Source organism: Mesorhizobium sp. AR07 (assembly GCF_024746815.1).
In the GTDB taxonomy this organism is placed as follows: Bacteria; Pseudomonadota; Alphaproteobacteria; order Rhizobiales; family Rhizobiaceae; genus Mesorhizobium.
In genome coordinates, this window is sequence record NZ_CP080525.1 from 3,103,433 (window position 1) to 3,156,167 (window position 52,735).

The window sequence follows — 52,735 nt, forward strand, 5'->3', positions numbered from 1 at the left end:
GGGCGAAAAATAAAATTCCGATCCCGAGAACGACGATATCCATCGTGTTTGTTCCTTGTTTCTGCTTTTGTATTTTGCGCCCCTGATGCAAAGGTTCGCAATACCCTGAAGACGGCCCGTTGCGTTTGGCAGCGGTACCGGATGTGTTTTCTCAAGGCGGAATATGGACCCGATCGCCATAAAGGTTCGAGACGGGGCGGAGCAAAAAGAAATAGGAATTTTATAAAGATTTTCGGGTCGGCTCGTTGCGATCCCCGGGCTGATCATCTGGACGGGAGTTTGGTCTTTGCCATTCCGGAATCGCGCAGCGACGCTCATTGCCAGAACGGGCGGAACAAAACCTTCGATGCGAGATTGTCGACCTGAGGGCTCACCAAAGGATACGACAATGGCAAAGCAGAAAATGCTCGACGACCTGTTTCACGACACGCTGAAAGACATCTATTTCGCCGAAAAGAAGATCCTGGCGACGTTGCCGAAAATGGCCAAGGCCGCGCAAAGCGCCGACCTGAAAGCCGCCTTCGAAAAGCACCGCACCGAAACAGAAGGGCATGTCGCAAGACTGGAGAAGGTCTTTGGCGTGATCGGCAAGAAGCCGGCCGGCAAGACCTGCGCCGCCATCATGGGCATTACCGAGGAAGGCGCCGAGATCATCGAGGAGTACAAGGGATCTCCCGCGCTCGACGCCGGCCTGCTGGCTGCCGCGCAAGCCGTCGAACACTACGAGATCTCGCGCTATGGCACGTTGCGGACCTGGGCCTGCGAACTCGGCCTGAACGAAGCCGTAACGCTTCTCGAAGCGACGCTGAAGGAAGAGAAGGCCACCGACGAAGCGCTGACGCAGATCGCGGAATCGGCGGTGAACGTCGCAGCCGAAGCTGCGTAGATTCAAAGGAACGAGCGAGGGCCGCGCTAACCGACCCAGCGCGGTTCCCGCATCATGAGGTCTTGGAGCGGCGCTCATGGCGACGACCCACTAGCGGTGGATGGCGCCATCAACCAGCGTGTCCAGCCACAACAGCCGGGGCGGATGCGGCGCCTCCTCGGTGATGCCACGAAACCGGCCGTGCGGCGAACTTGACATGACAAGGCGACAAGGGAGCATGGCACTCACCTGTCATTCCCAAGGGTTATACAAAAAGCAAAAGCCCGGCTGGGGAGGGCCAAGCCGGGCTTTCTGTGGTGGCTGGTGTAGCTATGCCACCACGACGGGAGCAATCCTCAGGCGGCGTAGCCGCCATAACCACGGGCAACGGCGTGCACGCCCACCGACGGTTCGAGGTCCGGCCACAGGATGCCGGCGGCCTGCGCGAATTCGACCAGCGCCCGGCGCGCCTGCTCGATGGTCACATAGCCGGGAACGGCGAGATCACGTGCCTTCACCGCATTGCGATAGAGCGGGCCACGGCGGGCGGTCGTCCAGTTGGTCAGGAAATCGTGCATCTCGGCCAGCGAGACAATCTCGCGCTTGAAACCGAGACCGACGGTCAGTGCGACGGGTGAATGAAACAGCTTGTCGTGCATGAAGCAGGCTCCTGATTATCGCATCGCCGCGAGAGATATCGGGGCTGGTCCACGGACGGGACGCCGTGAAACGCGCAGACGGGCAGGAGGTTCCGGGCGCAGAGATTTTATATGAAATGCGGAGAGCGGCCTCTGATCGCGATGCCAGCCCACCCGTCGTTCGCGCCCCCTCCTGGGCGCTATGAGCGGTTGGCGGATGTCGTGTGATGCTTGTCGGCATCCGCCAGGACCATGCTTCACGCGCGACTGTAGCCTCGCGTATCTCGCGCTGCGCCGACAGGCGAAGAGCTGACGCAAGACGGTTCCCCACCGACACGCCGGGCTTTTCAACAACAAGGTGCGCGACCAGCGGGCGCGGTGTGACCCGCGCCCTATGCATGCATTGTTCCCGATCGGTCAGGCAGGCGTAGCCAGCGCGTGCCGGCCGGTTGATCCGCTATAGCGCAAGCCTTCCTTAACCGCACCGCCCGATGTATTCCCGTTGTCTTCGCGCTGCGTGTTATTCTCTGGCTTCGCGTTGCGGAGTTTCATGCATGCGCCGGACCGTTCTTTTACTCTCTGTTCTATTCTCGACGCTTTGCCTGGCTTCAGCCAACGCCGACGAAAAATGGCCGTCTATCATTTACTTCGGTGAGAAGACGAACGAGCGGATCGATGGGCCGTTATATTGGGCAGGCCAAGCGGGGCGTCCTGCACAACCGAGGCTAAGCGGGCAGAGCGCAGCCGCATCGAGCGGCGACGGTGCCACAAGCGCAGTGACAGGGAACCCGAGAACGACACCGGTCAGCGGCTACACGAAAGCTAATGGGACGCTGGTCGCACCATCTTTCAAGAGTCGACGGTGAGACAAGCAAAAGGGCGGGAATGCTCCCGCCCTCTGGCTGTGTTGTCCGGGCGATCGCCTGTCGGCTTCGAGCGGCGCGACCAGTTCGCGCTTGCCGATGATCCCGCGAAGTTCGAGCGGCACTGGGACGCGGACGACATACCGGCCGCGCTGAAAATGGACGTATTTCATGGTGCTGGCTAACCCTGTTTGTAGCAGGCATTGTTGCACAATTTGGGGCCGAAAGCCTTGCAACAGAAGGGTTTTCTTTGGGAATCAACGCCTTAAGGAAGGTCTGGCGGAGAGAGCGGGATTCGAACCCGCGTTACGGTCTCCCGTAAACACACTTTCCAGGCGTGCGCCTTCAACCACTCGGCCACCTCTCCGTCCATGCATGTCGCGCCGGCCGGTTTTTTGCCGCGCGGGTTGGGGAGATGCACCTCCCTTGGGGCGACGCGGAACCTCCGCCATTGGCGCCGCCAACCAGCGAACGCCCTTCCCCGCGCCTGTTGCCGTCGAAGCAACAGGCGAGGGGCTCATCTAGTCGATCCGGCGCCGAATGCCAAGCCATAACGGCAGTCTATTCGCTTTGCCGACCACACAGCGTTTCGCGAGGCCGCCGGCGCCCCGGATTTTGAGGCGTCGCCGCTCGAATGATGTGCACAGGCAGGCCGCAAGGCCGGCCGCGCTTGACTTCACCGCCGGTCGTCTGTCGAGTGACGCAGAGGCCTTGGGAGGCATCGTGCGGACATGACATCGAGCAATGGACAGACGCCAGCCAGGCGGCCGGACAGCGGCCTGTCCTTCGTGCCGCCGGGCTGGCTCGTCTTCGTCATGGCGTGGTCGGTCTACGGCCTGATCTCGGCCTGGCGTCTGGTCGACGACTCCGGCCTGCCGGACAGGATCTTCTATCTCATCTATGGCGGGCTTGCCGTCGACATCGTCACCATCCTGTGGGGGCTTTATCTGCTCGGCCTCGCCTTTGGCCGCTCAGCGCGCTTCCCGCGCCATTTCACCATCTGGCAGGTCGCCACCATCATCTGGCTGCTGGCCAGGCAGGCCTATGTGCTGACGATTTCCGATTTCGTCCTTTCGGGCAAGGCGCTTGCCATCACGGCTGCGGAAATCGCCATCGGGGTGCTCTGCATCTATCTGCTGCGCCGCGGTTCCGAAGCCGATGCCGTCTATGCCAATCCGGAAACTGAAAGCCCGCCTGTCTTCGTCTCGGTCATCGCCGCCCTGCTCGGCATCATCCTCGGCGCGGTCATCGGCGCCGTGGGCGGATTCTTCGCCGGCTCCGTCATCGCGAATGCCACCGACGTGAGTTGCTTCGAGGGTGGCTGCGGCTATTTTGCCCTGTTCATCGGCCTGGCCGGGCTGGTCGTCGGCGCCATCGGCGGTGGCGTTTTCGCCGTCTGGCGCGTCCATCGCCGCAAACGCAAGCCGGTGGCATAATGCATGTCGCGCAAAAGTGGCCCCGGTTTTGCGTAAACGACATGCATAAAGCAAAGACCTAAAGCGCGTCGCCTGAATCCGTTCAATCGCGACGCGCTTTAGGCCCGGCTTCAAATTCGCGTATGGCGATTGCGAACCAGGCATGCGCGTTCTATCTCTCGTTTTGGAACCGGAAGGCACTCGGGAGGCACTCGAGGATTGGCCCGGAGGAAAAGGTCCCAGCATGTTCCGCTTCGTCTTTCGTCTTGCCGCGATGGTCGCGCTGTCGATTTCCGTCATCATGGCGGTGCTCGACGCGACGCGCACCGTGGCAGCTTCTGCGCTGGTGCTGACCCCGCTCAACACCAGTTGGCTGGCAGCCTCGCCGAACACGCGGGCCGCCTTCGAAACCTTCGTGCGAACCAAGGCCGGTCCGCTGCTGTGGGACGGCGCCATAGCCTGGGTGCTCAACCAGCCGGGCTTCGCCGTGTTCGCGGTGCTGGCCTTCCTGCTCTATGCGATCGGCTACAGGCGGCAACGACGCACGGGACAGTTCGCCGCGACCTAGAGCATCGGACCCAAAAGTGGGTACCGGTTTTGGGATAATCCGATGCTCAAACGAAGGACGATTTCCTGCGTCCCACCCAAAGAGGGGAAGACCGCGCATGTTCTTTCTCAGCGACATGCTGAACAAGAAGCTCAATCTGCCAAAACCCTCCGAGGCGTTGCCAGGCCGCGCCCGGGCGATCCCGACGACATCCAGGCATCATGTCTTGAAGAAGCCGCTCAAAGGCCCTTACCCCGAAGGCTTTGAGACGGCGATGTTCGGGCTCGGCTGCTTCTGGGGCGCGGAGCGGCTGTTCTGGCAACTCGAAGGCGTCTGGGTCACCGCTGTCGGCTATGCCGGCGGCATCACGCCCAATCCAACCTATCAGGAAACCTGCACCGGCCTCACCGGCCATGCCGAAGTGGTGCTGGTCGTCCACGATCCCAGGATCGTCTCCTATGCCGCGCTTTTGAAGCTGTTCTGGGAAAGCCACGACCCGACGCAAGGCATGCGCCAGGGCAATGATGTCGGCACCACCTATCGCTCCGCGATCTACACGCTCGGTGATGCGCAATTCAAGGCGGCGAGCACCTCGCGCGATGCGTATGAAACCGCCTTGCGCGGTGCCGGCCATGGCAAGATCACCACCGAGATCGCGCCAGCGCCCGAATTCTACTTCGCCGAAGGCGACCACCAGCAATATCTGGCGAAGAACCCGTACGGCTATTGCAACCTCAAAGGCACCGGCATCGCCTGTATCCCGGCTGCCACCTCGGTCTGAAGCCCTTGACGCAACAAGCAAGCGGCAGTGCGGCCTCCCCGCGCCATGCTTTTCCAAAAGGTCAAAATTCCGCGTGAATTTTGTTTCGGGCCGTGCCAGATTGCCGCCGAGCGGGAGGGGAATACACTCCTGGCTGACGTCGCATGGCTGCCGGTGAACCGGGCAGGCAGGCGGCGCGTAACGGAAAAAATAACCGACAGGGTGTGGATCACATGAAACGTATCGTTCTCGGCCTCCTGGCCGCAACCGCAATGGTTCTTCCGGCTTTCGCCGCGGATGTCCAGCCGGCCATCCTCTATGATCTCGGCGGCAAGTTCGACAAATCCTTCAACGAGGCTGCCTATCATGGCGCCGAGAAATTCAAGACCGAAACCGGCGTCGCCTATGTCGAGTTCGAGGTATCCAACGCTTCGCAGCGCGAACAGGCTCTGCGCCGCTTCGCCGAGGACGGCCGCAACCCGATCGTCATGGCCGGCTTTGCCTGGGAGGATGCGCTGAAGAAGGTCGCGGCCGAATATCCCGACCTCAACTTCGCCATCATCGACGATGCCGTCGATTTGCCCAATGTCCGTTCGCTGGTATTCAAGGAGAATGAAGGCTCCTACCTCGTCGGCATCCTGGCGGCGATGGCGTCGAAGTCGAAGAAGGTCTCCTTCATCGGCGGCATGGACATTCCGCTGATCCGCAAGTTCGAATGCGGCTATGTCGGCGGCGCCAAGTCGGCCGGTGCCACGAACGTCATCCAGAACATGACCGGCGACACGCCGGCTGCGTGGAACGACCCGGCCAAGGGCGGCGAGATCGCCAAGACGCAGATCGACCAGGGCTCCGACGTGGTCTATGCCGCGGCCGGCGGCACCGGCGTCGGCGTGCTGCAGGCGGCGGCGGATGCCGGCAAGCTTGGCATCGGCGTCGATTCCAACCAGAACGGCCTGCAGCCCGGCAAGGTGCTGACCTCGATGATGAAGCGCGTCGACGTTGCCGTCTACACCGCCTTCATGGACGGCAAGAACGGCACCTTCAAGGGCGGCCTGCAAAATCTCGGCCTCAAGGAGGGCGGCGTCGACTACGCCATGGACGACAACAACAAGGCGCTGGTGACGGACGCGATGAAAGCCGCCGTCGAAAAGGCCAAGGCCGACATCATCTCCGGCAAGATCCAGGTGCACGACTACACCGCCGACAACGCCTGCCCCTATTGAGCGGCACGGACGTACAGCCACGACCTGCAAACCGCCGGACGCAAGCCCGGCGGTTTTGCCTTTTCGGCATCGAGCGAAAACGTTCGCCTGATGCGGCGGTATCAACATTCCGGGACAGCCATGCAGCCGACAATCGAACGCATGCAGGGGTGCGATGTAGCAGCGGTCGCACAGCTGCGCCTGGCCACCTTTTTCGAGGGAACGGGAAGGACCCTCGAAGAGGATGCGGCAGAGCTTCGCGAACTACTCGCCGGCGACGGCTTCGAGGCGGCATTGGTGGCCCGGATCGACAACGTGCCGGCCGGGACATGCCTGCTGGTCCGCCACGAACTGGAACCGGCGCATGATCTGACGCCATGGCTGGCCGGCCTGGTCGTCGACGCCGGGCATCGAGGCCGAGGCATCGCCACTGCGCTGGTCAGGGCAACTGAAGCCCATGCGGCCTCATTGGGCGTAGAGACTCTTCATCTCTACACATGGGGTGCACGCGATTTCTACGCGGCACTCGGCTGGAACATGGTTGAGGTCTTTCGGCAGGATAGCGAAACCATGGCGCTGATGTCGCGCCAGCTTGGAGCATGAATCCGAAAAGGGATCCCCGTTCATGCCCAAGCAAAGCCTACAATTTCCCGGCCAGATAACCCAGCGCGAAGGCCGCGATCAGCCCGACGGCGACGACAAATCCGCGCCGGCCGCCGAGCGTGTGCAGGCCGATGCCGTGCGGCCACCGCGACAGGCTTCGGATCACCGCTGGCGATTTGGCGTCGCCGAGGCCAGAGCTGCGCATCTGCGGCAGGTCGGCAATGCGCCGCGTGATCTGCTGCCAGCGCTCTTCGCCGCCCGCCGGCTCGGTGCGGTCGAAAACGTGCATGCGTTCGGCCAATTGCACGACCGCGTCGCGGAAGGCGGGGTCGATCTCCAGGTCGCGCTCGGCCCGTTCGCGTTCCGCGTCGTTCATCAGGCCGAGCACATAATCGCCGGCCCGGGCGATGCGATCGCTTTCACTGGCCATGGCTCCCCCCTCCCCCTTTTCCTCACCAGTGCGGCGGCTTGGTTATGGGCACGTCAGGCGCTGCCTGGTCTTCCAGCGCCAGGAAGCGGTCGGCCAGTGCGTCGAGCCTACGCTGCATGCGCTCGATCACCGTCCACTGCTCGGCGATCTGGCCGGACAGTTCCTCGATGGTCTTCTCCTGCTCGGCGGCGCGGATTTCCAGCGTCGTCAGCCGGTCGGTGGGCATGGTCATTCACAATCCCCAGTCATTCACCGCGATGTCTTTCACCGCAATGTCTTGCGCCGCGATGCGAATTTCGGCTTTGCCATATTAGCGAATGTGAAGGCCCCGGCCACGTTGGAAATTGACAAGCGCACCGGGATTTGTCGAGAGTGAACGCCGCTCCAGCCAATTGGCACGGGCGGAGTGTCATGCTAGGCGTTTTGACCAAGCGATAAAAAAATAAGAGTGGGACAGGCTGCATGGCGCAAGCCGCAATCGAACTGATCGGCATCAACAAGAGTTTTGGCGCCGTGCGCGCCAACCGCGACATCAATCTGGAGATCGCGCGCGGCACCATCCACGGCATCGTCGGCGAGAACGGCGCCGGCAAGTCGACGCTGATGTCGATCCTCTACGGTTTCTACCAGGCCGACAGCGGCGAGATCCGCGTCGGCGGCCAGCCGGCATCGATCAAGACCCCCAATGACGCCATCGCGCTCGGCATCGGCATGGTGCATCAGCATTTCATGCTGGTCGACAATTTCTCGGTGCTGGAAAACATCATCCTCGGCGCCGAAGGCGATGCGCTGCTGAAGAAGAGCATCGCCAAGGCGCGCTCCGAACTCGATCGCCTCGAACGCGAATATGGGCTGGAGGTCGATCCCGACGCGATCATCGAGGAACTGCCTGTCGGCCTGCAGCAGCGTGTGGAGATCCTCAAGGCGCTCTATCGCGGCGCCGAGATCCTGATCCTCGACGAGCCGACGGGCGTGCTCACACCAGCCGAGGCCGACCATCTGTTCCGCATCCTCAAGCAGTTGAAGGAACAGGGCAAGACGGTGGTGCTGATCACCCATAAATTGCGCGAGATCATGGCCATCACCGACACGGTGTCGGTCATGCGCCAGGGCACGATGGTGGCGACGCGCGAGACAGCCAGGACCACTGTCGAGGAGCTGGCGGAACTGATGGTCGGGCGGCGCGTGCTGCTCAGGGTGGAAAAGGGCGAGGCGGAAGCCGGCGGCGTCAAGCTCGCGGTCAAGAACCTGACGGTGAAGGACACGCGCGGCGTCACCATGGTCGACGACATCTCCTTCGACATTCGCGCCGGCGAGATCGTCGGCATCGCCGGCGTCGCCGGCAACGGCCAATCGGAGCTGCTCGAGGCGATTTCCGGCATCAGGCGCGCCGTTTCCGGCTCGGTCATGCTCGACGGCAAGCCGATCGACCTGACGGGTGCCGCCGACCCGGGCGAGTTGCGCGACCGCGGCCTGGCGCACGTGCCGGAGGACCGCCATCATGTCGGGCTGGTGCTGGCGTTCGAGGAGAACGAGAACTCCATCCTCGGCTATCATGACGACCCCCGCTATTTGAAGGGGCCGTTCCTCAACATCGAGGCCATCATGGCCGATGCAAAGGACAAGATCGAGAAATACGACATCCGCCCCGGCAATCCGCGTCTGAAGACCGCCAATTTCTCCGGCGGCAACCAACAGAAGATCGTGCTGGCGCGGGAGATGGAACAAGACCCCGGCGTGCTGATCGTCGGCCAGCCGACGCGCGGCGTCGATGTCGGCGCCATCGAATTCATCCACAAGCGTCTGATTGCCATGCGCGACCAGGGCAAGGCGGTGCTGGTGGTCTCCGTCGAACTCGACGAGATTCGTTCGCTCTCCGACCGCATACTGGTGATGTTCGCCGGCCGCATCGTCGGCGAGCGCGGCCCGGAAGCAACCGAAGGCGAGCTCGGCCTGCTGATGGCTGGCGTCGAGCATCGGGAGGCAGCACTTTGAGCACGCCTTACGCCAAATTGCCGGCCTGGGCCGACTACGGCCTGATCCCGCTGATCAATCTGTTCGTTGCCTTCGTCGTTGCCGGTTTCGTCGTGCTTCTGGTCGGCGAGAACCCGTTTCGCGCCGCCGTCATCCTGGTCGAGGGCGCCTTCGGCAAGGGAACAGGCATCGCCTTCACCCTCTTTTATGCCACCACGTTCATATTTACCGGGCTTTCGGTGGCCGTGGCAGCGCATTGCGGCCTGTTCAACATCGGCACCGAGGGGCAGGCCTACATCGCCGGCCTCGGTATCGCCGTCGTCTGCCTTTCCTTCGACAGCGTGCTGCCATGGTGGCTGACCTTCCCGTTGGCGATCATCGCGGCAACCGCGGTCGGCGCGCTGTGGGCGTTGATCCCCGCCTATCTGCAGGCCAAGCGCGGTTCGCACATCGTCATCACCACCATCATGTTCAACTTCATCGCCGCCTCGATCATGGTCTACCTGCTGGTGGGCCCCTTGAAGCCGGCTGCGTCGCAAGCGCCACAGACCCGGAACTTCCTCGCCGGAGCCGAGCTGCCCAAGCTCAACTGGGTCATCGAACTGTTCGGTGCCAAGATCCGCTCGGCGCCACTCAATGTCTGCTTCCTGCTGGCGCTGGTCATGGCCTTCCTGGTCTGGCTGCTGATCTGGCGCACCAAGCTCGGCTATGAGATGCGCACCTACGGCCACAGCCCGAAGGCGGCGCGCTATGCCGGCATTTCGGAAACCCGCATCATCATCACCGCCATGATGATCTCGGGCGCGCTGGCCGGCATGATGGCGCTCAACCCGGTGATGGGCGACCAGCACAATGTCGCACTCGATTTCGTTTCCGGCGCCGGCTTCGTCGGCATCGCCGTGGCGCTGATGGGCCGGCTGCATCCGGTCGGCATCGTGCTGGCGGCGATCCTGTTCGGCATGCTCTACCAGGGCGGCGCCGAACTCGCCTTCGAGATGCCGGCGATCAGCCGCGACATGATCGTCATCATCCAGGGCCTGGTGATCCTGTTCGCAGGCGCGCTTGAGCACATGTTCCGGCCTTACATCCAGGCGCTGTTCGCCTCGTTCAGCCCGAGGTCGGTCGGCATGGAAGCCGTCAAGGGAAAGGGCGCCTGAGATGGATGTCTTCATCGCCATCGTGCAGATACTCGACTCCACCATCCGCCTGTCGGTGCCGCTGCTGCTCGCTTGCCTCGCCGGCCTTTATTCGGAGCGCGCCGGCGTCTTCGACATCGGGCTCGAAGGCAAGATGCTGGTCGGCGCCTTCGCCGGTGCTGCGGCAGCGTCGGTCCTGCATTCGGCCCTTCTCGGCCTCGGCATGGCCATCCTGGTCTCGGTCGCCTTCGCGCTGATCCACGGCTTCGCCTCGATCACCCATCGCGGCAACCAGATCGTTTCCGGCGTGGCGATCAACTTCATTGCCGCGGGCTCGACCGTGATGCTCGGCCAGGCCTGGTTCAGTCAAGGCGGACGCACGCCGGCTCTGGCGCCGGGCGAGCGTTTCGAAGCCATCACCTTGCCGGGTGCCGAGGCTATCCGCGACGTGCCTATCATCGGACCGATCTATGCCGAGCTTCTGTCGGGCCACTCGATCCTGGTCTATCTCGCCTTCCTGATGGTGCCGTTCACCTGGTGGGTGCTGTTTCGCACTCGCTTCGGCCTCAGGCTGCGCGCTGTCGGCGAGAACCCGGCGGCCGTCGACACGGCCGGCATCTCGGTCGCCTGGCTGCGCTACCGGGCGCTGATCTGCACCGGCGTGCTGACCGGCATCGCCGGCGCCTATCTGTCGATGGTGCAGAATGGCGGCTTCGTGAAGGACATGACCGCCGGCAAGGGCTACATCGCGCTGGCGGCGCTGATCTTCGCCAAGTGGAAGCCGGTCAACGCCATGTTCGCCTGTCTTTTGTTCGGCTTCCTCGATGCGGCGGCGATCCGGCTGCAAGGCACGCCACTGCCCATCATCGGCAAGGTGCCCGTACAGTTCATGCAGGCATTGCCTTACATCCTCACCGTCATCCTGCTCGCCGGCTTCATCGGCAAGGCGATTCCGCCGCGCGCCGGCGGCGTGCCCTATGTCAAGGAACGCTGAGCGATCTGGAAGCGCAAATCCGTATCGGCTGACGTGAGCACCGGCTTTTGGACATGATCGTGGGAGAGAACAACTGAATGTCGCATGATCTGTTCGAAGCGGCGAAAGCTGCCATGGCCAAGGCCTATGCGCCCTATTCCAAGTTTCCGGTGGGTGCTGCCTTGCGCACCGAGGACGGGCGGGTCTTTAGCGGTGCCAACATCGAGGTCGCCTCCTATCCGGAAGGCTGGTGCGCCGAGACCACAGCGCTTGGCCAGTACATCATGGGCGGCGGCGGCAAGATCGTCGAAATCGCCGTCCTTGCCGAACGCATGGCGAAATGCTCGCCTTGCGGCGGCTGCCGGCAGCGGCTGGCCGAATTCTGCCGGCCGGAAACAAAGCTCTATCTCTGTGACAATGCCGGCGTGGCCGAGACCGTGACCATGGGCGACATGCTGCCTTACGGTTTCCGCGGCGACATTTTGAAATGAAGAATTTGGCTGAAATGAAGAGCTGGCTGCAATGACGGAAAAGGCGCTGGACCATCTCGTCGAAAGCCTGGACGGCCTGGCGCCCGCCACAGCCCTTGTGCTGGGTTCGGGCCTGGGCGGGCTGGTCGATAAGGTCGAGAATCCGATCCGCATTTCCTATGCCGACCTGCCGGGCTTTCCCCGAAGCGGCGTCACCGGCCATGCCGGCGAAGTGGTGGCGGGGCTGTTTGCCGGTGTGCCGGTGCTGATGCTGTCCGGCCGCGCCCATTACTATGAACACGGCGACGCGGCGGCGATGCGGCCGGTGCTGGAAGTGCTTGCCGGCATCGGCATCACAAAACTGATCCTTACCAATGCCGCCGGCTCGGTCGATCCGGAGATGCCGCCGGGCTCGGTGATGCTGATATCGGACCACATCAATTTCTCGGGCACCAATCCGCTGATCGGCGAGCCCAGCGACCGCCGCTTCGTCGGCCTGACCGAAGCCTATGATGCCGGCATCCGCAAGGCGATCGAGAAGGCAGCGAAAGCGACCGGCACAGCGCTTCACAAGGGCGTCTACATGTGGTTCTCGGGCCCGTGCTTCGAAACACCGGCCGAAATCCGCATGGCGCGCATCATGGGTGCCAACGCGGTCGGCATGTCGACCGTGCCCGAGGTCATTCTTGCCCGCTTCCTCGGGCTGCGGGTCGCTGCCTGCTCGGTCATCACCAATCTGGCGGCCGGCATGACCAGGGCCGAGCTTTCGCACCAGGAAACCAAGGACATGGCGCCGATCGGCGGCGCGCGCCTGGCGACGATCCTGCAACGCGTGTTCCGCGACGGGCTGCTGGAGAGCTGATGCTTCCCCAGGAAATCATTCGCCGCAAGCGCGATGGCCTGAAACTGTCGACGCAAGAGATCGCCGGCTTCGTCGGCGGCGTCACCGACGGCGCCGTTTCGGATGGCCAGGTCGGCGCCTTCGCCATGGCGGTGTTCTTCAACGGCATGAGCCGCGACGAAGCAGTGGGGCTAACGCTGGCGATGCGCGATTCCGGTGACGTGCTCGACTGGTCGGACCTGCCAGGCCCGGTCACCGACAAGCATTCGACGGGCGGCGTCGGCGACAATGTCTCGCTGATGCTGGCGCCGATCGTCGCCGCTTGCGGCGCCTATGTGCCGATGATTTCCGGCCGTGGCCTTGGCCATACCGGCGGCACGCTGGACAAGATGGATGCCATCCCCGGCTACACCAGCCAGCCCGATATCGCGCTGTTTCGCAAGGCGGTGCTCGAAACCGGTTGCGCCATCATCGGCCAGACCGCCGACCTCGCGCCCGCCGATCGCCGGCTCTACGCGATCCGCGATGTCACCGGCACGGTCGAATCGGTGCCACTGATCACCGCATCGATCCTGTCGAAGAAGCTGGCGGCCGGGCTGCAGTCACTGGTGCTCGACGTCAAGGTCGGCAACGGCGCCTTCATGGAAAAGTCGCGTGACGCGACCGCACTCGCCAACAGCTTGGTCGAAATCGCCAACGGCGCCGGCTTGAAGGCCTCGGCGCTGATCACCGGCATGAACGAGCCGCTGGCTTCGGCTGCCGGAAACGCCGTCGAAGTGCGCAATGCCGTCGATTTCCTCACCGGCCGTCTTCGCGACCATCGGCTGGAGGATGTGACGCTGGCGCTGGCCGCCGAAATGCTGCAGTCGGCGGGACTGGTTTCGTCCAACCAGGATGGCATGCGGCGCGCTTCGGAAACGCTCGCCAGCGGCCGCGCCGCCGCCACCTTCGCGCGCATGGTCGCCGCTCTCGGCGGACCCGCCGATTTCATCGAGAAGCCGGAAAGGTACCTGCCGGCGGCGGCGACCGAGCTTGCCGTCAAGGCAACCGCAAACGGCTTCGTCACCGGCATCGCCACCCGCGACATCGGGCTGGCGGTGGTTGGCCTGGGTGGCGGGCGCACGCGGCCGGACGACACGGTCGACCCCGCGGTCGGCATCACCAGGCTGCTGCCGGTCGGCGCGGAGGTTCGGACGGGCGACGCTCTGGCGCTGGTCCACGCCCGTTCGTTGTCCGATGCAGAGGCCGCTGCGGCCGCCGTGCTTTCCGCCTATGCGATCGGCGCTTCGAAGCCGGCGGCGGACAAGAGCGTGATCCGGCGGATTCTTCCGCGCGGCTGATTATTGAACGAGCAGCAACGTGCCGTTCTCGGCCTGATATTTGCTGAGCCGGTTGAGGAAGCTCATACCGATCAGGTTGGTGTGCAGCGCCCTGTCGTCGAGCACTATGGTCTGGACGTCATTGACCGTTATGTTGCCGATCTGCAGCCGGTCGATCATTGCCACGGCCGCCTTGATGGTGCCGTTGGCGGTGTTGACCTCGTGACTGAAATCGGATGGGTTCAGCGACAAGCCAATCCTGCGCGCCGTCGAGGTGTTGATGGCGACCAGTGTCGCGCCGGTGTCGATCATGCCGTCGACCTGACGTCCGTTCAGCTTGAAGGCCGACGAGAAGTGCCCGCGCTCGTCCGCCGTAACGACGACCTTGCGGCCCGTTGGCAGCGGCGGCACCGGCTTGCCGGGGACCGATGCCAGGTTGACGTCCGGTTGGGCTTCGACCGCGGGTTTGCTCGTCGCCGCCGACTTCAGCAGGCTTTCGATGATTTGCGGATTCGACTGATAAATAATCGGTATCGATGCCGAAGTGCCGGCGAAAACGCCAAGGATGAGAAGCTTGCGCAGCATGGATCGGCCTTCGTGTCAGGCTATCCTTTAACGCCGGATGGTGTTCGCCGCTTTAACGCGCGCCAAAACCGCGCCTTTGCGTAAACATTTGGTAAATCGTACCAGGCAACTTTGCCTGGTACTACTTGGTCCCGTACATGCGGTCGCCGGCATCGCCGAGGCCGGGCATGATGTAGCCCTTCTCGTTGAGCTGGCGGTCGATCGAGGCGGTGAAGACGGGAACGTCCGGATGCGCCTTGGTGAAACGCTCGATGCCTTCGGGCGCCGCCAGCAGGCAGAGGAAGCGGATGTTGGTGGCGCCGCGCTCTTTCAGCTTGTCGATCGCCGCGATCGCCGAATTGGCGGTCGCCAGCATCGGATCGACGACGATGACCAGCCGGTCGGCAAGGTCGCTCGGCGCCTTGAAGAAATACTCGACCGCCTCCAGCGTTTCGTGATCGCGGTAGAGACCGACATGGGCGACGCGCGCCGCCGGCACCAGGTCGAGCAAGCCTTCCAGCAAGCCGTTGCCGGCGCGCAGCACCGAGGCGAAGACCAGCTTCTTGCCCTCCAGCGTCGGCGCTTCCATGGTTTCCATCGGCGTTTCGATGGTTGTCGTCGTCAGTTCGAGGTTGCGGGTGACCTCGTAGCCGAGCAGCAGCGAGATTTCGCGCAGCAGCCGCCGGAAGCCGGCCGTCGAGGTCTCCTTCTTGCGCATGATGGTCAGCTTGTGCTGGACAAGCGGGTGGTCGACGACGGTGACGCCCTGCATGATGTTCTCCTGATGCCTGCGCCCGAAAGTGCGCGCATGGTCCGTTCGGACGCGCCGCGCTTCAAGCTGCTTGAGCGAACCCTAGCGACAATGCGCCGGCCAAGGAACCGCTTGGCCTGCACCGACCACAGCTTTGTCGGAAGAAATCAACGAGAGGCACCGTTGAGACGGGCGAGAAGCGCCGTCTTGGTCTTGCGGTCGACGAAAGCGGCCTCGATGGCCGTTCTGGTGACGGCGGTCAGCGCCTTTTCGTTCATCGAGAAATGCTCGGCGGCAATGTCGTATTCGCGCTTCAGCGAGGTCCAGAAATAGGGCGGATCGTCGGAGTTGAGCGTCACCTTGCAACCGGCGGCCTGCAGCGCCGCAAACGGATGGTCGGCAAAACTATCGAACACCTTGAGCGCGATGTTGGAGCCGGGGCAGCATTCCAGCACGACGCCTTCATCGGCAATGCGCCGGACAAGGTCCGGATTCTCGATGGCACGCACGCCATGGCCGATACGGGAGGGACGGATGTGATCGAGCGCCGCTTGGACGGTCTCCCAGCCTGTCAACTCTCCGGCATGGACTGTGATGCCGAGCCCGGCTTCGCGGGCGATCTCGAAGGCCCTGACATAGTCCTCCATGTCGCCCATGCGCTCGTCGCCGGCGACGCCGAAACCGGTGACTAGCGGATGTCCGCAGCGCGCCGCGAAGCGCGCCGCCTGCTCGATCGATTCGACGCCGACATGGCGCACGCCGGTGACGATCATGCGGCCCTCTATGCCGGTCTTGGCCTTGGCGCGAGCCATACCTTCGCCAAGCGCGTCGGTATAGGCCTTGGGCGACAGCCCGGCCTTCGTGGCATGGTCGGGCGAAGTGAACACCTCGGAATAGATCGCGCCGTCGCGGGCGAGGCTGGTCAGATAATGGTCGGCCAGCCGCGCATAGTCCTCCTCGGTCCGGAACAGATCGGAGGAAAAATCGTAAGCCGCGAGAAAGGACGTGAAATCGTGCCAGACGAACGAACCGTTCTGGATATAGGGCGAGGTGTCCTTGCCGTATTTCTGCGCCTGGCGGATGACGAGTTCGGGCGCCGCTGCCCCTTCAATATGGCAGTGCAATTCCGCTTTCAAAAGCATTCAATCATCCCGTCGGTCAGTCCAGGTCTTGAAAACCCACCACCTGGAAGCGCGGCTGAACACCGCGCCTTAAACAATAGCGCCCGCACCATCGATCGGCTATGGTCCCGCCGGTTTTATGACGGATCAAAAAAATGTCGGTTGAGAGAACCACGGCCGCTGGCGGCATGGAAACCTCCTATGGTTTCAAGCGTGTAGGGGCTGGCGACAAGCAGTCCCTGGTCAACGATGTTTTCCACAAGGTCGCCAACCGCTACGACCTGATGAACGATCTGATGTCGGCCGGCCTGCACCGGCTGTGGAAGGATGCCATGGTCACCTGGCTCAATCCTCCCAAGAGGGCCGGCTGGCGCGTGCTCGACGTTGCCGGCGGCACTGGTGACATCGCCTTCCGCATCGTCGACGCCAGCCACGGCAATGCCCACGCAACAGTGCTCGACATCAATGGCTCGATGCTCGCCGTCGGCCGCGACCGAGCCGAAAAGAAAGGCCTCTCCGGCAACACCGACTTCGTCGAGGCCAATGCCGAGGAACTGCCCTTCACTGAGGCGACGTTCGACGCCTACACCATCGCTTTCGGCATCCGCAACGTGCCGCGCATCGATGTTGCGCTCGCGGAAGCGTTCCGCGTGCTGAAGCCGGGCGGGCGGTTCCTGTGCCTCGAATTTTCCGAAGTCGAGATGCCGCTGCTCGACAAGGCCTATGAAGCCTGGTCGTTCAACGTCATCCCAAGGATCGGCAAGATGGTCACCGGCGACGGCGAACCCTATTCCTATCTGGTCGAATCGATCGCCAGGTTTCCCAACCAGGCCAATTTTGCTTCCATGATCACACGCGCGGGCTTCGATCGCGTCTCGTTCCGCAACTATTCCGGTGGCATCGCGGCACTTCATTCGGGCTGGAAGCTTTGAGGCTGGACCGCATTTCTCACGCCCGGTATGGCCTGCACCGGTCTAGACAACCGGCAGGACGGGCACGGCCATGAGCACCGTCAGCGCAGGATTTCGGCTCGTACGGGCCGGCTGGGTACTGGTGCGCGAGGGCGTCGTCGCCGCCTTGCCGGGCGAGGAGCTGTCCGGCCTGCCGAAGTTCGGCTGGCGGCTGGCGCGGCTGTTCACCCGCCGCCGCGCGTTGGCCTATGAGCGAAGCGACCGGCTGGCCAAGGCGGTGGTTCGGCTCGGACCGTCCTATGTCAAGCTCGGTCAGTTCCTGGCGACGCGGCCTGACGTCGTCGGCAACGACATGGCGCTCGATCTCGCCATGTTGCAGGACAAGATGCACACCTTCCCCAGGGCTGAAGCGGTTGCGGCGATCGAGGCTTCGCTCGGGCGCAAGGTCGGCGATCTCTACGCGCAATTCGGCGACCCGGTCGCAGCCGCCTCCATCGCCCAGGTCCATGCCGCCGACACCATGCATGACGGCACTGCCACCAAGGTGGCGGTGAAAGTGATCCGGCCGGGCGTGCGCCGCCGCTTCTTCCAGGACCTCGAAAGCTATTTCCTCGCCGCCCGCCTGCAGGAAAAATACATCCCTTCGTCGCGCCGGCTGCGGCCGGTCGAGGTGACCGAGACGCTGGCGCAGACCACCAAGATCGAGATGGATCTCAGGCTCGAGGCGGCTGCCCTTTCGGAGCTCGGCGAGAACACTAAGGATGATCCCGGCTTTCGCGTGCCATCCGTCGACTGGGAGCGCACCGGCCGCGACGTGCTGACCATGGAATGGGTCGACGGCGTCAAGATGAACGACATCGCCGGCCTTGCCGCTGCCGGTCATGACCTGAAAATCATCGCCGCCAACCTCATCCAGTCGTTTCTGCGCCATACGCTGCGCGACGGCTTCTTCCACGCCGACATGCATCCTGGAAACCTGTTCGTCGAAGCCAATGGCACCATCGTCGCCGTCGATCTCGGCATTGCCGGCCGGCTCGGCAAGAAGGAGCGCCGCTTCCTCGCCGAAATCCTCTACGGCTTCATCACGCGCGACTATCTGCGCGTCGCGGAAGTGCATTTCGAGGCCGGCTACGTGCCGCGCCAGCACAATGTCGCGGCCTTCGCGCAAGCGATCCGCGCCATCGGCGAGCCGATCCACGGCCAGCCGGCCGAGACCATTTCGATGGCCAAGCTCTTGACGCTGCTGTTCGAGGTGACCGAACTCTTCGACATGGCGACTCGGCCGGAACTGATCCTGCTGCAAAAGACCATGGTGGTGGTCGAGGGTGTGGCGCGCACACTCGACCCGGCCTTCAACATGTGGAAGACGGCCGAACCGGTGGTCGGCGGCTGGATCGCCGGCAACCTTGGCCCGCGCGGCATGATGATCGATGCGCGCGACGGCGCCAAGGCGCTGCTGACGCTGGCCCGCCAGGCGCCCGAGCTTGCGGCGCGCACCGATCGGCTGTCGCGCGAGATCGACCTGATGGCCGAGCACGGCCTGCGTTTCGACGAGACCACCGCCCGCGCCATCGGCAAGGCCGAGGCGCGCTACAGCCGCTCCGGACGCCTGGCCCTGTGGGTGATCGCGTTGACGCTGGTCTATATCGCCTGGAAGCTGGCCTGAGTGACTGCAATGACAGCAATGCTGTCATTGCAGTCACGCTGCTTGTTGCCTATGTTAAGCGACAAGGAGCAAGACCGTGAGCACGATAACAGTTCGCAATCTTGACGACAGCGTGAAGCAGGTGCTTCGCGAGCGCGCCGCCGCGCGCGGCGTTTCGATGGAGCAGGAAGTGCGGGATGCCTTGCGTGAGGCGGCAATCCCAAAAACCAGGCTTGAGAATGGGGCGTGGCGGCTAAGGGCTTCCCGTGACGAAATCTTGGCGCTCGGGCGGAAGCTGGAACGCCCTTTTGATCTCAAGGCGATTACTGACCATATGTGGGACGAGGGACTTCTGTGACAGTCGCAGTCGATACCTCGGCGTTGATCGCAATCCTTGGCGCGGAGTCGGATGCCGCTGCATTCGTCGATGTTTTCGGAACCTCATCTTTTGCACTGATAAGCACAGCGACGCTGCTGGAGGCGCATTGTGTCGCGAGCCGGTCGAGTGATGGCGTTAATGTCAACGAACTCAAGATGCTGATCGATCTTCTCGAGCTGACGGTAGTTCCTTTCGACTTGGCGCAACTTGAAGTCGCACGGCTTGCCTACTCTCTCTATGGCCGTGGGTCTCATCATCGCGCTGATCTCAACATGGGCGACTGTTTCGCTTACGCCCTGGCCAAGACGCGAAACCTGCCACTGCTTTTCAAGGGCAATGATTTCATCCATACCGATATCGAACCGGCGCTGAAGCCGGCATGACACTGGACAAGAACTGGTCTCGGGCATGAGCCTCTCCGGCAAGCGCATCCTGCTCATCATCGGCGGCGGCATCGCCGCCTACAAGGCGCTGGATCTCATCCGCCGGCTGCGCGAGCGGGGTGCTGCGGTGCGAGTGGTCATGACATCGGCAGCGCGGGAATTCGTCACCACGCTGTCGGTCGGCGCGCTTTCCGCCGACCATGTCTTCACCGACCTGTTCGACCGCAATGACGAGCATGATGTCGGCCACATCAGGCTGTCGCGCGAGGCCGACCTTCTGGTGGTTGCGCCCGCCACCGCCGACCTCATGGCCAAGCTTGCCAACGGCCACGCCAACGATCTTGCCTCGACGGTGCTGATCGCCACCGACAAGCCGGTTTTGATGGCGCCGGCCATGAACCCTAGAATGTGGGCGCATCCGGCGACCCGCCGCAACCGCGCGACGCTGCAGAAGGACGGCGTTGCCTTCGTCGGCCCGGCCAAGGGCGAGATGGCCGAAAGCAATGAGGCGGGCGAAGGCCGCATGGCCGAGCCGCTGGAGATCGTCGCCGCCATCGAGGCGCTGCTCGATGCCGGCCCCAAGCCGCTGTCGGGACGCAAGATCATCGTCACCTCCGGGCCGACGCATGAGCCGATCGACCCGGTGCGCTACATCGCCAACCGTTCGTCGGGCAAGCAGGGCCACGCCATCGCGGCGGCATTGGCCAGGCTCGGCGCCGATGTGCGCCTCGTCTCCGGCCCGGTCACCATTGCCGATCCAGCCGGCGTGAAAACCATCCATGTCGAACGGGCGCAAGAAATGCGCGATGCGGTGGAGCAGCTTCTGCCTGCCGATGCGGCGGTGTTCGTCGCCGCCGTTGCCGACTGGCGCAGCGAGAATTCGGCCGGCGAGAAGATCAAGAAGATCTCGGGCGAAGGACCACCGGTGCTGCGCATGGTCGAAAACCCCGACATTCTCGCCGGGGTCGGCCATCACAGCCAGCGACCCGGCCTTGTGATTGGCTTCGCCGCCGAGACACAGGATCTCTTGCGCAACGCCGAGGCCAAGCTCAGGAAGAAAGGCGCCGATCTCATCGTCGCCAACGACGTGTCGCACGAAAGCGGCATCGGTCCGTCGGGCGTGATGGGCAGCGATCGCAATCGGGTACGGATCGTGTCCAAGGCCGGCGTCGAGGAGTGGCCCGAGATGGACAAGGACGAGGTGGCGGCGCGGCTCGCCGCCCTGATCGCCGAACGGTTGAAGACAATCGTCGTCTGAGCAGTAGAGCCGGAGCGTCCTGCAGCCAACGTCTCGTCGCCTTATGAGCGCGCCACTGTAGCGCGCTGCGGCGTCCTCCGGCTCTACACCACCTCAGCCGTCAATTGGCCAAAAGCTGCGCTGTTCGGGCAAGCGCGCCGCCGAAGCCGTTGAGCGGAATGGAGAAGCTCACCGCTTGTCCGGTGTCGGCGGCGAAGGCATCGATCTTCAGGGTGGTGCCTGCCTTCAGCAGCGGCGTGAGGGTCGCATCGAATGCCACCGGCACCAGGCAGCCGACCGCCTGGCAGGTGTTGAATGGCAGGCTGCCATCCAGCTTCTGGTCGTCGATGGTCAGGCTGACGCCCTTGGCCAGTGCCAGGCCAAACGGCAGGGCGAGCGTACCCGTGGCATCCTCGCCGGTCTTGCTCGACAGCTCGATCGCCAGCAGGCGCTGGTTGTTTTGCTTGTTGAATTGCTGATGCGAAAGGCTGCAGACCTTGGTCGTGCCTGATATCTGGCAATTGACCGTCCAGTCGCCATGGGTTTCGGACAGCGCCGACGCCCCGCCAGGCAGTTGCGGCGCATCGGCGGCGGGCGCCGCCACCGCCTTGTCGGTCTTGGTTTGCGCCGCCACGGCCGGCACACCGACCACGCAGGCAACACCCAGCATCGCCACGAAATACGCGTACTTCCTCATCAAGCCCCCTCCCGCCCGGCTCCGCCTCGGGCCAGTTGAAGCTGGCCTTGTGAGACGCGCCGATCGCGTTCTGTTTACCGTTTCGCCGGAGGCACATCCGACGGACATGCCGACGCCGTTGAGGCCACTCATCTCAAGGCCGGCACCGACGCGATAGAGCGGCGAATCGACTGCCTCCGTCAAGTGCAATGCGGGGCTGCCAGGCAGATTCTCCGCTGCCGCGAGGCGGCCTTCCGCGATCAGCAACCCGATTTCGCTTCGATCGGCGCCTGGATATGGCACAACCGGACAGACGTCCTATATTAAGGTCAGGATTTCTTTCATGCGGGAATGAGCGGATGTCGGCGCTTCGACCAACAACGATTTTCACATCGGCGGTGCTGGCCACGATGGTGCTGGTCGGCGCTTGCCTGCCCGCTTCCGCCCAGGCCCTCGATTCCCTCAACGGCAGCAATGCGCTGATCCGGCAGAACGATCTGCAAATCCTGCAGAACAGGGTGCAGCGGCAGCAATACCAGCAGCAACAGCAGCAGTATCGTGCCCAGGATCGCCAGATCGTCCAGCAGCCGCAACCGATCGTGCCGCAGCTCAAGCCAAGCTGCACGACGCAGATCATCGGCAGCATCGCCGTAAACAATTGCCGCTGACAAGCCGGCGTTTTTAATTTATTAGCCGACTTATGTATTCGGGGTGCCTTTCGGCACACGCGAAAGTTTTGGTTTTGCAACGATGCCTTGTCACGCTATGCGGCATGGCATCGACTGGATTCACGAATGGCAGCCACCAAGAAAAAGGCCGTACGCAAGGCAAAGAAGGGCGAGAGGATCCGTCAGGTGGCGGCTATCCCCTTTCGGCTGAACGCACACGGCGATATCGAGGTGATGCTGGTCACATCGCGAACCACCAGGCGCTTCATCGTCCCTAAGGGTTGGCCGATGAAGGGCAAGAGCGGACGCAAGGCGGCCACCATCGAGGCACAAGAGGAAGCCGGCGTGCTCGGCAAGACTCTGAAGGAACCGGCCGGCACCTATACCTACTGGAAACGGCTGACCAACCGCTTCGTCCGTGTCGACGTCATCGTCTATCTGCTGGAGGTGACCGAGGAACTGGCCGACTGGCAGGAAGCCAAACGACGGCAGCGGGCCTGGCTGGCGCCGGCCGAGGCGGCCATGCTCATCGACGAACCTGACCTTTCGACGCTGGTGAACACGTTGACGATTGCCCGGTCCGCGCCGATCGCCCCAGCCTGAGTCAGAGCCTCACTCGCTCGTGTCGTCCCCTTCGGGAAAAGGCCGCGCCGGTGTGCCGCCATAGGCCCACAACCATTCACGCGGCAGCGGTCCCTTGTTTCGCTCGGCTTGCTGCGACTGCTCCCAGGCATGCGCCAGGATGCCGACAGAGCGTGACAGCACGAAAAGCCCGCGCGTCAGCGGCGGCGGGAAGCCGAGTTCGCCATAAATGACGGCGGTCGCGCCATCGATGTTGAGCGGTATCCTTTTCCCCTTGCGCCGTGCGACGTCCGCCTCGATCGCCTCGGCGATGTCGGCGAAACGTCCATTGACGACACCGCGCGCGGCAAACTCGCGGGTCAGTCCCAGCAGGCGCGGCGCGCGCGGGTCGACCGGATGGAAGCGATGGCCGAGCCCAGGGACATAACCCTTTTCCTCGGCGAAGAACCGGTCCAGCCGCGCCGAGACGGCTTCCTTCAGCGTCATGCCGCCGTCGAGCGCCGCGGCGATGTCGCCGTAGAAGGACAACGCCTGTTCGCCGGCGCCGCCATGCACGTCGCCGAGCACGTTGATGGCTGAGGCCATGGCGCTGTTGATGCCGACGCCGCAGGTTGCCGCCATCCGGGCGATGGCGATCGACGGCGCCTGCGGGCCATGGTCGACGGCGGCACCCAGCGCAATGCCGAGCAGCGCCGCCTGGTCCTCGCTGGGCAGTTCGCCGCGCAGCATCAGCCAGATCATCGCCGGGAAGCTGACACTGCCGATCAGGTCCTGGATCTCGTAGCCGCGCAGCCGGATGACACCCGGCCGCATCTCGATGATGTCGGTCCGCCACCATTCCTCGCCGCGCTCACGGTCGGTTTTCTTCACGGTCTCGCTCATGCCCGTACCTTTGCCTTGGCGCGCGGCGGCAGGTCGGCGAAAACCTCGTCCATATGCGCGCCCAACGCCGGCGGCGGCCTCGTCGGCAGCGGTGGCGCACCATCGACCATGAAGCCGCCGCGCAGAACGGTCAGCGGCCTGTCCATGCCGGCCACGCCGTGAAAATTCGCGGTCACCTGGCGTTCGAGCACTTGCGGCTCGGCCAGCACTTGCGGGATCGTCAGCACCCTGCCCGCCGGCACGCCGGCACGATTGAACGTCTCTTCCCAGGTCGCCGCCGATGCGTTCGCCAGGGCTCTCTCGATCTCGACCTTAAGCGCCGCACGGTTGCGCTTGCGCGTCTCCCGCTCGGCAAACCGGGCATCCCCGGCCAACTCCGGTCGATCGATCAGCCGGCACAGCGCCACGAACTGCTCCTGCTTGTTGGCGGCGATGTTGAGCAGCCCGTCGCCGGTGCGAAAGGCGCCGGAGGGCGCCGCGGTCATGTTCTCATTGCCCATCGGCCGCGGATCGACACCGGCGGTCAGATAGTTGGAGACCGGCCAGCCGAGCGCCGAAAGCGTGCATTCGAGCATCGAGACATCGAGAAAAGCGCCCTCGCCGCCCGTCCTTTGCCGCACCAGTGCCGCGGCGACAGCAAACGCACCGACCAGTCCGCCAAGCGTGTCGGCGACGGGGTAGCCGACCCGCAATGGCGCCGTTTCCGGCGTACCGGTGATGCTCATGATTCCCGACAAGCCCTGGATGATCTGGTCGTAGGCCGGATTGTCGCGCATCGGCCCAGTCTGGCCGAAGCCGGATATCGCGCAATAGACAAGGCCGGGGCGGACCACTTTCAGCGCCTCGTGGCCAAGGCCGAGCCGGTCCATCACGCCGGGGCGGAAATTCTCCACCAGGGCATCGGCGCTGGCGACGAGATCGAGGAAGCGTTCGCGATCGGCCGGCTTCTTGAGGTCGAGCACCACCGATCGTTTGCCGGCGTTCTGCGCCAGGAACGAGGTGCCCATGCCGGCGCCGTTGAGTTCGGGGGAACCGCCGAGCTGGCGCGCCAGGTCGCCGCCTTGCGGCGCCTCGACCTTGATCACATCGGCCCCGAGCAACGCCAGCTGATAGGCGCAGTAAGGGCCAGCCAGAACATTGGTCAGGTCGAGAACGCGGATACCGGAAAGCAGTTCGGTCATGACATCAGAGATCGATCAGGCATCGCCGGGCACGTGCTCCGGTCCACGCCGCCTTCGGCGCTCGACATAGGCCCAGATATGCGGCCCGACCAGGCCGATGAAGGCGAGCGTCAGCAGCGTCAGCGACAGCGGATGCTTGTAGAAAACCGACCAGTCGCCATTCGAGATGGTCATCGCCCGGCGGAACTGGGTTTCTGCGAGCGGCCCCAGGATCATGCCGATGATGACGGGCGCGGTCGGGAAATCGAAGCGCCGCATCAGGAAGCCGGCCGCCCCCAGGAGATAGAGGATGACGAGGTCGACAGGCGATTGCGAGATGCCATAGGTGCCGACGGTGGCGAACACCAGGATGCCGGCGTAGAGCTGCGGCGCCGGGATCTTCAACAGCCGCACCCACAGCCCGATCAGCGGCAGATTGAGGATGACGAGGATGACGTTGGCGATGAACAGGCTGGCGATCAGCCCCCAGACGAGATCGCCCTGCGTGGTCAAAAGCAGCGGCCCGGGATTGATGCCGTAGCTCTGGAACGCCGACAGCATGATCGCCGCCGTCGCCGAGGTCGGCAGGCCGAGCGTCAGCATCGGCACCAGCACGCCGGCGGCGGACGCATTGTTGGCGGCTTCCGGGCCGGCGACGCCTTCGATGGCGCCGACGGTGCCGAACTCCTCCTTGTGCTTCGACAGCTTCTTTTCGACGGCGTAGGACAGGAAGGTCGGGATTTCGGCACCGCCGGCTGGCATGGCGCCGATCGGAAAGCCGATCGCCGCACCGCGCAGCCAGGGCCTCCACGAACGTCCCCATTCGGCTGCTGTCATGTAGAGCGAGCCCTTCAGCGGCACGATCTCGTCCTTGCCGGCATAGCGGCGCGAAGCCATGTAGAGTGTCTCGCCGACGGCGAAGAGGCCGACGGCAACAATGATGACATCGACACCATCGAGCAGCTCGGTCATGCCGAAGGTGAAGCGCGGCTGGCCGGTCTGCAGGTCGACGCCGATCAAGCCGATGACGAAGCCGGCGAACAGGCTGGTGAGGCCGCGCACCGACGAGGAGCCGAGCACCGCCGAAACCGTGATGAAGGCCAGCACCATCAGCGAGAAATATTCGGCCGGGCCGAAGGCGAGCGCGAATTTGACCACCACCGGCGCGAGGAAGGCGACGCCCATCGTGCCGATGGTGCCGGCGACGAAGGAGCCGATGGCCGAGGTGGCGAGTGCCGCGCCACCACGGCCGGATCGGGCCATCTTGTTGCCTTCCAGCGCGGTGACGATGGTTGCGCTTTCGCCGGGCGTGTTGAGCAGGATCGACGTCGTCGAGCCGCCATACATGGCGCCGTAGTAGATGCCGGCGAACAGGATGAAGGAGGCTTCCGGCGCCACCTGGTAGGTGATCGGCAAAAGCAGCGCGATGGTCAGCGCCGGCCCGAGACCGGGCAGCACGCCGATGGCGGTGCCGAGCGTGGTGCCGAGCAGGCACCACAGAAGATTGACCGGGGTGAAGGCAACCGAGAAGCCGTGCGCGAGATGTCCGAGCGTTTCCATGGCATCAGGCTCCAAACGTGCCGATGATCGCATCGATCGCCGTGTTCAGCTGGTTCTCGATGAAGCCGGCGCCGATGTTGACGCCGAGCGCCCTGGCGAAGCCGAAATAGGCGGCCAGCGCCAGGATCAGGCCGAGCCCTGCGTCGCGCAGCGTGCGCTTGCTGCCGAAGCCGTAGCAGACGAGAACGAACATGATGACGGATGCCGCCGTGAAGCCGAGCGACTGGATGAGGAGCAGATTGGCGAGCAGGCCGATGACGACGAAACCCATCGCCCTCCAGTCGGTCGACGTTTCCTTTTCCTCCTCCGGCTGCCAGCCGCCGCGCAATGCGGCGAGGATAAGCAACAGCGAAAGCAACACCAGGCCAACCATGGTGAGGTAGGGAAAGACGGTCGGGCCGACCTTTGAGTAGAGTGGCGACACCGGGATCGCCAGTGTCTGCCAGGCCACCGCGCCGGCGCAGGCCAGGAGCCCGATGCCGATCAACAATTCCGACACCGCCAGGCGCGGCGCCGCCGCCTGCTGGTCGCTGCTGCTCATGGTTATCCTCCCCAAGATAGCTGGCCCCGGATAGCTTGCCCAGGATAGCTGGCCAAGATGCGCGGCACCGTACGGCTGGTCCTCACCGCGGTTTCATGCCGGCTGTGCATTCCATGCGAGAAGGGGCGGCGTGCGCCGCCCCTTCCGGGGAGATCAGGCAAGCCCGAGATCTTTCAGGATGGCCTCGATGCGGGCCGAATCCTCGGTGACGAATTTCGCATAATCGTCACCGGTGAGCAGGATCGGCGTCCAGTTGCGGTTCTTGCACTCGGTCGCCCAGGCATCGCTCTTTGCCATGTTTTCGACCAGCGCGATCATCGCCGCCTTGTCGGCATCTGAAACGCCGGGGGGTGCGAAGACGCCGCGCCAGTTGAACAGCTCGACGTCGATGCCGGCTTCCTTCAGCGTCGGCGCGTCGATGCCGTCCTGGCGCTTGTCGGCCGAGATGGCAAGCAGCCGCAGCGCGCCCGCCTTGACCTGTTCGGAGAACTCGCCGAAGCCGGAGATGCCGGCCGCCACCTGGTTGCCGAGCAGCGCCGACAACGCTTCGCCGCCACCAGCGAACGGCACGTAGGACAGGCTTGTCGCCGGCACGCCGACGGTCTTGGCAATCAGGCCGAACAGGATGTGATCCGAGCCGCCGGCGGAACCGCCAGCAACAGGAACCTTTGTCGGATCGGCCTTGAGCGCGGCGACGAAATCGGCGGCCGTCTTGAACGGCGACTCGGCCGGCACCACCAAAGCCTCGAACTCTCCGGTAAGGCGCGCGATCGGCGTCACTTGCGTGAGATTGTTGGCAGCCTTGTTGGCGATGATGGCGCCAACCATGACCATACCGGCAACCATCAGGGAGTTGCCTTTGCCGTTCCACTGGCTGATGAACTGCGGCAGCCCGACCGTGCCGCCGGCGCCGCCGACATTGGTGATCTGCGAGCCGGAGATAAGTTTCTCGCCGCGCAGCACCTGGTCCATCGTGCGCCCTGTCTGGTCCCAGCCGCCGCCGGGCGCCGCCGGCACGAAAATCTGGATCTGCGGTGCGCCTTCGGCGAAGGCGGGTGAAAGATGAAGTCCTGCAAGGCTGGCAGCGCCTGCCGCCGCCGTGCTCATCAAAAATCTGCGTCTGTTCAGCATGGGATTCCTCCAAATCACGACACCTCCTCCGGTGCCTGCCAAAACGCGCCTGAATCCAGACCCGTAATCGAGTTCAAGCAGATGTTACCGAGTTCTGTCAACAGGAACGTCATTCTGCTGGACAGAACATTCTTACGGCGCGATAGAGTGGCTCCGCTCGGGGCTTCTCCGGATTGGGAACCGCAAATGGACTCATCAAGCAGATCGGCTGATCCAGACATCAGGCACGCGGCTGCCGAAGGTGTTGCCGCGCTTGACCGGGCGATTGCCATCCTCGATGCCTTCACCACGGCCGACCGCTCGCTCAGCCTGGCCGAAATCGCGGCGCGCACCGGCCTCTACAAAAGCACCATCCTGCGGCTTGCGAATTCCCTTCTGCGCGGGCAGTTGCTCGAGCGTCTGGACGATGGCCGTTACCGAGTCGGACCGGCCGCCTTCCGGCTCGGCGCCCTCTATCAGCGTTCGGTCGTGGCGGTCGACATCCTGCTGCCGATCATGCGCGACCTTTCCGAGCGAAGCTGGGAGAGCATTGCCTTCTATGTTCGGTCGGGCGACGTCCGCACCTGCCTCTACCGCGTCGAATCCAAGCATCCGATCCGCTACACGATCCGCGAAGGCGACGTGCTACCTCTGCTGGTCGGCTCGGGCGGCCGCGTGCTTGCGGCGTTTTCCGGCCAGCCGGGCGAACCCTACGAGACCATCCGCAAGACCTGCAACTGCCTCGCCGTCGGCGACCGCGATCCCGAGACGGCGGGCGTGTCGGCGCCGGTGTTCGGGCCGGGTCGGGCCTTGCTCGGCGCCTTGACGCTGGCCGGCCCCAGCACGCGCGTCGACGCGGCGTTTCTTCAGCGCATGAAACGCCCGTTGCTCGAAGCGGCGGCCCGTGCCACCCGCGCCTTCGGCGAGGACGCCTCCATGCTTGAGCAAGCGAGCCTCGCGGCGGACGTTGTGTAGTCGCGTCGATTGGCCAGTCGGGCCGAGGCAAAGCGCGATGCGCGTCTGCGCGAGCTTTCGAATACAACCTGATGCAATTTTTAGCAATTGCATGACGTTGCGTAATATTCGGTCTCCCGCGGCAAGAATCGACCTCGCAAATAGTTGCGACCTTTATTCGCTGTTAAGTCCCCTCATGATAACCGGATTGTTGTCGCCAGATGAGCGGCATGAGGAAGAAACATCGTCTCAACCGACGGATGAAACAGTCGGGCAGGCGCTGACAGGGATCATGGCAAGTCCATGGAAATTCGATGAAGCTGTCATCGATGGACGCGAACCCCCGTCTTCTCGGGCTCGTCTGGCCCTTCATCGCCGTCGTTCTTGTTCAGGCACTGGTTGCCAGCCTCAGCCTCTACACGCTATCGGCGGTTCGCGCCTATGTTGGCGGCGAGAGCCAGTGGTCCAAGGGACAAAAGCACGCCATCTATTTTCTCAACCTCTATGCCGACACCGGCAAAGAGGAATTCTTCGGCGAGTACAGCGCGGCGATCGCCGTTCCGCTGGCTGATCGTTCGGCCCGCCTTGCGCTCGAGCAGTTCGCGCCCGACACCAATGCGGCGCGCGCCGGCTTCCTGCAGGGTAGAAACCACCCGGACGACGTGACGGGAATGATCTGGCTGTTCCGGAATTTCCGCGGCTTCAGCTATCTCGACGCCGCCATCCGGCACTGGACGGCCGCCGACACCATGATCCTCGCCATCCAGCGGCTCGGTGACTCGATGCACGAGAAGCTCGGCAAAGGACCGGCATCGGCAGCCGAGATCAGCACCTGGAAAGCGGAGATTCATCAGCTCGATCGTCAGATCGGCCCGCTTTCCAAAGCGTTCTCGGACAGCCTCGGCGAGGGATCGCGCTTCATCAAGATGTTGCTCACCTTTGCCAATCTGGTCATCGCCGCCTTGCTGATCCTGCTTGCCGTATGGCGCACGCGCAAACTCCTGGCGCAGCGTCAGGCATTCCAGATGGCGCTCAATACCGAGCGTGAGCGCGCCCAGATCACCCTGGCCTCGATCGGACAGGCCGTCATCAGCACCGGCGCCGACGGGCGGCTGGATTACATGAACGCCGTCGCCGAAAGATTGCTGGCATGCCCGCTCGGCGCCGCCAGGGGCAAGCCCATCGCGTCGCTGTTTCGCCTTGTGGACAAGGACACCAGTGTCGAGGACACCAGGCTGATCGAACGCCTGCTGGCTGGCGAGCCGCGCCGTTCCAGCGCGCGTCCGCAATTGCTGCAGCGGCCGGACGGCTCGGTTGTTCCCGTCGCGCTAACCGGTGCGCCGCTGCTCGTCTCCGGCCGCGTCGTCGGCGCGGTGCTCGCCTTCCACGACATGACACGCGAAGAGGACTATATCGAGCGGCTGTCATGGCAGGCATCGCATGATGCGTTGACCGGGCTGGCCAACCGGCGTGATTTCGAAAGCCGGCTGGAAAGAACGATCGCGGACTTGCAGCACCAGCCGCGCCAGCACGCGCTGATGTATCTCGATCTCGACCAGTTCAAGCTGGTCAACGATACCTGCGGCCACGCCGCGGGCGACCAGTTGCTGCGCCGGATCTCAGCGCTGCTGACCCATGAATTGCGGCCAGGCGATGTGCCGGCCCGGCTGGGCGGCGACGAGTTCGGCGTGCTGCTCGTCGATTGCGATGCCGACAATGCGGCCGACATCGCCGAACGGCTGCGCGCGGCGGTGCAGGACCTGCATTTCGCCTGGGATGGCAGGCCCTTCAACAGCAGCGTCAGCATCGGCATGGTGCAGATCGCCAATGCCGAAGTGTCGATCGAGGAAACGCTGCGGGCCGCCGACGTCGCCTGTTACATGGCCAAGGAAAAGGGCCGCAACCGTGTCCAGATCCACAGCGACGGCGACATGGCCTTGCGGGAGCGCGTCGGCGAGATGGCCTGGGTGCAACGTCTGCACATCGCACTCGAAGAAAACCGCTTCAGGCTTCATGCCCAGGAAATCTGGCCGCTCAACGACGACGCCGCCGAGTCAGGCGCGCATATCGAGATACTGTTGCGGCTGACCGACGAAAACGGCAGCTTCGTCACTCCGCAGAGCTTCATCCCCGCGGCCGAACGCTACGGCTTGATGCCGTCGATCGACCGCTGGGTGGTTCGCAACACCTTCGCCATTCTGGCCGCGCGGCAAGCCGACCCGCGCACGGCGCCGATCGCCACCTGCGCCATCAATCTTTCCGGAGCGAGTTTCGGCGACGAGACGTTTCTCGGCTTCCTGCGCGAGCAGTTCCTCCTCCATGGCATTTCGCCTGCCATGATCTGCCTGGAGATCACCGAAACCAGCGCCATCGCCAATCTGACCAGCGCCATGCGCTTCATTGCCGATCTGCGCGGGCTGGGCTGCCGTTTCGCCCTCGACGATTTCGGCTCCGGCATGTCGTCCTTCGCCTATCTGAAGCACCTGCCGGTCGACTACCTCAAGATCGATGGCAGCTTCGTCAAGGACATGCTGGAGGATCGCATCGACCGCGCCATGGTCGAGATGATCCACCATATCGGCAAGGTGATGGGCAAACGCACCATCGCCGAGTTTGTCGAAAGCGACGGCATCATCGCCGCCTTGAAAAAGATCGGCGTCGACTACGCGCAGGGCTATGCGATTGCCAAGCCGCGGCCTTTCGATGTTTCGACGAAATTGCTCAATCCGGGCGCCGCACCCGATACCGATGGCGATCTGTGGAGCGACCTCGCGCGCAAGCTGCGCAAGGCCGGATGATCGGAGGCACTGCTGCCGGACTTCGTCAGTTCAATTTGACCAGAACCACACGGCGGTTCTTGGCGCGACCCGCCTCGTCGTCATTGCTGGCCACAGGCGTGCTGACACTGCGGCTGGCGAGAACAAGCCCCGCCCAGAAAAACGTGATGGCTAAAACGTGATGGCTGTCGTCTTGAATGCATGCATCGATCATCCCCCCTTCGAACTATGATCGATGCTTAGCAGAGCGGGTATGTCCAGTCGATGACGCCGCTCAGGGCAGCCGCTCCAGCAGGATGGTCGGAGCGTCGTGGTAGGTGGTCCGCACCACTTCCCGGTAACCGCATTTCGTCGCGACGTTCAGCGAAGCGGCGTTTTCCGGATCGATGATGCAGACGGTCTTGGCAGGCCCGAACGTCTCTTCGCCCCATGCCAGGATGCGGCCAACCACCTCGGTGGCGAAGCCTGCGCCGTGCACGGCAGGAACGAGCGCCCACCCGGCCTCGGGAATGCCTTCGATCGACGGCTCCATGCCGCGCTTCAGATCGTGAAAGCCGGCCTCGCCGATGAAACGGCCCGTCGCCTTCTCCTCGATCGCCCAAAAACCGTAGCCGAGCAGCGACCACAGGCCGGCATGCCGCAGGAAGCGCATCCAGCTTTCTTCGCGCGTACGCGGCTTGCCGCCGATGAAACGGGTGACGACGGGATCGGTCCACATCGTGACATAGGCGTCGAAATCGCCCAGCCGGTGTGTCCGCAGAATGGTTCGCTGCGTCTCGATGGCTGGAGCGCTGGCGGCTTGCGGGTTGCTCATTGTATCTGCCTTGCTTGTCTACCCGGCGCTTAGCAAATTGTCCGGGCCAGGCAAGGGGCCAAGGCAGGGCATGTCATCTTCCAGACGAGAAAATCGTTCTCAGCCGCGCCAGGCCATGTTCATGTAGACGCCGCCGCGCCGCAGCTCGTCCAGCATCTGGTCGAGCCGTTTCTGCCTGGTATCCGGCCGCTTGGCGCGGCCGATCCTGCCGAGGTAATCGTTCTTCTGGTAGTCCGGCCGGACCTCATAGGCGACCATCACGCCGCGCTCCGTCAGGGCCGCGCGGACATCGTCGGGCATCGGGTTCAGGGCGCGCTTCAATCCGGTCATGCTCGGAAACTACAGTGGCGGAATTTCGCGTCAACACCGCACGCGGGTTGGTCAACACCGCACGCGGGTTGGTCAACACCGCACGCGGGCCTTCCAGCTCCGCTATGGGAATTCCGCGCGACAGTGTATTTTCACGACAGGCTGATTCAGCACCTGCCGGCGCGACCCTTTCCAAATGCGGGCCGGCGCCGTCAAACCCAAGGGAAAGAGCATGGACACCACCGATCTTGTGCTTGCCATTGTCCATCATCTGCTGGTGTTTTCCCTGGCCGGGATCATCGGCGCCGAGTTCGTGCTGATCCGCGGCGATCTGGCCGCCGCGACACTCAAGCGGCTGGCCGGCATCGACCGCCACTACGGCATCATCGCCTCGCTGATCATCATCGTCGGCATCGGCCGCGTCTTCTATGGCCTCAAGGGTTGGGAATTCTACGTCTACAACTGGGTGTTCTGGGCCAAGATGGCGGCATTTGGCATCGTTGGCCTGCTGTCGATCATCCCGACCATTCGCTTCATTTCCTGGAACAGGCAGGCCGGCGCCAATCCCTCGTTCCTGGTGCCGGCAGCCGAGCTTGCTTCGGTGAAGACCTATATCCGCGCCGAGGCGTTCATCTTCCTGCTGATCCCGGCCTTCGCCGCGGCGATGGCGCGCGGCTACGGCTCCTGATTTTCGGCGACGGCCGTTTCAAGCGACGCGATCGGTACCAGCGGCGCCGGCACGTCGGTCGTCTTCTCCTGCGCCTTGCAGATATCGGCGATGATGCAGGCCGGGCAATCCGGCCTGCGCGCCTTGCAGACATAGCGGCCATGCAGGATCAGCCAGTGATGCGCGTGGCGCATATACTCGTCCGGAATGATCTTCAGCAGTCCTTGTTCGACCTGTTCCGGCGTCTTGCCGGGCGCCAGGCCGAGCCGGTTGCCGATGCGGAAAATATGCGTGTCGACCGCCATCGTATGCTGGCCGAACGCCATGTTGAGCACGACGTTGGCGGTCTTGCGCCCGACGCCCGGCAGCTTGACCAGCTGGTCGCGGTCGTCAGACACCTCGCCGCCATGGTCGCGGATCAGCGCCTGCGACAGCGCAATGACGTTCTTGGCCTTGTTGCGCCAGAGCCCGATGGTCCTGATGTGGTCGCCAACCTTGGCTTCGCCCAGCGCCAGCATCTTTTGCGGCGTATCGGCGACCTTGAACAGCGCCCGCGTCGCCTTGTTGACACCGGCATCGGTCGCCTGCGCCGACAGCACCACCGCCACCAGCAGCGTGAAAGCGTTGACGTGCTCGAGCTCGCCCTTCGGTTCCGGCCGCTGGACGGAAAAGCGCCGGAATATCTCATGCACCTCGGCCGCGCTGTAGCGCGAAGAGCGCCGCACCGGCTGCGGGCGCGGCTTGGCATTCGACCCGTCACGCCGGCCGGGCAACAGCTCTTTTTTGGGCATGGAGGATTCTTTGGACTTGGGGCTCGCCATTTCCTTCCTATAATATCTAGCCATGAGCGACACAAACGCCTCATTTCAGGCCGACGAACCATTCTTTCGCGCACTGCTGACGCCGCATCGGTCGCTGGGCAAAACCGGTTTTGCCGTGCTGATGGGCGCGCTGCTGTTCGGCTGGCTGGCGACAGGCGCGTTTTTCCTGTCACGCGGCGCCTGGCCGGTGTTCGGCTTCTTCGGCCTCGACGTGGTCGCCGTCTACATCGCCTTTCGCGCCAACTACCGTGCCGCGCGTGCCAGCGAAGAGGTGTCCGTCTCGCGCACCAGCCTCGACATCCGCAAGACAGCACCCTCGGGAAAATCGGAAGCGCATCGCTTCAACCCGTTCTGGGCGCGGTTCTCGGTCGCCCGTCATGCCGAGATCGGCATCACCAGGATGACGGTGGAGGGACAAGGCCAGAACGTGCCGATCGGCGGTTTTCTGGACCCTGACTCCCGCGAGAGTTTTGCGACGGCCTTTTCGCGCGCGCTGGCGACCGCCAAGGCGCGCTGAGCCTAGAATCGATAGCGCAAAAGCCTGCCGATCTTGCGCAGAGCCGGAATGTGTATCCACAGGCGAATGAACAGTTTGGCGGACCAGCCCATGCGGGCGGCGTGTTCGGGCTTGTAGGCCGAGATGTCCTCGACGAACCGCAGCTTCGGAACGGCGAGCTCCAGGTCGTGCGGATCCTCGATGTTCCAGTAGACCTTGGCGCCCGTCGCCTTGAAGGACGGGTTGAGGCGCAGCAGCTTCAGGCCGAAACGGCTGTAGGCGTCGAATATCAGCTCGCCGCTGGCAAGATGCGAGACAAGCCGCGCAAACAGCCGCGGCCCCTCGTCGGCGGGGAGATAGGGCGTCAGTCCTTCCGCCACCACCATGGCCGGGCGGTTGCGCGGCACTTCAGCCAGCCAATCCGGCTCGGTAACCGACGAAGCGACCAGATGGTAATGGTCGCGGGACGGGTAAAGCTTGCGCCTGAGCTCGATGACTTCCGGATAGTCGACATCGAACCAGTCCACTCCTGGTAGCGGCTCGACACGGAAGATGCGCGTATCGAGCCCGCAACCGAGATGCAGCACGATGGCATCGAGATTTCTGGCGAGAAAGTCCTGAACGCGGACGTCCAGCGTCTTTGCCCGGATCGCCAGGCCGACGCCGAGATTATCGTCGACCTTGAGCCTGGAGAAATCATAGTCGATGTTGCGCACCGCCTCGTCGGCGAAGTGATCATTGAGCAGCGAATCCGGCAACCTGCTCTCCAGCGCCTTGCCGTAGAGCGTCAGCAGCAACGTCTCCTTTTCCCCCGTCAGATGCACTTTTTCGCCGGCCATCGCGGCTCCTCGGACCAAATCCCCGAGTCTATCTGGGTATGCGCGGCAAGAAGGCAAGTTTCGGGTGGCGATCGGCGCCCCAAGGGGCGATATTCCTGACCAAGGAGACAGTTCCATGAGCACGCAGACAGCAGTCCTCAAAAAGGACATCACGCCGCAAGGCAGCGACTACGAAATCGTGCGCCGCGCCATCGAGAAGATCAGCCTCGACTATCGCGACCAGCCGTCGCTGGAAGAACTGGCCGAGGAGGTCGGCGAGACACCGACCGGCCTGCAGAAGCTGTTCACGCGCTGGGCCGGCCTGTCGCCAAAAGCCTTCCTGCAGGCGGTGACACTGGACCATGCCCGCAAACTGCTGGATTCGGGCATGCCGCTGCTCGAAACATCATTCGAGCTGGGCATGTCCGGCCCCGGCCGGCTGCACGATCTCTTCGTTACCCACGAGGCAATGTCGCCGGGCGACTACAAGACGCGCGGCGCCGGGCTGACCATCCGTTACGGCTATCATCCCTCGCCATTCGGCACCGCCCTGATCATGGTCACCGACCGCGGGCTTGCCGGCCTCGCCTTCAATGATCCAGGCGAGGAGCGCGCAGCCTTCGCCGACATGTCCAGCCGATGGCCGAACGCCCACTATGCCGAGGACATGACTGCTACCGGGCCTTATGCCGCGCGCATCTTCGACCCGACGCTGTGGCGTCCCGACCAGCCGCTGCATGTCGTCATGATCGGCACCGACTTCCAGGTTCGGGTCTGGGAAGCGCTGCTCAAGATCCCGATGGGCAAGGCCCGTACCTATTCCTCGATCGCCGCCAGCATCGGCGCGCCGAGCGCCAGCCGTGCCGTCGGCGCCGCCAACGGCGCCAACCCGCTCTCTTTCGTGGTGCCCTGCCATCGCGCCATCGGCAAGTCCGGCGACCTCACCGGCTATCACTGGGGCCTGACCCGCAAGCGCGCCATCCTGGGCTGGGAGGCCGGGCAAGTCACATCCTGAGATTTTTCGGACACCTGCAACACCGGCGCCTGCGACATCAGCATGCTCTGGAAAGCAGCGGTCTTTAAGGGTAGCTTCCCGCGCATTCAGCAGGAGGCATTCCTTGATTATCGTTATCGGCTCGATCAACCTCGACCTCATCGCCAATGTCGACCGCCTGCCGAGCCCCGGCGAGACGGTGAGCGGCTCGGCCTTTGCCTCCGCGCCCGGCGGCAAGGGTGCCAACCAGGCGCTGGCCGCCGCGCGCGCCGGTGCTTTGGTGCGTATGGTCGGTGCCGTCGGCAAGGACAGCTTCGCCGCCGAGGCACTGGCACTGCTGCGCGATGGCAAGGTCGACCTGTCCGGCGTCGCCGAGACCTTTGCCTCGACCGGTACGGCGCTGATCATGGTCGGCGACGACGGCGAGAACATCATCGCCGTGGTGCCAGGCGCCAACGCTTCCGTGTTGCCCGGCGACCTGTCCAAGGCCTTCCTCAGGAAGGGCGATGTCGTGCTGCTGCAGCATGAAATCCCGCTGGCGACCGTCGATGCCGCGCTCGATCAGGCCAGGGCGGCCGGCGCCGTCACCGTGCTCAACACCGCCCCCTTCCAGGGCGACGCGGCGGCCTTCCTCGGCAAGGCCGACTATGCGATCGCCAACGAGACCGAATTCGACCTCTATGGCGAGGCGCTGGCGCTGAATGGCCGCGACCGGGCGTCGCGCATGCGCGACTATGCCGGGAAGACCGGCCGCACCATCGTCGTCACGCTCGGCGGCGACGGCGTGATGGCGGCGACGCCGAGCGATTTCCTGAACGTTCCGGCAATGAAGATCACCCCTGTCGACACGGTCGGCGCCGGCGACACGTTCTGCGGTTATTTCGCCGCCGGCCTGTCGTCCGGCCTTGCGCTCGACAAGGCACTGGCGCGCGCCAGCGTGGCCGGCTCACTGGCTTGCCTGAAGCCTGGCGCCCAGCCGGCGATCCCGCTGGCCGCGGATGTCGATCAGGCGTTGCTGAAATCCCATTGAGATAGCCACCATGCGCCCTCAGACGAAGCATGCCGTGCCGCCGGCCGGCGACATTTGCCGCCTCTCCGCGGTCGAACTTGCCGGCGCGATCCGGCAAAGGAAACTTTCCGTGCGCGAGGTGGTGACGGCCTTCCTCGACCGCATCGAGGCGGTCAATCCGCTGGTCAACGCCATCGTCTCGTTGCGCGACCGTGGCGACATCCTGCGCGAAGCCGATGCGGCCGACGCCCGGCAGCAGGCAGGCGTCGAAACCGGCCCACTCTTCGGCCTGCCGATCGCCATCAAGGACCTCGCCTCGACGAGAGGCCTCAAGACCTCGTTCGGCTCGCCGATCTTTGCCGATTTCGTGCCGCAGGAAGACGATTTCTTCGTCGAGCGCATTCGCGACGCCGGCGCCATCATCATCGGCAAGACCAACGTTCCTGAATTCGGCCTTGGCTCCAACACCTACAACAATGTATTCGGGCCGACGCTGAATGCCTTCGATCCGGCGCTGACCGCCGGCGGCTCGAGCGGCGGCGCGGCGGTGGCGCTGGCGCTTGATATGCTGCCTGTCGCCGATGGCAGCGACTTCGGCGGCTCACTGCGCAATCCGGCGGCCTGGAACAATGTCTACGGGTTCCGCCCGTCGCAAGGGCTTGTCCCCGGCGGACCGGACTTCGAGGTCTTCCATGCGCAGATGGGTGTCGAGGGGCCGATGGGCCGCAATGTCCGCGATATGGCCCTGCTGCTCGACGTGCAGGCGGGGTATCATCCGCATGCGCCGTTATCTTATGAGAAACCGGGCTCATTCCTCGAAGGGCTTGGGACGGCAGCGACTGGCGGCCGCATCGCCTGGCTCAGTGACCTCGGCGGTCATCTGCCGGTCGAAGCCGGTATCCTCGATCTCTGCGAGGCCGCGCTTGGCCGGTTCGCGGATGCATCCTTCCTGACCGAGCCGCTAAGGCCCGACTTCGATTTCGAAGCCCTGTGGCAGGCTTTCGTGACACTGCGCCAGGCCAGCAGCGGCTGTGCGCTTAAAGTGCACTACGACGATCCCTCGAAGCGCGGCCTGCTGAAGCCGGAAGCCATCTGGGAAGTGGAGAACGCGACGCGACTGACAGCCCCGCAGATCCGCGCGGCCTCGGTCATCCGCACGTCCTGGCATCGCACGCTGCTGTCGATCTTCGATCGCTTCGATCTGATCGCTCTGCCGAGCGCGCAGGTCTTTCCCTTCAATGTCGGCACGCACTGGCCTGGCGAGGTCGCTGGCCGGGCGATGGACAGCTACCACCGCTGGATGCAGGTTTCCGCATTCGCCACCCTGGGCGGCTGCCCGGCGGTCAACGTGCCGGTCGGCTTCGACGACAGAGGCCGGCCAATGGGCATGCAGCTGATCGGAAGGCCGCGCGGCGACCTCGCCGTGCTGAAGGCGGCCGCCGCCTGTGAGACGACGCTACCCTGGCAGGCCGGCGCCTGAACCGAATGCACCGGCGTATCGTAGCGCTTCGCGTACCGGCTTGCACCGGCAGCGCTGCCATGCATTGATTATCGTCTGCCGCGCCGCCTTGGCGGCATTCTTGAGGGAAAATCATGTCGCTGGAACTCTACGCCGCCTACGTCCTCGCTTGCATCGTCATCATCCTGGTGCCTGGGCCGACGGTCACGCTGATCATCGCCAACAGCATCCGCCACGGCTCCCGCGCCGGTCTTGCCAATGTCGCCGGCACGCAGGCCGGGCTTGCCGTCATGATCGCCATCGTCGGCATCGGCCTCAACACTCTGATTTCGGGCATGGGCCACTGGTTCGAATGGGTGCGGCTGATCGGTGCGGCCTATCTGATCTGGATGGGTGTGCAGATGTTCCGGTCCAAGGGCACGCTGAATGCCGATGGAACGGCAAGGAAACCGCGCGGCGGCTTCTTCCTGCAGGGCCTGCTGGTGGCGCTCAGCAACCCCAAGACGCTGGTGTTCTTCGGCGCCTTCTTTCCGCAGTTCATTTCGCCTCAAGGCAACTACTCGCTGCAGATCGTCGTCATGGGCCTCACCGCCATGATCTTCGCCGCCATGTCGGATTCGACCTATGCGCTCGCCGCCGGCCGCGCCGGGCGCCTGCTGTCGGCCAGCCGCATCAAGCTGTTGTCGAGGATCAGCGGCAGCTTCATGGTCGGTGGCGGCCTGTGGCTGGCGTTTTCACGGTCGAAGTAGGACCCCTTCCCTCGCCCCGTTTACGGGGAGAGGGTGGTCGCGAAGCGACCGGGTGAGGGGCAGCGCCGGGGCTGCAAGCGGAATATCGACGCCGGCGCCGCCCCTCATCCGCCTACCGGCACCTTCTCCCCGTAAACGGGGAGAAGGAAGCTTTTAAAGCCGCCCCAACCTCTCGACCAGCAGAGCAAAAAAGCCGTCATGGTCGATGTCGCGCATCACCATGGCGTTCTTAGGCCGCTTGGTGACGCCCCACCAGTCGATCACGGTCATGCCCATGGTCAGTTCCGAGGTGGTTTCCACGCTGACATTGCAGTTGCGGCCCTTGAACAGGTCCGGCTTCAACAGATAGGCGATGACGCAGGGGTCGTGCAGCGGCCCGCCATCGGTGCCGTATTTCTCCTCGTCGAAACGCTCGAAGAATTCCAGCATGTCGGCGGTCGCGGTGCCGACCTTGGTGCCGAGCGCACGGAAGGCTTGCGTGCGCTTGGCGGTGGTCAGCGCCTTGTGGGTGACGTCGAGCGGCATCATCACGATCGGAATGCCGGACTTGAGCACGACATCGGCGGCATGCGGATCGACATAGATGTTGAATTCGGCGGACGGCGTGACATTGCCGCCTTCGAAGAAGCCACCGCCCATCAGCACGATTTCCTTGATGCGCGGTGCGATGCGCGGCTCGCGGATCAGCGCCAGCGCAATGTTGGTGAGTGGGCCGAGCGGGCAAAGCGTGATGGAGCCGCTCTCTTCCTTCATCAGCGTCTCGACGATGAAATCGACCGCGTACTGGTCTTGCAGCTTCATCGTCGGTTCGGGCAATTGCGGTCCGTTGAGGCCGGTCTTGCCATGCACTTCCTCGGCGGTGACCAGTTCGCGCATCAACGGCCGGATGGCGCCGGCATAGACCTTGATATCCGGCCGTCCGGCCAGTTCGCAAATCTTGCGGGCATTCTTTTCGGTAAGCTTCAGCGGCACGTTGCCGGCAACGGCTGATATGCCGACGATCTCCAGCTCGGAGCTGCCGAGCGCCAGCAAAATGGCGACGGCATCATCTTGGCCGGGATCCGTGTCGATGATGATCTTGCGTGATTGGGGCATTTCAATTCCTTGTTTAGCGAGGCCATGGACCTGAATGGTGCTGACCGAAACGTCCTGCTGGCACCGAAGCGGCCGCGAGCTGCCATGTCGAACCGCTCGACCGGGCAAGACAGTCCCGACCTGCGCGCTTCTCCTTGCATCTGGTCGCCGCTTCAAGCGCCATGTCGATCATTCCTGTGAGTCCACGACCTGGTCTTTTTGGGCGGGTCTTTTGACGGCTTGAACTTGGTCGCGGGGCGGACCATATCAAGACCATCGGGAAAAATGCCATCTGGGTTTTTCCACATTATGTCGCTCTTGAGAGGACAGTGTAACATGAGCCGAATGACGCCCTTTTCCAGTCCGCTTCTCCTTGGTTTCGACGCCATGGAAAAGACCCTGGAACGCTTGGCGAAGTCCGGCGACAGCTACCCTCCCTACAACATCGAACGTCTCAGCGGCGCCGACGGCAAGACCGAGAGGTTGCGCATTACATTGGCCGTCGCCGGTTTCGCAGAGAACGACCTCGATGTCACCACGGAGGAAAACCAGCTGGTCGTGCGCGGCCGTCAGACCGACGACACCGAGCGCGAATTTCTTCATCGCGGCATCGCCGCGCGCCAGTTCCAGCGCTGTTTCGTGCTGGCCGACGGCATGCGGGTGATCGCGGCGGAACTGAAGAACGGCCTTTTGTCGATCGACCTCGATCGGCCGGAGTCCGAACGGCTGGTACGGAAAATAAACATATCGGTGAAAGACTGATCTTTACCGATGGCTCTCATGCGGGATGGCCTTGAGCGGCGTCCTCGCGCCAAGGAGGCTTTGAAATGACCAGAACTGATGAAAATCTCACCATGACCAGCGGCGAATTCGCCCATCTCGGCGAGGGCTCGGTCGCTTATCTGCGCAAGGTCTCGAGCGACGAATTGCTCGGCCGTTTCCCCAACCTCGGTGAAATCGCGCCCGGCATGCAGCTATGGGCGCTATTTGCCGCCAACGGCCAGCCGATCCTGCTTTCGGACGCGCGTGACCGCGCGCTGGCCGGCGCCATGGAAAACGACCTGACCACGGTCGCTATCCACTAAGGACATTGCCCGTTTAAAATGAACAGGGCCGCCCATGGCGGCCCTTGTGACGGTCTAATGCTGAAACTTCAGGCCGCGTGCGAGGCCTGCGTGTCCGACAAAAGCGCGTGGATTGCCGCGGCGTCGCGCGTACCCCTGATCTTGGCCACCGTGTCGGCGTCGCGCAGCACCCGCGCGATGCGCGACAGGGCCTTGAGATGGTCGGCGCCCGCACCCTCCGGCGCCAGCAGCAGAAACACCAGATCGACCGGCTGATCGTCCAGCGATTCGAAATCGACCGGCGTCTCCAGCCGGGCGAAAACCCCGGCGATGCGCTTCACGCCGGCCAGCTTGCCGTGCGGAATGGCGATGCCGTTGCCGACACCCGTCGAGCCCAGCCGCTCCCGCTGCAGGATGGTGTCGAACACTTCCCGCTCCGGAATGCCGGAAATCGCCGCTGCCCGTTCGGACAACAGTTGCAGCAGCTGTTTCTTGGAGTTCGCCTTCAACGCCGGCAGTATCGCCGGAACGTTGATAAGATCGCTCAGATCCATGCTTGAAAATCCCTTGTTCGCCTGCCGTCACCAGTCCTCACCCCTCGTGCGGCCGGCTTTTATCCCTGTGCGACCTTGGTCGTCACGCTTGTGCGACCTTGGTCGTGGACGGGTCGATCCAGCCGATGTTTCCATCGGGCCGGCGATAGACGATGTTGAGATGGTCATTCCCGGCGTTGCGGAAGACGAAGACCGGGCTGTCCTTGGTGTCGAGCTCGATGACCGCCGAGGCCACCGACATGGTCTTCAGCGTCATGGTTGATTCGGCGACGATGGCCGGCGCGAAATTCTCCGGAATGTCCTCGTCGTCATCGGCAAGCGGCGCCATCACCGTGTAGGCAATGTCGGTCGGTTCGCCATTGGCGGCACCCGAATTGTGCGATTTCAGCCGGCGCTTGTAGCGCCTCAGGCGGGTTTCCAGACGATCCGCCGCGGCCTCGAAGGCCAATGTCGGATCCTGGGCATCGCCTGTAGCTTGCAGCGAAGCGCCGGAATCCAGCCGGATCATGCAATCCGCCGAATAGCGCGAGCCCGATTTGATGACGGTGACGTGTCCGGCAAAGCCGCGATCGAAATATTTGCCGATCGCTTCGCCGACACGATCGTTGATGCGTGTGCGGAACGCATCGCCGATATCCATGTGTTTTCCCGATATGCGCAAATTCATCTGAAAACTGACCTTCCTTGCTCAGGCTTCAAACTGGCCGGAGTTTATACTCGTGATCCGTGCGCACAAGCTTTGCGGCGTCACTCGCGCCGATTTTAAATCCGAACTTTCCGGTTGATCACAAGCCGCCCTTTTGACCGTCCCGAGGCCAACGTCGTGACGGACCATCCGCTGCGGGCATCTAGCCCGTCTCATGCGGGCGGGCTTCTAGCCACTTCACCACGGCTTGTCAATGAAGTGCTGGCCTGTGGAAAATCGAACCGCGTCAGCGCCCGGCGCTGGCCAGCGCCCGTTTCTCCCGCCGGCGCTGCACCGACGAGGGAATATTCATGCCTTCCCGGTACTTGGCGACAGTGCGCCTGGCAATGTCGACACCGCTCTCCCGCAACATGTCGACGATCGCATCGTCGGATAGCACGTCGACGGGTTTTTCCTCGTCGATCATCTGCTTGATGCGGTCACGCACGGCTTCCGAGGAATGCGCATCGCCGCCGCCCGAGGCGGCGATCGAAGCGGTGAAGAAATAACGCAGTTCGAACACGCCGCGCGGCGTCAGCATGTATTTGTTCGCGGTGACCCGGCTGACCGTCGATTCGTGCATGCCAATGGCATCGGCCACCGTGCGCAGGTTGAGCGGCTTCAGCTGGCGCACGCCATGGACGAGGAAGGCATCCTGCTGGCGAACGATTTCCGAGGCAACCTTGAGGATGGTCTTTGCCCGCTGGTCGAGGCTGCGCGTCAGCCAGTTGGCGTTTTGCAGGCATTCGGCCAGGAAATCTTTTTCTGCCTGGTTCTTCGTCTGCGGCGAGACCTGGGCGAAATAGATATGGTCGACCAGCACGCGCGGCAGCGTTTCGGCATTGAGCTCGACCGTCCAGCTGCCGTCATTGGCCGCGCGCACCTCGACATCGGCGACGATCGCGTCGCTGGCGCCGCCCGAAAACGCCATGCCCGGCCGCGGATCGAGTGCCCGGATCTCGGCCAGCATGTCGAGCAGATCCCCCTCGTCAACGCCGCAGATCCGTTTCAGCGCGTGGAAATCGCGGCGCGCCAGCAGTTCGAGATTGGCGATCAGGGCCTTCATCGCCGGATCGAGCCGGTCACGCACCACAAGCTGTAGCGACAGGCATTCGGCAAGATCGCGGGCAAACAGGCCGGCCGGCTCGAAAGTCTGGCACACCGCCAGCACCTTTAGCACCGCGGCCGCGTCCGTGCCGAGACGGGCCGCGATCTCGGCCAGGTCGGCGCGCAGATAGCCGGTCTCGTCGAGGCCGTCGGCAAGGTCGGCGGCGATCAGCCGCGCGGCCGGATCAGCGAAGGCGAGCGCGACCTGTTCGCCGACATGGTCACGCAGCGTGATATCAGCGGCGGCCATGTCGCCGGCATCGAACCCCTCGGACGAGGAACCGGCACCATTGCCGGAAGCCGATTTCCACTGCGCCGTCAGGTCGGGTCCTAGCCGCTCGCTGGTGCCCGGATCGTCGGGAAACAGGTTTTCCAGCGACGTATCGAGTTTTTCCGAGATCGCCTCGGCGCTCCACTGCGTCTCGTTTTCGAACCAGTCGCCCTCGGCGGCGGCTTGCGGCTCCGTCTCGATCTTCTGCGCCTGGTCGCTGGCGGCATCGTCCTGCGGCTCGGCACGCTCCAGCAGCGGGTTGCGCTCGATTTCCTCATCGATGAAATGCTCGAGTTCGACATGGGTGAACTGCAGCAGCCGAATCGACTGCATCAGTTGCGGCGTCATCACCAGCGACTGCGATTGTCGTAGCTGTAGTTTCGCCGCCAACGCCATTGTCTGGTTTCAAACGCCTCGTCTACGCATCGGACTTCCGGACAGTAATTTTCCGCAGCTGGCCATGAAACTGGCCCAGCTTTTGCTTGTCAAGGCAATGGCTAGCAAAACTCGCTTACCGGAGCGTTATCCCGGCGCAAAATCGAAGAAAAAGAGCCGGTTGAGCACCAAAAATCGTGTCAGGAAACAAATTTCACGCTCAGAGCGTGAAACCTTCGCCGAGATAGAGCCGCCGCACATCCGGGTTTGCCACCACTTCGTCGGCGCGGCCATGGGTCAGCACCTGGCCTGCATGGATGATGTAGGCGCGGTCGATGAGGCCGAGCGTTTCGCGAACATTGTGGTCGGTGATGAGGACGCCGATGCCGCGCGCCGTCAGATGGCGCACCAATTGCTGGATATCGGCGACGGCGATCGGATCGATGCCGGCAAAAGGCTCGTCAAGCAGCATGTAGGCCGGGCGTGTCGCCAGCGCACGCGCGATTTCCAGGCGCCGCCGCTCGCCGCCGGAAAGCGACATGGATGGCGCCTTGCGCAGATGGCTGATGTGAAACTCCTCGAGCAGCTCGTCGAGATTGCGCTCGCGCTCCTTGCGGCTCTTTTCGACCACTTCGAGCACGGCGCGGATGTTCTGCTCGACACTCAGGCCGCGAAAGATCGAGGCCTCCTGCGGCAGATAGCCGATGCCGAGACGCGCACGACGATACATCGGCATCGAAGTGACGTCGAAGCCGTCGATCTCGATCGTGCCCTCATCGACCGGCACCAGGCCGGTCACCATATAGAAGCAGGTCGTCTTGCCGGCGCCGTTGGGGCCAAGCAGCCCGACGGCCTCGCCGGCGCGCACGCCGATGGTGACGCCGCTGACGACCTTGCGGCCCTTGTAGCTCTTGGTCAGACCCTTGGCGATCAGGGTTCCCTTGAACTTTCCCGCATCGACGGTCACCGTGGCCGGCGCCGAAATCTTGCCGGCGGCCCGTCCCGGAAGACGCGCCGTCAGCGACGACAGGCTGGCCATCAGGGGTTCGTCGCTCCCGATTTCGGCGGCGGCGTGATCGACATCTGGACGCGTTGCCCAGCGCATGGATCAACCTGGGCCAGCCCGGTTTTCATCTGCACGACGAGCTTGCAGCCGACCAGGACGTTGTCGTTTTGCGACAGAACGACCTTTTTGCCCGACAGCACCAGAACCTGGCTCTTCATGTCGAAGGTGCCTTGATCGGCGGTCGCGATCTGCGTATCCGACTTGATGTAAACCTTGTCGGAAATCTCCAGATGATCGATGTTGGCCGAGCCGGTCATCGCCGCACCCGCGGCTTCCGTGCCCTTGGCCGCGGCGTTGGGGTCCTTGACGTAATAGACCGTCATCTTGCCGGACTTCATCAACGTCGGCCCCTGGACGACGCTGACATTGCCTGTGAAGATGGCGACATTGTCGGCCTGCCGGACCTCCAGCTTGTCGCTTTCGATCTGGATCGGCTTGTCGCCGGATAATTTGAGACCTGACTGGCTGGTGGACTGCGCCAATGACGGCGCCAGTCCGAGCAGCAGCAACACCGAAGTTGCAGCCGCGAGCCGCGTCGAACTACTGAGCCGCATTGGTTTCTCCGCTGTTTCCCTCTGCCGTCTTCAAGGCGGCGGAATCGATGTTGACGCGCACTTTGTTCTCGAAAACCAGAACCCTGCCATTGTCCTGGACCGACATCGAATCCGCCGTGATCCGTGACCCCTCACGGCTGACATCGACGGGATCTCCCGTCTTCATAGTGCCTTTGCCCATGTCGAGGAAGACCGATTTGAACTTGGCCTGCATGCCGTCGGACGTGGTGATGGCAACGTCACTGGTCAGGTTCATCGTATTGCCGTTGCGATCGTAGGTGCCGCGCGAGGCCTTGATCGCCGCGATATTGTCAGGTCCAACCGGAACCTTGGCGTCGATGCCTTCCAGTTCGATGATCCCTTGCGTGCTGACATCCTGGATGGCGCGGAGCGCCGTCATCGAATAGGGCTGCTTCTGTTTGGTGAAACCATTGAGCTTGGGATTGGCCATCACCAGCTTGCCGTTGGAAAAGGCAGTGCCTTCCGTCTGAACCTTCACGGAGACGGGTGCGGCGAGATAGGAATAGACCGGGAAAGCGATGGCGATCAGTGCCGCGGCCAGCGGCACGGCAAACTTGAGAACGCGCACGCGGCGCGAATGACGCTGTGCGCGGTCGAAAGCATCGCCACGCATCCGGCCGTTCGCCGGGGGGACCAACTCCATCTCGGCGTTGGTCGGTTCAATCGGTCGCGCTAACATTCACTGCTTTCTTCTAAACCCCTGCCCACCTGGAGGCACCGCTTATAGGTGGGACGCCCGCGCCTTCAAGCAAGCACAAGCCCATGAAAACTGCAAAAATGTGACGGCCGCCCTTGTACAGATGAAAACGAGGGCTGCACAACTGCACGTTCTTCATTAGCAGAAACAAGCATGCAGCGTAATATTTGTCAGCCGTCGGTCCCACCGCCCGACCTTGCCGCGATTGCACAAATGCGTGAAGAGAGCTGTGCCCGGAGAGGGTGGATGCCCGCCTGGCCGGCCCGATCATGCGCCCGGCATGGTCATCGCGACCGTTGGCGCGGATTGTCTCGTCGTGCCGGAAAGAGAATTGCTTCCAGATGGGAGGATCATGGTCTAAAAGCGTGTCCTCCCGCCGACTGAAAGGCTGACCATGGCACTGAGAGCCGACGACCTGATCGACCGCCGCCGCTTGCGGCGCAAGCTGACATTCTGGCGCGTTGCCGCCATCGGCATCGTAGCACTTGGGGTGATTGCGCTTTCAGCCTGGTTCTACGGCGACGACTTCACCGGCTCGGCCGTCAACCATATCGCCAAGGTCAGGATCGAAGGCACCATCACCGAGGACGAGGAGCTGATCAAGCGGCTGGAAACCATCCGCCAGTCGTCGACGGTGAAAGGCGTGATCCTGTCGATCGATTCGCCCGGCGGCACCACGGTCGGTGGTGAATCGATCTACGAAGAGGTGCGCAAGCTGGCCGCCGACAAGCCGGTCGTCGCGGAAGTCGGCACGCTCGCCGCATCGGCGGGCTACATGATTGCCAGTGCCGCCGACCACATCGTCGCCCGCAAGACCTCGATCGTCGGCTCGATCGGCGTGCTGATCCAGTACCCTGATGTCAGCGGGCTGATGGACAAGCTCGGCGTCAAGCTGGAGGAAGTGAAATCGTCGCCGCTGAAAGCCTCGCCGTCTCCCTTCAAGCCGACCAATGACGACGAGCGCGCCATGGTCCGCAAGCTCATCCTCGACAGCTATGACTGGTTCGTCGGCATCGTCGCCGAGCGCCGCAAGATGACCCGCGAGCAAGCGCTGGCGCTCGCCGACGGTTCGATCTTCACCGGTCGCCAGGGTGTCGCCAATGGGCTGATCGACGCCGTCGGTGGCGAGACCGAAGCAATCGACTGGCTGGCGACCAAGGGGGTCGACGCCAAACTCAAGGTGGTCGAGTGGAAAGACACCGAGCGGCGCGGTGGCTTCCTGTTCTCCAAGGCAATGGCGCAAACGATCGGGAGCGCGCTCGGCCTGCCGGCCTACAGCGGCGATGTCATTCATGAATTGGGCGCCGACCGCTTGTTTCTTGACGGTCTCGTTTCCGTCTGGCACCCTTGAGATGCCGTTTGGGGCAAGTGAAAAAGCAAATAAAATCATCCTCATAATTTTGACCGCACGGCTTTCACGGGGACCCGTCTGATGATCAAGTCCGAACTTGTGCAGATTATTGCCACGCGCAATCCGCATCTTTTCCTGCGCGACGTCGAAAACATCGTCGGCGCGATCTTCGATGAGATCACCGACGCTCTTGCCGAAGGCAACCGGGTCGAACTGCGTGGCTTCGGCGCTTTTTCGGTGAAAAACCGTCCCGCCCGCACCGGCCGCAATCCACGCACCGGCGAGTCCGTCGAGGTCGAGGAGAAATGGGTGCCGTTCTTCAAGACCGGCAAGGAGTTGCGTGAAAGGCTGAACGGCGGCAAGTAGGCGCGGCGTCAGCGCCAGACGGCCTTTCGAACAGGCCAGCTTCCGACGGAAAACATCATGTTCAATCGCTTCATGCTCATCGTGGTCTTCGTGCCCCTGGCGGTCATCCTGATCGCGCTCGCCGTCGCCAACCGCGAACTGGTCTCCTTCACCCTGGACCCGTTCAATCCCGGCAATCCAAAGCTGACACTGACCTTGCCGCTGTTCATCTTCCTGTTCCTGGCTCTCGCCGTCGGCATGGTCGTCGGCAGCCTGGCAACCTGGGTCAAGCAGGGCCGCTACCGCAAGCTGGCGCGCCAGCGCGGCGCGGAGGCCGAAAACCTGCGCCAGGCGGTTGGCCGTGCGCCGGCGGCACCGCAAGGCCCGGCCCCAGGATCCACCCAAGGGTCGGCCCAAGGGTCGTCGCTGCCGAAGCCGACCACTTGAACCGCGGTTCGGCGGTTTTCTCTCCACGGAGTTTTCCATGCTGACCATTTCGGCCGCTGAGGTCGATCATGCACTGACCTTTCCCTGCCTCGTCGAGACGCTGCGCACGGCGTTTCGTGACGGTGCGGTGCAGCCGGTCAGGCACCATCACGCGGTCGAACGGCCGGACGGTGCGGCCTCGACGCTGCTTCTGATGCCGGCCTGGACTGATTTCCACGCCGCTGGCATGTCTTCAGGCGGTCATATCGGCGTCAAGATCGTCACCGTGTCGCCCGACAACAACGCCATCGGCAAGCCGGCGGTGATGGGGCTTTATCTCCTGCTCAACGGCGCCACCGGCGAACCCGAAGCCTTGATCGATGGCCAGCGGCTGACGCAGTGGCGCACCGCCTGCGCTTCGGCGCTGGCAGCCTCCTATCTCGCCCGCGACGATGCCTCGCGGCTGCTTGTGGTCGGCGCCGGCGCATTGTCGCCCTTTCTCGCCAAGGCGCATTGCGCCGTGCGGCCGATCCAGACCATCCGCATCTGGAACCGCACATCGGCCAATGCCGAGAAGGTCGCCGCCGATCTGCGCGCCGAAGGCTTCGCCGCCAGCGCCGCAAGCGATCTCGATGCCGAGCTTGCGCAGGCCGACATCGTCTCCTCGGCGACGATCACCACGACGCCGCTGATCAAGGGCGCGCTGCTGCGGCCGGGAACCCATGTCGACCTGGTCGGTGGCTTTACCCCGACAATGCGCGAAAGCGATGATGACGCGATCGCGATCGCCCGCGTCTATGTCGACACCCGCGCCGGCGCCACCAAGGAAGCCGGCGACATCGTCCAGCCGCTGGCCTCCGGCGTGCTGAAGCCGGACGCCATCGTCGCCGACCTGCATGAACTGGCGCGCGGCCAGAAGAAGGGCCGTGAGAGCGCCAGTGAGATCACGCTTTTCAAGTCGGTCGGCGCCGCACTTGAGGACCTTGCCGCCGGCATTGCCGTCTACAAGGCACTCAAGGCCTAGTTCGTCGCTGCGGCTATTTTGGTACCCATAGCCCCGGCGATGAGCGAAAAGTCATGTTCGCTGATCGCAAACAGGCCGAAGCGCAGCTGATAGCCCCAGTTCGATTTGCCGGCGGTGAAGTCCAGCCTGTCGAGCAGCGGCTTGATCGCTGTTTCCTCGGCCTTTGCCCACGCGACATCGCGGCGGGACGGCGTGAAGCCGCCGCCCATGTCGCCCTGATAGGGCTCGCCTTCCCGCACCGTGCCGATCGCGGTAAACGCCTGCAGTCCGTCCTTTTCGCCCAAAATGGTGGTCGGCGAATAATAGACGATGCCATCGCCGGGCTTGACCCGACGCAGGGGCGCTGCCTTGCCGTGGTTGACCTGCATGAAGCCGCCCTGGCGGCCGCGCCGGACATGCTCGGCCGACGCCACCGCAATCCAATGCGCGCTCATTTGTGTTCCCCATCGGTCTGTTCCCCATCGGACAGCCAGTAGACACGCAGGCGATGATTGTCGGGATCGAGCGCAACGAAGGTGCGGCCGAAATCCAGGTCGGTTGGCGTCTGCAGGATTTTCAACCCGCGTCCGGACCAGTCGGCATGGGTGGCATCGACGGCATCAGGCGTATCCAGCGCAAAGACGATTTCGGCGCCGCCACCTGACGCGGCTGCTGCCGGCTCCACCGTATGGCGCGACCAGAGGCCGAGCTTGAAACCCGCATCGAGCACGAACAGCACGAAGGTCGGCGAGCTTTCGACCGGCTCACGACCGAGCAGCGCGCTGTAGAAGGCGCCGCTCTGCTGCGGCTGGTCGACATAGAGGATGACGAAATTCGGGGTGGGCATGTCTGCTCTCCAAGGTTCAGCGTTTCGACTTGGCGACCATAGGACAGGCTACTGTCAGATTCTGGCAGTAGCGTCATGACCCACGCGGCTTGTCGTGCGTCGCGCGCCATTCCTTGAGCAGTGCCTGGCGACGGCGTGGATAGCGCATGTCGGTTGCCTTGAGCTCCGCAATGCGATCGGCGCGAAAATGCCGAAAATCCTGCCGCATCTCGCACCACGCCACCACCACCCGAACCTTGTCGAAGAAGCCGAGCGCAAACGGCCAGACCACGCGTTCGGAGGCAGCGCCGCCGGCGTCACGGTAGAAAAAGCCAAGCTTGCGCTCGTTCCGGATGGCCTGACGGACAAGGCTGAGATCGATGCCGTCGACAGCCTTGGCGGGTGGCCCGACCAACAGCGTCGAGGCATCGAGATCCTCGCGCAGATCGTCCGGCAGCACGGCCGCGATCTTGGCCAGCGCGTTGGCGGCAGCGGCCGAGAGGCGCTCGTCCGGCTGCTTGGCGACCCAGCGCGAACCGAGCACGATGGCCTCGATCTCCTCGTCGCTGAACATCAGCGGCGGCAGCATGAAGCCGGGCTTGAGCACATAGCCCAGTCCAGCCTCGCCCTCGATCGGCGCGCCCTGGCCCTGCAGCGTGGCGATGTCGCGGTAGAGCGTGCGGATCGAGATCCCGAGTTCATCGGCCAGCGCCTGCCCGCTCACCGGCCGGCGATGCCGGCGCAGCGTCTGGATCAGGTCGAGCAGGCGTTCGGAGCGGGACATGCAACAGATTTGCCTGTTTCTTTGACATTGGTCCATCGCCGGCCGACATAAACCGGAGAGGCCGGCGCGGCGGACTTGGTTGCGAAGCCGGTTGCCCTATGCCAAAAGCGGCCACGCCGCTCGGAGATGCTCCTGCTTGAAGTCTTTTCGCGACAAACGCCGCGACAACCGCCCGCCCGCGAAGGGTGGAACTGCGGAGGCGCGCCCGCATGAAGGGCGTGGCACGGCAAGGCCGGACGCCAGGCCGAGCGAGTCGCATGCGGCCAGAATCGATGACCGCTCCGAGCCGAAATCGGTGCCGCGCATCCTTGCCCGACGCGACGGCGCCTTGCCCACCGAGCATCTTCCGGTGATCCTCGAAGTGGCGCCGAATGCCGACTATGCGCTGCTCGACAGCGGCGCCGGGCAGAAGCTCGAACAATATGGCCCCTACCGCATCGTGCGGCCCGAAGGCCAGGC

Annotated in this window: 61 protein-coding genes and 1 tRNA gene (1 of these 62 only partly in view); 34 read left to right on the forward strand and 28 right to left on the reverse strand. The window is 63.6% G+C overall.

Going from position 1 to position 52,735, the window contains the following annotated elements; genetic code table 11:
- Nucleotides 1–388 precede the first annotated feature (388 nt).
- Entirely contained in the window at nt 389–886 is a 498-nt protein-coding gene (locus tag BPNPMPFG_RS15745; RefSeq protein WP_258596388.1) for a YciE/YciF ferroxidase family protein, read from the forward strand.
- Between the two features lie 335 nt (nt 887–1,221).
- Here the strand turns inward: BPNPMPFG_RS15745 and BPNPMPFG_RS15750 are convergent, their stop codons facing one another.
- The gene (locus BPNPMPFG_RS15750) at nt 1,222–1,524 is read right to left on the reverse strand and encodes a DUF982 domain-containing protein (protein ID WP_258596389.1); all 303 of its coding nucleotides are present in this window, start codon (nt 1,522–1,524) and stop codon (nt 1,222–1,224) included.
- A gap of 1,119 nt (nt 1,525–2,643) precedes the next feature.
- Nucleotides 2,644–2,733: transfer RNA gene (locus tag BPNPMPFG_RS15755), tRNA-Ser, on the reverse strand.
- Nucleotides 2,734–3,097: 364 nt separating this feature from the next.
- Between BPNPMPFG_RS15755 and BPNPMPFG_RS15760 the strand changes: the two genes are divergently transcribed.
- From BPNPMPFG_RS15760 to BPNPMPFG_RS15780, 5 genes are all read left to right on the forward strand, one after another.
- A complete protein-coding gene (locus tag BPNPMPFG_RS15760) occupies nt 3,098–3,802 on the forward strand; it encodes a hypothetical protein (RefSeq protein WP_258596390.1) in 705 nt (234 codons plus the stop codon).
- A 223-nt stretch (nt 3,803–4,025) separates the two neighbouring features.
- The gene (locus BPNPMPFG_RS15765; RefSeq protein WP_258596391.1) at nt 4,026–4,349 is read left to right on the forward strand and encodes a hypothetical protein; all 324 of its coding nucleotides are present in this window, start codon (nt 4,026–4,028) and stop codon (nt 4,347–4,349) included.
- A 97-nt stretch (nt 4,350–4,446) separates the two neighbouring features.
- Complete coding sequence (gene msrA, locus BPNPMPFG_RS15770; protein WP_258596392.1) at nt 4,447–5,109, forward strand: peptide-methionine (S)-S-oxide reductase MsrA; 663 nt, start codon at nt 4,447–4,449, stop codon at nt 5,107–5,109.
- A gap of 212 nt (nt 5,110–5,321) precedes the next feature.
- The gene (locus BPNPMPFG_RS15775; RefSeq protein ID WP_258596394.1) at nt 5,322–6,311 is read left to right on the forward strand and encodes a BMP family lipoprotein; all 990 of its coding nucleotides are present in this window, start codon (nt 5,322–5,324) and stop codon (nt 6,309–6,311) included.
- A gap of 120 nt (nt 6,312–6,431) precedes the next feature.
- Nucleotides 6,432–6,893: a GNAT family N-acetyltransferase gene (locus tag BPNPMPFG_RS15780; protein WP_258596396.1), complete on the forward strand. Its 462-nt coding sequence runs from the start codon at nt 6,432–6,434 to the stop codon at nt 6,891–6,893.
- Nucleotides 6,894–6,930: 37 nt separating this feature from the next.
- On the opposite strand, the gene BPNPMPFG_RS15785 is transcribed toward BPNPMPFG_RS15780, so the two are convergent.
- Together BPNPMPFG_RS15785 and BPNPMPFG_RS15790 are read right to left on the reverse strand one after the other, a co-directional pair.
- Nucleotides 6,931–7,323: a hypothetical protein gene (locus BPNPMPFG_RS15785; RefSeq protein WP_258596398.1), complete on the reverse strand. Its 393-nt coding sequence runs from the start codon at nt 7,321–7,323 to the stop codon at nt 6,931–6,933.
- Between the two features lie 22 nt (nt 7,324–7,345).
- A complete protein-coding gene (locus tag BPNPMPFG_RS15790; protein WP_258596399.1) occupies nt 7,346–7,555 on the reverse strand; it encodes a SlyX family protein in 210 nt (69 codons plus the stop codon).
- A gap of 230 nt (nt 7,556–7,785) precedes the next feature.
- On the opposite strand from BPNPMPFG_RS15790, the gene BPNPMPFG_RS15795 reads away from it, so the two are divergent.
- From BPNPMPFG_RS15795 to deoA, 6 genes are all read left to right on the forward strand, one after another.
- A complete protein-coding gene (locus BPNPMPFG_RS15795) occupies nt 7,786–9,318 on the forward strand; it encodes an ABC transporter ATP-binding protein (RefSeq protein WP_258596400.1) in 1,533 nt (510 codons plus the stop codon).
- On the forward strand, nt 9,315–10,454 hold the full coding sequence (locus BPNPMPFG_RS15800) for an ABC transporter permease (RefSeq protein ID WP_258596401.1): 1,140 nt from the start codon (nt 9,315–9,317) through the stop codon (nt 10,452–10,454). The genes BPNPMPFG_RS15795 and BPNPMPFG_RS15800 overlap by 4 nt, the downstream gene beginning before the upstream one ends.
- 1 nt (nt 10,455) lies before the next feature.
- Nucleotides 10,456–11,427 (forward strand): ABC transporter permease, encoded by a 972-nt coding sequence (locus BPNPMPFG_RS15805; protein ID WP_258596402.1) that lies wholly within the window; start codon nt 10,456–10,458, stop codon nt 11,425–11,427.
- 77 nt (nt 11,428–11,504) lie between these two features.
- A complete protein-coding gene (gene cdd / locus BPNPMPFG_RS15810; protein WP_258596403.1) occupies nt 11,505–11,897 on the forward strand; it encodes a cytidine deaminase in 393 nt (130 codons plus the stop codon).
- Between the two features lie 31 nt (nt 11,898–11,928).
- The gene (locus BPNPMPFG_RS15815; RefSeq protein WP_258596404.1) at nt 11,929–12,738 is read left to right on the forward strand and encodes a purine-nucleoside phosphorylase; all 810 of its coding nucleotides are present in this window, start codon (nt 11,929–11,931) and stop codon (nt 12,736–12,738) included.
- Nucleotides 12,738–14,057, forward strand: coding sequence for a thymidine phosphorylase (gene deoA / locus BPNPMPFG_RS15820; protein WP_258596405.1), 1,320 nt, complete (start codon nt 12,738–12,740; stop codon nt 14,055–14,057). The genes BPNPMPFG_RS15815 and deoA overlap by 1 nt, the downstream gene beginning before the upstream one ends.
- Here the strand turns inward: deoA and BPNPMPFG_RS15825 are convergent, their stop codons facing one another.
- From BPNPMPFG_RS15825 to BPNPMPFG_RS15835, 3 genes are all read right to left on the reverse strand, one after another.
- Complete coding sequence (locus BPNPMPFG_RS15825; protein WP_258596407.1) at nt 14,058–14,621, reverse strand: TIGR02281 family clan AA aspartic protease; 564 nt, start codon at nt 14,619–14,621, stop codon at nt 14,058–14,060.
- A 121-nt stretch (nt 14,622–14,742) separates the two neighbouring features.
- Nucleotides 14,743–15,372 (reverse strand): uracil phosphoribosyltransferase, encoded by a 630-nt coding sequence (upp, locus tag BPNPMPFG_RS15830; protein ID WP_023671129.1) that lies wholly within the window; start codon nt 15,370–15,372, stop codon nt 14,743–14,745.
- A gap of 146 nt (nt 15,373–15,518) precedes the next feature.
- A complete protein-coding gene (locus BPNPMPFG_RS15835) occupies nt 15,519–16,493 on the reverse strand; it encodes an adenosine deaminase (RefSeq protein ID WP_258596408.1) in 975 nt (324 codons plus the stop codon).
- A 134-nt stretch (nt 16,494–16,627) separates the two neighbouring features.
- Between BPNPMPFG_RS15835 and ubiE the strand changes: the two genes are divergently transcribed.
- From ubiE to coaBC, 5 genes are all read left to right on the forward strand, one after another.
- Complete coding sequence (gene ubiE / locus BPNPMPFG_RS15840) at nt 16,628–17,404, forward strand: bifunctional demethylmenaquinone methyltransferase/2-methoxy-6-polyprenyl-1,4-benzoquinol methylase UbiE (RefSeq protein ID WP_258596409.1); 777 nt, start codon at nt 16,628–16,630, stop codon at nt 17,402–17,404.
- A 70-nt stretch (nt 17,405–17,474) separates the two neighbouring features.
- Nucleotides 17,475–19,049 (forward strand): 2-polyprenylphenol 6-hydroxylase, encoded by a 1,575-nt coding sequence (gene ubiB, locus BPNPMPFG_RS15845; RefSeq protein WP_258596410.1) that lies wholly within the window; start codon nt 17,475–17,477, stop codon nt 19,047–19,049.
- Between the two features lie 76 nt (nt 19,050–19,125).
- On the forward strand, nt 19,126–19,386 hold the full coding sequence (locus tag BPNPMPFG_RS15850; protein ID WP_258596411.1) for a FitA-like ribbon-helix-helix domain-containing protein: 261 nt from the start codon (nt 19,126–19,128) through the stop codon (nt 19,384–19,386).
- 23 nt (nt 19,387–19,409) lie between these two features.
- Entirely contained in the window at nt 19,410–19,790 is a 381-nt protein-coding gene (locus tag BPNPMPFG_RS15855) for a type II toxin-antitoxin system VapC family toxin (RefSeq protein WP_258596412.1), read from the forward strand.
- Nucleotides 19,791–19,815: 25 nt separating this feature from the next.
- Nucleotides 19,816–21,048: a bifunctional phosphopantothenoylcysteine decarboxylase/phosphopantothenate--cysteine ligase CoaBC gene (coaBC, locus tag BPNPMPFG_RS15860; protein WP_258596413.1), complete on the forward strand. Its 1,233-nt coding sequence runs from the start codon at nt 19,816–19,818 to the stop codon at nt 21,046–21,048.
- A 100-nt stretch (nt 21,049–21,148) separates the two neighbouring features.
- On the opposite strand, the gene BPNPMPFG_RS15865 is transcribed toward coaBC, so the two are convergent.
- Nucleotides 21,149–21,724: an invasion associated locus B family protein gene (locus tag BPNPMPFG_RS15865; RefSeq protein WP_258596414.1), complete on the reverse strand. Its 576-nt coding sequence runs from the start codon at nt 21,722–21,724 to the stop codon at nt 21,149–21,151.
- A 389-nt stretch (nt 21,725–22,113) separates the two neighbouring features.
- On the opposite strand from BPNPMPFG_RS15865, the gene BPNPMPFG_RS15870 reads away from it, so the two are divergent.
- Both BPNPMPFG_RS15870 and BPNPMPFG_RS15875 read left to right on the forward strand, forming a co-directional pair.
- Nucleotides 22,114–22,371 (forward strand): hypothetical protein, encoded by a 258-nt coding sequence (locus tag BPNPMPFG_RS15870; protein ID WP_258596415.1) that lies wholly within the window; start codon nt 22,114–22,116, stop codon nt 22,369–22,371.
- Nucleotides 22,372–22,497: 126 nt separating this feature from the next.
- A complete protein-coding gene (locus tag BPNPMPFG_RS15875; protein ID WP_258596417.1) occupies nt 22,498–22,974 on the forward strand; it encodes an NUDIX hydrolase in 477 nt (158 codons plus the stop codon).
- A gap of 9 nt (nt 22,975–22,983) precedes the next feature.
- On the opposite strand, the gene BPNPMPFG_RS15880 is transcribed toward BPNPMPFG_RS15875, so the two are convergent.
- The 5 genes from BPNPMPFG_RS15880 to BPNPMPFG_RS15900 all read right to left on the reverse strand — a co-directional run bounded on the left by BPNPMPFG_RS15880 (nt 22,984) and on the right by BPNPMPFG_RS15900 (nt 28,227).
- Nucleotides 22,984–23,835 carry a citryl-CoA lyase gene (locus BPNPMPFG_RS15880; RefSeq protein WP_258596419.1) on the reverse strand — a complete coding sequence of 284 codons (852 nt, stop codon included), beginning with the start codon at nt 23,833–23,835 and terminating at the stop codon, nt 22,984–22,986.
- Entirely contained in the window at nt 23,832–25,016 is a 1,185-nt protein-coding gene (locus tag BPNPMPFG_RS15885) for a CaiB/BaiF CoA transferase family protein (protein ID WP_258596421.1), read from the reverse strand. The genes BPNPMPFG_RS15880 and BPNPMPFG_RS15885 overlap by 4 nt, the downstream gene beginning before the upstream one ends.
- Before the next feature lie 15 nt (nt 25,017–25,031).
- On the reverse strand, nt 25,032–26,555 hold the full coding sequence (locus BPNPMPFG_RS15890) for a tripartite tricarboxylate transporter permease (protein ID WP_258596423.1): 1,524 nt from the start codon (nt 26,553–26,555) through the stop codon (nt 25,032–25,034).
- A 4-nt stretch (nt 26,556–26,559) separates the two neighbouring features.
- Nucleotides 26,560–27,096, reverse strand: a complete 537-nt coding sequence (locus tag BPNPMPFG_RS15895; RefSeq protein ID WP_258596425.1) for a tripartite tricarboxylate transporter TctB family protein — start codon at nt 27,094–27,096, stop codon at nt 26,560–26,562.
- Between the two features lie 153 nt (nt 27,097–27,249).
- Nucleotides 27,250–28,227, reverse strand: coding sequence for a Bug family tripartite tricarboxylate transporter substrate binding protein (locus BPNPMPFG_RS15900; protein ID WP_258596427.1), 978 nt, complete (start codon nt 28,225–28,227; stop codon nt 27,250–27,252).
- Between the two features lie 186 nt (nt 28,228–28,413).
- Between BPNPMPFG_RS15900 and BPNPMPFG_RS15905 the strand changes: the two genes are divergently transcribed.
- Together BPNPMPFG_RS15905 and BPNPMPFG_RS15910 are read left to right on the forward strand one after the other, a co-directional pair.
- Nucleotides 28,414–29,181, forward strand: a complete 768-nt coding sequence (locus tag BPNPMPFG_RS15905; protein ID WP_258596429.1) for an IclR family transcriptional regulator — start codon at nt 28,414–28,416, stop codon at nt 29,179–29,181.
- Nucleotides 29,182–29,474: 293 nt separating this feature from the next.
- Nucleotides 29,475–31,958, forward strand: a complete 2,484-nt coding sequence (locus BPNPMPFG_RS15910) for an EAL domain-containing protein (protein WP_258596430.1) — start codon at nt 29,475–29,477, stop codon at nt 31,956–31,958.
- A gap of 25 nt (nt 31,959–31,983) precedes the next feature.
- On the opposite strand, the gene BPNPMPFG_RS15915 is transcribed toward BPNPMPFG_RS15910, so the two are convergent.
- The 3 genes from BPNPMPFG_RS15915 to BPNPMPFG_RS15925 form a co-directional block, all read right to left on the reverse strand.
- The gene (locus BPNPMPFG_RS15915; RefSeq protein WP_258596431.1) at nt 31,984–32,151 is read right to left on the reverse strand and encodes a hypothetical protein; all 168 of its coding nucleotides are present in this window, start codon (nt 32,149–32,151) and stop codon (nt 31,984–31,986) included.
- A gap of 60 nt (nt 32,152–32,211) precedes the next feature.
- Entirely contained in the window at nt 32,212–32,751 is a 540-nt protein-coding gene (locus BPNPMPFG_RS15920) for a GNAT family N-acetyltransferase (protein WP_258596432.1), read from the reverse strand.
- 99 nt (nt 32,752–32,850) lie between these two features.
- Nucleotides 32,851–33,081 carry a YdeI/OmpD-associated family protein gene (locus BPNPMPFG_RS15925; protein WP_258596433.1) on the reverse strand — a complete coding sequence of 77 codons (231 nt, stop codon included), beginning with the start codon at nt 33,079–33,081 and terminating at the stop codon, nt 32,851–32,853.
- A gap of 211 nt (nt 33,082–33,292) precedes the next feature.
- Between BPNPMPFG_RS15925 and BPNPMPFG_RS15930 the strand changes: the two genes are divergently transcribed.
- Nucleotides 33,293–33,748, forward strand: coding sequence for a DUF2214 family protein (locus BPNPMPFG_RS15930; protein ID WP_258596434.1), 456 nt, complete (start codon nt 33,293–33,295; stop codon nt 33,746–33,748).
- Here the strand turns inward: BPNPMPFG_RS15930 and nth are convergent.
- Nucleotides 33,736–34,548 (reverse strand): endonuclease III, encoded by an 813-nt coding sequence (gene nth, locus BPNPMPFG_RS15935; RefSeq protein WP_258596777.1) that lies wholly within the window; start codon nt 34,546–34,548, stop codon nt 33,736–33,738. The genes BPNPMPFG_RS15930 and nth overlap by 13 nt on opposite strands.
- Before the next feature lie 22 nt (nt 34,549–34,570).
- On the opposite strand from nth, the gene BPNPMPFG_RS15940 reads away from it, so the two are divergent.
- On the forward strand, nt 34,571–35,065 hold the full coding sequence (locus BPNPMPFG_RS15940) for a DUF2244 domain-containing protein (RefSeq protein ID WP_258596435.1): 495 nt from the start codon (nt 34,571–34,573) through the stop codon (nt 35,063–35,065).
- 2 nt (nt 35,066–35,067) lie between these two features.
- Here BPNPMPFG_RS15940 and BPNPMPFG_RS15945 read toward each other — a convergent pair whose 3' ends face one another.
- Nucleotides 35,068–35,883, reverse strand: coding sequence for a class I SAM-dependent methyltransferase (locus BPNPMPFG_RS15945; RefSeq protein ID WP_258596436.1), 816 nt, complete (start codon nt 35,881–35,883; stop codon nt 35,068–35,070).
- Between the two features lie 115 nt (nt 35,884–35,998).
- Between BPNPMPFG_RS15945 and BPNPMPFG_RS15950 the strand changes: the two genes are divergently transcribed.
- The 4 genes from BPNPMPFG_RS15950 to BPNPMPFG_RS15965 all read left to right on the forward strand — a co-directional run bounded on the left by BPNPMPFG_RS15950 (nt 35,999) and on the right by BPNPMPFG_RS15965 (nt 40,073).
- Entirely contained in the window at nt 35,999–36,877 is an 879-nt protein-coding gene (locus BPNPMPFG_RS15950; RefSeq protein ID WP_258596437.1) for a methylated-DNA--[protein]-cysteine S-methyltransferase, read from the forward strand.
- 103 nt (nt 36,878–36,980) lie between these two features.
- Nucleotides 36,981–37,886 (forward strand): ribokinase, encoded by a 906-nt coding sequence (locus BPNPMPFG_RS15955; protein WP_258596438.1) that lies wholly within the window; start codon nt 36,981–36,983, stop codon nt 37,884–37,886.
- Nucleotides 37,887–37,896: 10 nt separating this feature from the next.
- A complete protein-coding gene (locus tag BPNPMPFG_RS15960) occupies nt 37,897–39,345 on the forward strand; it encodes an amidase (RefSeq protein ID WP_258596440.1) in 1,449 nt (482 codons plus the stop codon).
- Nucleotides 39,346–39,458: 113 nt separating this feature from the next.
- The gene (locus tag BPNPMPFG_RS15965; RefSeq protein WP_258596442.1) at nt 39,459–40,073 is read left to right on the forward strand and encodes a LysE family translocator; all 615 of its coding nucleotides are present in this window, start codon (nt 39,459–39,461) and stop codon (nt 40,071–40,073) included.
- Between the two features lie 153 nt (nt 40,074–40,226).
- Here BPNPMPFG_RS15965 and BPNPMPFG_RS15970 read toward each other — a convergent pair whose 3' ends face one another.
- Nucleotides 40,227–41,168, reverse strand: coding sequence for a nucleoside hydrolase (locus BPNPMPFG_RS15970; RefSeq protein ID WP_258596444.1), 942 nt, complete (start codon nt 41,166–41,168; stop codon nt 40,227–40,229).
- A gap of 315 nt (nt 41,169–41,483) precedes the next feature.
- Here BPNPMPFG_RS15970 and BPNPMPFG_RS15975 point away from each other — a divergent pair, with 315 nt between their 5' ends.
- Nucleotides 41,484–41,909 (forward strand): Hsp20 family protein, encoded by a 426-nt coding sequence (locus tag BPNPMPFG_RS15975; protein WP_258596445.1) that lies wholly within the window; start codon nt 41,484–41,486, stop codon nt 41,907–41,909.
- A gap of 65 nt (nt 41,910–41,974) precedes the next feature.
- Nucleotides 41,975–42,232, forward strand: a complete 258-nt coding sequence (locus BPNPMPFG_RS15980; RefSeq protein WP_258596446.1) for a BQ00720 family protein — start codon at nt 41,975–41,977, stop codon at nt 42,230–42,232.
- Nucleotides 42,233–42,300: 68 nt separating this feature from the next.
- Here the strand turns inward: BPNPMPFG_RS15980 and ptsN are convergent, their stop codons facing one another.
- The 6 genes from ptsN to lptC form a co-directional block, all read right to left on the reverse strand.
- Nucleotides 42,301–42,765 carry a PTS IIA-like nitrogen regulatory protein PtsN gene (ptsN, locus tag BPNPMPFG_RS15985; RefSeq protein WP_013529589.1) on the reverse strand — a complete coding sequence of 155 codons (465 nt, stop codon included), beginning with the start codon at nt 42,763–42,765 and terminating at the stop codon, nt 42,301–42,303.
- 82 nt (nt 42,766–42,847) lie between these two features.
- Complete coding sequence (gene hpf / locus BPNPMPFG_RS15990) at nt 42,848–43,432, reverse strand: ribosome hibernation-promoting factor, HPF/YfiA family (RefSeq protein ID WP_126070528.1); 585 nt, start codon at nt 43,430–43,432, stop codon at nt 42,848–42,850.
- 265 nt (nt 43,433–43,697) lie between these two features.
- Nucleotides 43,698–45,224, reverse strand: a complete 1,527-nt coding sequence (gene rpoN, locus BPNPMPFG_RS15995; RefSeq protein ID WP_258596448.1) for an RNA polymerase factor sigma-54 — start codon at nt 45,222–45,224, stop codon at nt 43,698–43,700.
- Nucleotides 45,225–45,423: 199 nt separating this feature from the next.
- Nucleotides 45,424–46,242, reverse strand: a complete 819-nt coding sequence (lptB, locus tag BPNPMPFG_RS16000) for an LPS export ABC transporter ATP-binding protein (protein ID WP_258596450.1) — start codon at nt 46,240–46,242, stop codon at nt 45,424–45,426.
- Nucleotides 46,242–46,823: an LptA/OstA family protein gene (locus BPNPMPFG_RS16005; RefSeq protein ID WP_258596452.1), complete on the reverse strand. Its 582-nt coding sequence runs from the start codon at nt 46,821–46,823 to the stop codon at nt 46,242–46,244. The genes lptB and BPNPMPFG_RS16005 overlap by 1 nt, the downstream gene beginning before the upstream one ends.
- Entirely contained in the window at nt 46,810–47,523 is a 714-nt protein-coding gene (gene lptC / locus BPNPMPFG_RS16010) for an LPS export ABC transporter periplasmic protein LptC (RefSeq protein ID WP_258596453.1), read from the reverse strand. Before lptC ends, BPNPMPFG_RS16005 begins: the two co-directional genes overlap by 14 nt.
- 412 nt (nt 47,524–47,935) lie before the next feature.
- Between lptC and sppA the strand changes: the two genes are divergently transcribed.
- The 4 genes from sppA (at nt 47,936) to lhpI (ending at nt 50,687) form a co-directional block, all read left to right on the forward strand.
- Nucleotides 47,936–48,892, forward strand: a complete 957-nt coding sequence (gene sppA, locus BPNPMPFG_RS16015; RefSeq protein ID WP_258596454.1) for a signal peptide peptidase SppA — start codon at nt 47,936–47,938, stop codon at nt 48,890–48,892.
- An 81-nt stretch (nt 48,893–48,973) separates the two neighbouring features.
- On the forward strand, nt 48,974–49,258 hold the full coding sequence (locus BPNPMPFG_RS16020; protein ID WP_006200394.1) for an integration host factor subunit beta: 285 nt from the start codon (nt 48,974–48,976) through the stop codon (nt 49,256–49,258).
- 57 nt (nt 49,259–49,315) lie between these two features.
- Nucleotides 49,316–49,684, forward strand: a complete 369-nt coding sequence (locus tag BPNPMPFG_RS16025; RefSeq protein ID WP_258596455.1) for a DUF1049 domain-containing protein — start codon at nt 49,316–49,318, stop codon at nt 49,682–49,684.
- A 37-nt stretch (nt 49,685–49,721) separates the two neighbouring features.
- Nucleotides 49,722–50,687, forward strand: coding sequence for a bifunctional Delta(1)-pyrroline-2-carboxylate/Delta(1)-piperideine-2-carboxylate reductase (gene lhpI / locus BPNPMPFG_RS16030; RefSeq protein ID WP_258596457.1), 966 nt, complete (start codon nt 49,722–49,724; stop codon nt 50,685–50,687).
- Here the strand turns inward: lhpI and BPNPMPFG_RS16035 are convergent.
- The 3 genes from BPNPMPFG_RS16035 to BPNPMPFG_RS16045 all read right to left on the reverse strand — a co-directional run bounded on the left by BPNPMPFG_RS16035 (nt 50,684) and on the right by BPNPMPFG_RS16045 (nt 52,276).
- Nucleotides 50,684–51,121: an EVE domain-containing protein gene (locus BPNPMPFG_RS16035; protein WP_258596458.1), complete on the reverse strand. Its 438-nt coding sequence runs from the start codon at nt 51,119–51,121 to the stop codon at nt 50,684–50,686. The two genes, lhpI and BPNPMPFG_RS16035, sit on opposite strands and share 4 nt — an antisense overlap.
- On the reverse strand, nt 51,118–51,513 hold the full coding sequence (locus BPNPMPFG_RS16040) for a VOC family protein (RefSeq protein ID WP_258596459.1): 396 nt from the start codon (nt 51,511–51,513) through the stop codon (nt 51,118–51,120). Before BPNPMPFG_RS16040 ends, BPNPMPFG_RS16035 begins: the two co-directional genes overlap by 4 nt.
- A 73-nt stretch (nt 51,514–51,586) precedes the next feature.
- On the reverse strand, nt 51,587–52,276 hold the full coding sequence (locus tag BPNPMPFG_RS16045; protein WP_258596460.1) for a helix-turn-helix transcriptional regulator: 690 nt from the start codon (nt 52,274–52,276) through the stop codon (nt 51,587–51,589).
- Nucleotides 52,277–52,412: 136 nt separating this feature from the next.
- Between BPNPMPFG_RS16045 and BPNPMPFG_RS16050 the strand changes: the two genes are divergently transcribed.
- Nucleotides 52,413–52,735 carry the beginning of an RsmD family RNA methyltransferase gene (locus BPNPMPFG_RS16050; protein WP_258596461.1) on the forward strand. 763 nt of this gene lie beyond the right edge of the window, so the window shows 323 of its 1,086 coding nt (coding positions 1–323); its start codon is at nt 52,413–52,415; its stop codon lies off the right edge, out of view.

What these genes read in the sequence shown, in the direction of transcription:
- BPNPMPFG_RS15950 (WP_258596437.1), top strand. Translation starts at nt 35,999, where the DNA reads ATGAGCACGCAGACAGCAGTCCTCAAAAAGGACATCACGCCGCAAGGC.
- coaBC (WP_258596413.1), top strand. Translation starts at nt 19,816, where the DNA reads ATGAGCCTCTCCGGCAAGCGCATCCTGCTCATCATCGGCGGCGGCATC.
- BPNPMPFG_RS15910 (WP_258596430.1), top strand. Translation starts at nt 29,475, where the DNA reads ATGAAGCTGTCATCGATGGACGCGAACCCCCGTCTTCTCGGGCTCGTC.
- BPNPMPFG_RS15885 (WP_258596421.1), bottom strand. Translation starts at nt 25,016, where the DNA reads ATGACCGAACTGCTTTCCGGTATCCGCGTTCTCGACCTGACCAATGTT.
- BPNPMPFG_RS15815 (WP_258596404.1), top strand. Translation starts at nt 11,929, where the DNA reads ATGACGGAAAAGGCGCTGGACCATCTCGTCGAAAGCCTGGACGGCCTG.
- BPNPMPFG_RS16025 (WP_258596455.1), top strand. Translation starts at nt 49,316, where the DNA reads ATGTTCAATCGCTTCATGCTCATCGTGGTCTTCGTGCCCCTGGCGGTC.
- BPNPMPFG_RS15970 (WP_258596444.1), bottom strand. Translation starts at nt 41,168, where the DNA reads ATGCCCCAATCACGCAAGATCATCATCGACACGGATCCCGGCCAAGAT.
- BPNPMPFG_RS15875 (WP_258596417.1), top strand. Translation starts at nt 22,498, where the DNA reads ATGGCAGCCACCAAGAAAAAGGCCGTACGCAAGGCAAAGAAGGGCGAG.
- BPNPMPFG_RS16035 (WP_258596458.1), bottom strand. Translation starts at nt 51,121, where the DNA reads ATGAGCGCGCATTGGATTGCGGTGGCGTCGGCCGAGCATGTCCGGCGC.
- BPNPMPFG_RS15890 (WP_258596423.1), bottom strand. Translation starts at nt 26,555, where the DNA reads ATGGAAACGCTCGGACATCTCGCGCACGGCTTCTCGGTTGCCTTCACC.
- msrA (WP_258596392.1), top strand. Translation starts at nt 4,447, where the DNA reads ATGTTCTTTCTCAGCGACATGCTGAACAAGAAGCTCAATCTGCCAAAA.
- BPNPMPFG_RS15965 (WP_258596442.1), top strand. Translation starts at nt 39,459, where the DNA reads ATGTCGCTGGAACTCTACGCCGCCTACGTCCTCGCTTGCATCGTCATC.
- BPNPMPFG_RS15775 (WP_258596394.1), top strand. Translation starts at nt 5,322, where the DNA reads ATGAAACGTATCGTTCTCGGCCTCCTGGCCGCAACCGCAATGGTTCTT.
- BPNPMPFG_RS15975 (WP_258596445.1), top strand. Translation starts at nt 41,484, where the DNA reads ATGAGCCGAATGACGCCCTTTTCCAGTCCGCTTCTCCTTGGTTTCGAC.
- BPNPMPFG_RS15780 (WP_258596396.1), top strand. Translation starts at nt 6,432, where the DNA reads ATGCAGCCGACAATCGAACGCATGCAGGGGTGCGATGTAGCAGCGGTC.
- deoA (WP_258596405.1), top strand. Translation starts at nt 12,738, where the DNA reads ATGCTTCCCCAGGAAATCATTCGCCGCAAGCGCGATGGCCTGAAACTG.
- hpf (WP_126070528.1), bottom strand. Translation starts at nt 43,432, where the DNA reads ATGAATTTGCGCATATCGGGAAAACACATGGATATCGGCGATGCGTTC.
- BPNPMPFG_RS15940 (WP_258596435.1), top strand. Translation starts at nt 34,571, where the DNA reads ATGAGCGACACAAACGCCTCATTTCAGGCCGACGAACCATTCTTTCGC.
- BPNPMPFG_RS15900 (WP_258596427.1), bottom strand. Translation starts at nt 28,227, where the DNA reads ATGCTGAACAGACGCAGATTTTTGATGAGCACGGCGGCGGCAGGCGCT.
- BPNPMPFG_RS15870 (WP_258596415.1), top strand. Translation starts at nt 22,114, where the DNA reads ATGGTGCTGGTCGGCGCTTGCCTGCCCGCTTCCGCCCAGGCCCTCGAT.
- BPNPMPFG_RS15960 (WP_258596440.1), top strand. Translation starts at nt 37,897, where the DNA reads ATGCGCCCTCAGACGAAGCATGCCGTGCCGCCGGCCGGCGACATTTGC.
- upp (WP_023671129.1), bottom strand. Translation starts at nt 15,372, where the DNA reads ATGCAGGGCGTCACCGTCGTCGACCACCCGCTTGTCCAGCACAAGCTG.
- BPNPMPFG_RS15795 (WP_258596400.1), top strand. Translation starts at nt 7,786, where the DNA reads ATGGCGCAAGCCGCAATCGAACTGATCGGCATCAACAAGAGTTTTGGC.
- BPNPMPFG_RS16040 (WP_258596459.1), bottom strand. Translation starts at nt 51,513, where the DNA reads ATGCCCACCCCGAATTTCGTCATCCTCTATGTCGACCAGCCGCAGCAG.
- BPNPMPFG_RS15865 (WP_258596414.1), bottom strand. Translation starts at nt 21,724, where the DNA reads ATGAGGAAGTACGCGTATTTCGTGGCGATGCTGGGTGTTGCCTGCGTG.
- cdd (WP_258596403.1), top strand. Translation starts at nt 11,505, where the DNA reads ATGTCGCATGATCTGTTCGAAGCGGCGAAAGCTGCCATGGCCAAGGCC.
- BPNPMPFG_RS15980 (WP_258596446.1), top strand. Translation starts at nt 41,975, where the DNA reads ATGACCAGAACTGATGAAAATCTCACCATGACCAGCGGCGAATTCGCC.
- BPNPMPFG_RS15765 (WP_258596391.1), top strand. Translation starts at nt 4,026, where the DNA reads ATGTTCCGCTTCGTCTTTCGTCTTGCCGCGATGGTCGCGCTGTCGATT.
- BPNPMPFG_RS15745 (WP_258596388.1), top strand. Translation starts at nt 389, where the DNA reads ATGGCAAAGCAGAAAATGCTCGACGACCTGTTTCACGACACGCTGAAA.
- ubiE (WP_258596409.1), top strand. Translation starts at nt 16,628, where the DNA reads ATGTCGGTTGAGAGAACCACGGCCGCTGGCGGCATGGAAACCTCCTAT.
- BPNPMPFG_RS16020 (WP_006200394.1), top strand. Translation starts at nt 48,974, where the DNA reads ATGATCAAGTCCGAACTTGTGCAGATTATTGCCACGCGCAATCCGCAT.
- sppA (WP_258596454.1), top strand. Translation starts at nt 47,936, where the DNA reads ATGGCACTGAGAGCCGACGACCTGATCGACCGCCGCCGCTTGCGGCGC.
- BPNPMPFG_RS15905 (WP_258596429.1), top strand. Translation starts at nt 28,414, where the DNA reads ATGGACTCATCAAGCAGATCGGCTGATCCAGACATCAGGCACGCGGCT.
- ubiB (WP_258596410.1), top strand. Translation starts at nt 17,475, where the DNA reads ATGAGCACCGTCAGCGCAGGATTTCGGCTCGTACGGGCCGGCTGGGTA.
- BPNPMPFG_RS15880 (WP_258596419.1), bottom strand. Translation starts at nt 23,835, where the DNA reads ATGAGCGAGACCGTGAAGAAAACCGACCGTGAGCGCGGCGAGGAATGG.
- lptC (WP_258596453.1), bottom strand. Translation starts at nt 47,523, where the DNA reads ATGTTAGCGCGACCGATTGAACCGACCAACGCCGAGATGGAGTTGGTC.
- lhpI (WP_258596457.1), top strand. Translation starts at nt 49,722, where the DNA reads ATGCTGACCATTTCGGCCGCTGAGGTCGATCATGCACTGACCTTTCCC.
- BPNPMPFG_RS16045 (WP_258596460.1), bottom strand. Translation starts at nt 52,276, where the DNA reads ATGTCCCGCTCCGAACGCCTGCTCGACCTGATCCAGACGCTGCGCCGG.
- nth (WP_258596777.1), bottom strand. Translation starts at nt 34,548, where the DNA reads ATGGCGAGCCCCAAGTCCAAAGAATCCTCCATGCCCAAAAAAGAGCTG.
- BPNPMPFG_RS15925 (WP_258596433.1), bottom strand. Translation starts at nt 33,081, where the DNA reads ATGACCGGATTGAAGCGCGCCCTGAACCCGATGCCCGACGATGTCCGC.
- BPNPMPFG_RS15750 (WP_258596389.1), bottom strand. Translation starts at nt 1,524, where the DNA reads ATGCACGACAAGCTGTTTCATTCACCCGTCGCACTGACCGTCGGTCTC.
- BPNPMPFG_RS15805 (WP_258596402.1), top strand. Translation starts at nt 10,456, where the DNA reads ATGGATGTCTTCATCGCCATCGTGCAGATACTCGACTCCACCATCCGC.
- lptB (WP_258596450.1), bottom strand. Translation starts at nt 46,242, where the DNA reads ATGGCCAGCCTGTCGTCGCTGACGGCGCGTCTTCCGGGACGGGCCGCC.
- BPNPMPFG_RS15895 (WP_258596425.1), bottom strand. Translation starts at nt 27,096, where the DNA reads ATGAGCAGCAGCGACCAGCAGGCGGCGGCGCCGCGCCTGGCGGTGTCG.
- BPNPMPFG_RS15760 (WP_258596390.1), top strand. Translation starts at nt 3,098, where the DNA reads ATGACATCGAGCAATGGACAGACGCCAGCCAGGCGGCCGGACAGCGGC.
- rpoN (WP_258596448.1), bottom strand. Translation starts at nt 45,224, where the DNA reads ATGGCGTTGGCGGCGAAACTACAGCTACGACAATCGCAGTCGCTGGTG.
- BPNPMPFG_RS15790 (WP_258596399.1), bottom strand. Translation starts at nt 7,555, where the DNA reads ATGACCATGCCCACCGACCGGCTGACGACGCTGGAAATCCGCGCCGCC.
- BPNPMPFG_RS16005 (WP_258596452.1), bottom strand. Translation starts at nt 46,823, where the DNA reads ATGCGGCTCAGTAGTTCGACGCGGCTCGCGGCTGCAACTTCGGTGTTG.
- ptsN (WP_013529589.1), bottom strand. Translation starts at nt 42,765, where the DNA reads ATGGATCTGAGCGATCTTATCAACGTTCCGGCGATACTGCCGGCGTTG.
- BPNPMPFG_RS15785 (WP_258596398.1), bottom strand. Translation starts at nt 7,323, where the DNA reads ATGGCCAGTGAAAGCGATCGCATCGCCCGGGCCGGCGATTATGTGCTC.
- BPNPMPFG_RS15835 (WP_258596408.1), bottom strand. Translation starts at nt 16,493, where the DNA reads ATGCTTTTGAAAGCGGAATTGCACTGCCATATTGAAGGGGCAGCGGCG.
- BPNPMPFG_RS15945 (WP_258596436.1), bottom strand. Translation starts at nt 35,883, where the DNA reads ATGGCCGGCGAAAAAGTGCATCTGACGGGGGAAAAGGAGACGTTGCTG.
- BPNPMPFG_RS15915 (WP_258596431.1), bottom strand. Translation starts at nt 32,151, where the DNA reads ATGATCGATGCATGCATTCAAGACGACAGCCATCACGTTTTAGCCATC.
- BPNPMPFG_RS15825 (WP_258596407.1), bottom strand. Translation starts at nt 14,621, where the DNA reads ATGCTGCGCAAGCTTCTCATCCTTGGCGTTTTCGCCGGCACTTCGGCA.
- BPNPMPFG_RS15920 (WP_258596432.1), bottom strand. Translation starts at nt 32,751, where the DNA reads ATGAGCAACCCGCAAGCCGCCAGCGCTCCAGCCATCGAGACGCAGCGA.
- BPNPMPFG_RS15930 (WP_258596434.1), top strand. Translation starts at nt 33,293, where the DNA reads ATGGACACCACCGATCTTGTGCTTGCCATTGTCCATCATCTGCTGGTG.